Here is a 57,671-nt window from a genome sequence, read left to right as displayed (position 1 = left end):
TGCAGTTTCAGCATAGTCATGACGCCAACAGTAACTGGCTGGTCAAACGACTCTCCCGTTTTTGCATTGATCAGTTTTTGTTTACCGACAATTGGAACAGGTCTACCGGTTTTTAAACTGATTTGAGCTGCAATACCGCGGAGTTCCTCTTCATTCAGACCTTCGAGCTCTGCTTTTTCATAATGATATTTGGTCCCATTGGAACCATCTTCGGCAATATTCCTGCCTTCTTCTTCGATCCAGAGCTGCAGACAGGCAGAAATAGCATTTTTGTCTTTTGGCAGTACGGTTGGAGCGTTCGGTTGGACGTTTTCCCAGTCAACAATCATCTCCGGATTGAATCCATGTTCGCTCAGCCATTCTGAGAAAACAACTTGTTTGGCATAAAATTCATCATTTCTTAGACGATAGAAATCGTATTTTTTACCCTCAAGCCAGTTTCCAACATAAAGAAGTCTGACTTCATTGTCATCCGTAATCTGGCTGGGATCGTAACCCTGCTCATTCAACCAATCCCAGGCACGATCACCGATTTCCCGCCAGGCTTTATCAAGCATCCATGCACGGGAAAGCTCGGATTCAATTTCATATTCAGTAGCACCGTCAAAAACCGGTGTGATTGCGCGGAAGCCAAGCCGATGAGCTGCCCAGCCAAGATGGACTTCCAAAATCTGACCGATGTTCATACGGCCAGGAACTCCAAGCGGATTCAGGATGATGTCTACCGGCGTACCGTCTTCCAGAAATGGCATATCTTCAATTGGTACAACGCGGGAAACAACGCCTTTGTTACCATGACGTCCAGCCATTTTGTCACCGGCAGTCAATTTTCGCCGTTGAGCAACAGAGACCCGCACCATTGTATCGACACCAGCCGATAAATCATTATTTTCTTCGCGTGTAAAGACTTTGACGTCTACAACTTTGCCGCGTTCGCCATGTGGCATTTTCAGAGAAGTGTCTTTAACATCCCGTGATTTTTCACCGAATATTGCCCGCAGAAGCCGTTCTTCCGGTGTCAGCTCTTTTTCACCTTTCGGTGTAATTTTTCCGACCAAAATATCATTTGGTCCGACTTCGGCTCCGATTCGGATAATTCCTGTCTCATCAAGGTCTTTGATTGCATCATCACCGACATTCGGAATGTCGCGTGTAATTTCTTCCGGTCCTAATTTCGTATCACGAGCTTCCAATTCATATTTTTCGATATGTACGGAAGTGAATTTATCGTCCATGACAACTCGTTCGGAAATCAGGATTGCGTCTTCAAAGTTACCGCCTTCCCAGGAAACAAACGCAACAACAACATTTTGACCCAGCGCTAAATTTCCATCGACTGTTGAAGATGAATCTGCCAGAACCTGCCCTTTTTTAACACGCTGCCCTTTTGTTACTGCTGGACGTTGATCAATGCATGTGCTCTGATTGGATCGTTGATATTTTCGAAGCTGATGGGTATGGAGCATATTGTTCGTATCGCGAACAATAATTTGCGTAGCATTGACTGAAATCACTTCTCCGTCTTCCGGTGATGTCAAGACCTGTCCAGAATCGATAGCCGCATATTTCTCCATGCCCGTTGAGACTAAAGGAATATCCGGATTGATCAGCGGAACCGCCTGTGCCTGCATGTTCGAACCCATTAATGCACGGTTCGCATCGTCATGTTCCAGGAATGGAATTAAAGCTGCACTGACACCGACGACCTGCTGCGGGGCGACATCCATATAGTCAATCGCTTCCGGAGAAGAGGTTGTAAAATCGGAATAGTGACGGCTGGAGATGGATTTCTCATCAAATTCATTCCAGTTGTTGATTCTCGTATTGGATTGTCCGATCACGAATTTATCTTCGGCATCCGCGGAAAGATATTCCACATCCTCTGAAATATAAGGCGTAATGAAGATAATCGATTTGTTTAATTTTTTAATGGCTGGAATCATTTCTTCGGTGATTCTTTCACCTTTTTCGATGATTACATTACCTGATTCATCGGTCAAAGTTTCGTTGACCTGTCTTCCAACCAAACGATGATCATCTTTGGAAAGATTCTTATAGACTCTGCGATATGGAGTTTCGATAAAGCCGTATTCGTTGACTTTTGCATAGTTTGCCAGGCGGCCGATCAAACCGATGTTTGGCCCTTCCGGTGTTTCAATCGGGCAGATACGGCCATAATGCGTATGATGGACGTCGCGGACATCAAATCCTGCACGTTCACGGCGCAGACCACCGGGACCCAGAGCAGACAAGGTACGTTTATGACGTAATTCTGCCAACGGGTTTGTTTGATCCATAAATTGAGAAAGCTGTGAAGAGCCAAAGAATTCACGCAATGCTGCAACAACTGGACGGATATTGACAAGACTGACCGGTGTAACACGTTCTTGATCGCGGATCGACATTCTTTCTTTGATGACTCGTTCCATCCGGCGGAGACCAATCCGAAGTTTATTGGAAATCAGTTCTCCGACTGTCTTAACGCGACGATTGCCCAAATGATCGATATCATCTTTATCAATCATGCCGTTATTGATCATGATTAAATGCCGGACAAGCCGGACGACATCCCATTTGGTCACATTGCGATGATTGTTGGGTATATATTCAGTTAAATCCAATTTTTGATTCAGCTTATATCGACCGACACGTTCGAGGTCATAATGACGCTGATCAAAAAGTTGTTCTTCCAAAAATTGTTTTGCGTTTTCGACGGTTGCAGGATCTCCCGGACGCATTCTTTTAAAGAATTCCAATAAAGCTGCTTGCCCGATTTCAATTCCAGGATAGTCTTTTTCCCATTCCGGTTCCTGTTTTATGCTGGATGCAATAAACATCCGGTCAGGATTGTTATCAATGTCGGAGAAAAGGGAAATAATTTCCTCGTCAGTTCCTTTTTGGATCGGAGGTTCTCCAACAATTCCATCGTCAACTGCTGCTAACGCACGTAGAAAAATGGTAATCGGAACAGTTCGTTTTCGATTAAATTTCAGGATTAAATAATCATTCTTACGAGTTTCAAACTCCATCCAAGCGCCGCGATCTGGAATGAGTTTTGCCATTGCCAGCCGATGACCTGTTGAACGATCGACCGGCGCTTCGAAATAGACACCCGGAGAACGGATCAACTGGGAAACAACAACACGTTCAGTACCATTGATTATAAAGGTGCCATTCTCGGTCATTTCCGGAAAATCGCCAAGGAAAATATCCTGTTTCAGCGGTTCCGATACTTCGCTGCCAGCCAGTAAAACGGTCACATTCAGCGGACAGGAATACGTCAAATCGCGTTCAACACATTCTTCAACGGTATGTTTGGGTTCTCCAAATGAAAATTTCAATCCCCATTCTTCTGTGATCGCATCTTTTGCAGGAAAATATAATTTCATTCCTTTGTTAAAAGATTCAATGGGAGAAATTTCATTGAGCAGTTCTGCAATACCATCCTGCTTTAGCATCTGAAATGAATTCAATTGAACTTCAATCAGATCAGGCATTGATGTAGCACTTGGAATCCGGGAATAGGATTTCGTTGCATTGGCTGTTGTCATAAATTCGCCTCCAAAAAAGTTTTCACCTGGTCAGATGACAAATTTGGCGCATATGTACGACCCGCCGTAAAGATGCTCATACCGACACAAACTATGATTTTATCATAAAAAAAATAGGATGAATGGTATTTACTGATTATGATATTTGTTTTTCATGATTTCGTATCAATGTGATTCAATGTAACTGATCAGAATTATACTGCACGTTTTCCGTGACAACTGGAATTCGATATTATGAAGAGAATGAATGTTATTTTGATGTTTTTGCGTAAAAATATCAAAACTATAATCTGTTTTTCCAGATTTCGGATCGCTGATTGCATGATAGAGGTCGAGTATAATCACATGTATGGATTTATTTGATTTCTCAATGAATGAGAAGGTCGATCGAATGGCGCCATTAGCAGCCCGCATGCGTCCACGTTCACTGGATGAAATTGTCGGACAGGATCATATTATTGGAAAGGGAAAACTCCTGCGCCGTGCAATTGAAACAGACCGTCTTTTTTCATCGATCATCCTTTTTGGCCCTCCGGGAACGGGAAAAACGACTTTAGCGAAATTGGTCGCGATCCAATCCAGGGCGCATTTCGAATCTATATCGGCAGTTTTAGCTGGAGTGGCTGATTTACGAAAAGTAATTGTTGAAGCTCAGGAGCGGCGTAAACTGTACAATACACGTACGCTTTTATTCATTGACGAGGTTCATCGATGGAATAAAGCCCAACAGGATGCTTTGCTGCCGCATGTAGAAAATGGACTCATCACATTAATTGGCGCCACCACAGAAAATCCATATTTTGAAGTTATCCGCGCATTGGTTTCCCGTTCGCGCATTTTCGAGATGCATCCATTGGATGAAAAAGCTCTGGATGAAATTCTCAATCGTGCCTTATCGGATAAGGATCGCGGATATGGAAATCGACGAATTGTATTCGAGCAGGACGCCAGAAAACTATTGATCGATTTGAGCGGCGGGGATGCAAGAAATTTATTGAATGCTGTAGAACTTGCTGTTGAGACAACTCCGTTGGAAGCTGATGGTTCAGTTCACATTACACTGAGTATCGCGGAAGAATCAATTCAACAGCGAGCGTTGCAGTATGATAAAAACGGAGATGCACATTATGATACCATTTCCGCATTTATCAAGTCAGTCCGCGGTAGTGATCCGGATGCTGCCCTTTATTGGGTTTCCAAAATGCTGATTGCAGGAGAGGATCCCAGATTTATTTTGCGAAGGTTGATTATTTTAGCAAGTGAGGATATCGGGCTGGCTGATCCGCGGGCGCTGCAAATTGCCACAGCAGCCGCTTCCGCCTTTGAATTTATCGGAATGCCGGAAGGATATTATCCAATTGCTGAAGCAGTACTATATCTGTCCACGGCTCCGAAATCAAATTCGACAATGGCAATCTTTAAAGCGATCAATCAAATCAAAGAAGAGGGCGTTGGAGAAATACCGATCCATCTGATGGATTCCAGCCGGGATGCAAAAGGCCTCGGCCATGGAAGCGGTTATCAATATCCACATAATTTCCCGGAGCATTATGTTCCTCAACAATACTTGCCTGATTCAGTCCATGGCGGATTTTATGAGCCTACCGAAGAGGGGTATGAAAAAGAAATCAAAGAACGTCTGGCAAGATTAAAGAAGATTTCGACACAAAAAATCGGGTAGCTCTTTTACTGATGGGATAATTATTTTCGCGCCACATAATCGAAGAAGCCATTCCCCGTCAAATCCCGATTTCACTCCGATAAAATTCACGCCTGCATTATTTGCGGATCCAAGATCAAAAATCGTATCGCCAACCATAAGGCAATCCTTGACTTGAACGCCCATCTGATCGGCTATATAACGCAGCGGTTGTCCGCTGGGTTTGGTGTATCTGCATGTTTTCGATGAGACTACTACTTCAAATAATCCCGCTAAACCAACCCGTTTTAAAAATGCTTCCGTGCTTTTTTCTCCACCGGCAGTGAAGATAGCCAGTCGATATTTTTTTGATAATTCCGTCAGTGTCTGGTTGCATCCCTCCATTAATTGATAGCGGTATTCTACTCCTCGCTGTGAGAAACGGTTATGGAGTGAGCGAAACAGAACATCCAGATCAATTCTGTCTAACAAAAAATAGAATGTACTGAGCAGTGTTTCATCGAACATGACCATTTTTCGGATCATTTGTCTGGTTCTTTTTTCAGAGATGAAAAAAAATATTGGGCGGATAACTTTTTGTATCGTGTTGATATAATACTCATCTGTTTCAGCAAGCGTTCCGTCGATATCAAATACAATAACTTGAAGCGTTTGGTTCTTGAATGAATTTGTCATGTCAGTAATCAGCGGGAAGAATTTGAAATGCAGGAAAGATTTAAATAGTTTTGTGTTGTTTTGTACTTTGCGCAAAACAACACAAAACCATACTTTCTCTTTTTTTCAAGAGTACGATAATTTTATAAATTTAAAAAAAAATCGCTTCATTGGTCCAGAAGAATTATTATCAGAAATCTATAGGGATGAACCGCTTCGGATTAACTCCAGCAGTGAGTTGTTCTGGAATGTGTCCGGACGAATCATGAAATATACGACGTCTTCCTGTTGTATTACATCGATGGTCTCATTGTTATTCCCTGTCCAAGTAGCATCTGCATCACCAGGATTCCAACGCAATTGATTATAGTCAGAAAGGGCTTTCGTAAACTCATCCGCGTCTTTTTTTGAATCCCAGGTTGTTTTACTGAAAAACATCGGCTTTTCGTCACATCTTGCAAATTGGAAGTGTCCACCGCCCCAACCATCCGCTGCTTCTTGGGCAGTTTTATCCGAAAGGCGCCATTTTTCTTCATATCCGCTGTTCAGCAGCCAGAGCAAATCGGCTTCATTCAATGTATTATCAAAAATCAGTTCACAACCTTTGGCGATTTCATCCTGAAATGGTTCCATCAGAATTGGCGTTGGTTTTTCATCGGGATAACGGTCAGGATGCATAATCTGTTCGATGCTCACCGGCGGATTGGAATATAATCGGTCTACAGCAGGAAAACCATCTTTGATGTAAAAAGAATATACAAAATTAAAGCCGTAAGAGTATGGAAACATCAAATATTCCTGGAAATATTTCGGCGCGTTTTCAAAATTCTTGGAGACTGACTCGTCTATTTCATCCTTCTGCAGATCCAGATCTTTTTGGCGGGTCAGCAGTGTTTCCATCAATGTAGCGTCCCCCTCCATCACAGCTTCCAAAGATAAACAATATTCACTGTCGGTTTCACAGGATTGCTTATTGTAATTGAGCTTCCCCTCCATATCGAAATTATCAAATTGTAAATAGTGAATAAATTCATGGGCTAAGGTCAGACTGTTTTCTTTTTCAGTACCATCTTTTACTAAAATCATCTCTCCTGATTCTTGGTCATAAAAGCCCGCGATCTGTTCTGCGTAGAAATCAAGGTAAAATTTTTCCAGATCGAAATCTTGTGGGATGAAACCTAAGATTGTCAGTAGATCGTGTTCATCGACCAAATCTTGTTTGGATGTATTTTTATGCAGTTGCTCGATCAAAGTTTTACGTAAATCTTCTTTGGTTTTGTAAACTGGCGAAAAATCATTTTGAGTACTGAGTTCGCGGATTTTTTGAGCGGTCTCAATGATTTTCATTTGACCTGGAGTCAGCGTATTAAAGGAAGTATCTTGTTCCGGTTCCTCGGTTTGATCTGCAGAATTTTGTTTATTTTCATCATCCGCATTATTGAAAATATTTTCCAGCATACTTTGCGGTTCGGCTTTTAAGAAGATAAATAATCCGGCTGCACATGCAGAAAGACACATACAACCGATCAGCAATATCGCTGCAATCACAACAATCCATAGTGTAGTTTTCTTTTGATTGTTTCCCATAGTTCATCTCCAGCAAACTTTATTACTTTTTTAAGAACTCAACTGCATAAAGGGCATCCTGATAATCGGGTTTTATCGATAGTGCTTTTCGAAAACACTGTGCAGCTTCTTCCTCTTGGTTACGGAGTATCATCGCCCACCCTTTCCAAAGCCATGATTCCTCTGAGTGAGCATTAATTTTCAAAGAATAATCTGCATAGGAACCTAATTCATCTGCGTTTCCTGTATGAAACGCTGCAGCATACAAAGATGGATTATATAGGAAAAATCGCTGTGGAATCGATAAATTTTGAATAGATCTGTAAGTATTCCATGCCTCTTCATATTGTTCATTTTGCGCTAACACAACAGCGATATTGAGCCATGCGTATACATTTTGCGGAAGCATTTCTGCATCTTTGCGGAATTTTTGAAGAGCTGATTGAAAATTATAATCCTTTTCCCATTGATCTCCGAATATCTGCTGTACACGCCATTCATCATCCTTGGGATATACAACCATGTATTTCCGTTGGTAGGCATACCAGTCTGCCATGATTTGGTCATAGGTATCGTTGATTCGGTCACCGATGAAAGGATCCTGATAAGTGATTCGATTTTCGTTTTTATCCAATCCCGTAATGAAAATATACCGACTGTCTTTCAAATCATCACCATCCCATGCCGGGAATGTTTTTTCCCTTTCAATACGGATTATTACGGGGTATCCGGCAAAAACCAGGCGTTCCAGCATATTTGTATTTCCGTTGATTCGGATCTGACATCCTAAATCCGGATATATTGCGTGTAGGTATGTCTCCATTTCTTCAAATGATACAAATGGATCAAAATAGTCCGGTTTTATTTTTTTCGCGATCAGGTACTGACTTTCGGTCTTTCCATAAAATCGGATTGCGGCGCTCAGAACAGCCGGACCATCGTTTTGAAAATCTTGATGTTCAAAAACCGGAGGTATTAAAAATGCTTTGCTGTCTTCTTCATCAGGAGCAGCTATTGATTCGGATACAGGCCGCTGTGTTTTAATGATCCAGGCGATTCCGGGCGTAGGAGTCACCAGAGGACTTTGATCGACACGATCTTGTTCGAGATTGATATTTTCAAGATTTTCTGCAAATATTACTTGTTCCGGCGGCATTTCAATCGTCGGATAAATTGTGGGAATACGAAATAGAAGCGGATTCGGAGTATGAACAGGTATCAAGAGACTTTTTGCATAGGATTGGGCATCAATCACATGCCATCCAAACAGTTGACGAATGCGTGGAACACGAATACTCCAAATGCTGAAAATCGCAATTCCGATGATAAATAATAAAAATATCGGCCAGATTGTCTTCTTTTCCTGATAAAAGAAAGGCCGTTTTTTTTTCCTCATGTTTTTCTATGTTCATTCTTTATAGAAATAAGCGTTCCGATCACAATAATTAACACAAGAATCGTTCCGCCTAAAATGATCCCATTGGTTTGATTTTCATTTTCAAAAAATTCACGCGGAAGTTTTGGATAGTTTTCCGGTAAAGGGGTCAATGTTGGTAAAATTATCGCAGACTCGTCCATCTTTGCACTTTTTAAGAGTCCCCCGTCTTTACTGTCCAGCGTTATAATCCGGAACGGATCTGCAAGGATTAAAGCAAATATTACAATCGTGATCAGAATAAAAAATGGAATCCAGTAGATCCTTTTATTTTGTTGCTTCTTAAATTTTTCTTTGCTCATTTTTTTTATTCCAATTCTGAAATAGCTTCCTGAGCAGCCTGCTCCGGTGTAGTTTGGCTCTTAATCACTTTTGAAACAGCCATGTTTAAAATTGGTGATATTTTATTCAAGATTTGACTTTCCGGAAGAAGCGCCGCATCAGGAAGGATTTTGAGAATCGTGTCATAGGATTCATCTTTCTGCCATTCTACATGTTCGGATTGTCTGACAGGGAAAAAACCTGCATTGGCTGTCCAAATATCATTGAAAATTGGATCTGCCATCTTTTCAGCAAACTGAATTCCAAGATTTTGAATCTCTGCATTGCTTGTAGTAACTGCTATATTCCATGTATTCATCAAAGGGTACCTTTGATTATCTGTGAATAATGGAATTGCCATGGCTTTGATATCGGGTCCTTTGTTGTGCTGGAAGGTCGAAAAATTCGAAATGATAATGCTGACCGAGCCTTCTAAAAACATTTGCCAGTTTTGGCTCTGATCAACCACTTGTGCCAGAGAAGGCGGGAACGCGCCATTTTGTCCGCCTGTCAGGAATAATTTCAGGGTATCTACCAGAATAGACTGATCCAGCCATGGCTGGCCTTTGTCGTCGATCAGTTTACCTCCTTTTGCCAGATAGATGAAGGTGGGGAATAATCCGTCAGAACTGGCTGGGACAAAGGCAATAGGAAGTCCACGGGAGAGAATATCCTCCCATGTCGTCATTGCTGCGCCGGTTTTGCTAGCCCGATAGACCATGACCAATGTGTCACCGGCAATTGGTATTCCATAAATATAATTCTCTGCAGCCGAGGATTGTTTTGCGTACGAGTACCAGGAATTCGCTTCAGAAAAAATATTGGTTGTAATGGGGTAGACTAATCCTTTTTGCACAGCAGACAAGAGATCATTGCGGTTTAGGATGACCAGTGAAGGGATAACATCCGGGGCGGCATTTTTTGCGGCGGAGAGTGCGCTTAATGCACTACCATCACCAGTAATCGCTTTGACCCTGAAAGTGATGTTAACCCCTGGATGTTCTTCTGTGAATTTACCTATGAGATCTGTCAGAATTTTCGATTCTTTCGTATTTTGTGAAGGATCAAATTGCGGTGGAACCCAAATCACAAGATTTTGTATGTCCGGTATGGATGCATTTTCTGGAGATGGTGTTTGCTGTAAGGATTCACTCGTCTGTGTGTCTTTCAGGGAAATTGGTGTGACTGAAATTGTTGTCTCAGTGATATTTTCCGCAAGCATAGTAGAAGCATCGGTTTCTTTTAAGAGATTGATCGAATCAATCAATATCGAACATCCTGAAAGGAAACTGCAAAAAATGAGGATGCTGAAAATTGTGAGATAAGGTTTGTTCTTTTTGTATTTTCCCATAGTTTCTATCCCCAGTTTCAAATACTTCCCTCTCTTATTAAAAGCGTATTTCCAAATTTCGAATTACTGTGCTATCTCGACAATTCGAAATTTTGGGCGGATCTTCGTTGATGTGATGTTTTTGCTCTTCGCATAAAAACATCACATCAAGTATTTTTTTCCCGATTGATTCGAATTGCTGTTCTATCCCCGATTATAGTGTGTTGAAAACAGAATCGCTTAAAATTAAGCATTCCAATGACAGATAATACAGAAGAGATTCATTCACTCCTTAAAACCAGATAAAATCCAGATTAACAATTATGCCTCCCAAAAAAACAACTTGACAGCAAAACTTCTTTTTTTATTTTAGAAAACTTTTCCAAAAATCACATTGCTGTTCAAATAAGCTGTAGATCCAATCGCTGTTTCTGCCGCTTTGCATTATAGAATAACCGGTTTGTCTAAGATTTCTGTGAGCAAACGAATGGAATTTTCAACATCATCCCAATCTACCATTTCTGAGGGTGAATGGACATACCGACAAGCCACAGACAGGCAGCCGGACGGAACGCCTGAGCGGGCGAATTGAATTGCACCGGCATCCGTTCCAGCAAATCGCAGAACTTCCATTTGATATGGGATCTCTTTTCTGTCAGCGGCATCGGTCATTGCTTTGATAACCATAGGGTGAGAAATCAACATACTATCTTTAACTTTTACGCAAGGTCCTTTTCCAAGGACCGGATTTAGTTGTTCTCCTCCCGGCACATCGGAAGCGATGGTTACGTCGACCGCGATTCCCATGTCGGGGTCAATTGCATACGCAGAGGTAACGGCGCCCCGAACGCCAACTTCTTCTTGAACGGTAAAAACGAAATACAGTTCGTTCGGTGAGTCTTTTATGGATTTTAACGTTTCGATCGCTATGAGACAGCCAATCCGGTCATCAAGTGCCTTTGAAACCACACGACTTTCCAGATCTAGAAACGGTCTGACAAAAACGCCGACATCTCCAACTTTTACCGGGCAGTTATCTTTCGATGAAGCTCCAACATCGACAAATAACTGTGTGACATCCGGAATTTTATTCATTTTTTTTGTCTCTGCGTAAACAACTCCCTCCGTACCATTCATGAATTTAACCCGGGAGCCGAAACAAGTCAACGGATTGATCCCCCCGATAAAGGCGATGTATACAAAACCATCTTTGTCAATATGAGAGGCCATCACACCCAACTCATCCATATGCGCGGAAATCATGATCCGTTTTCCGTCTTCCTTTTGTACTCCTTTTCTGGCGATCAGGTTGCCCAGCGCGTCAATATGAATTTCATCCACAAATGGTTCAATTTCTTTTTGTATAAAATTTCGGATTTCTTTTTCATACCCTGAAGGACCAAAGGTCTGGGTCAATGTGTTCAATAAATTTTTCATTCATTTCTCCTTATCAATCAGGACGATGATTCAAAGAATCAGCGGTCAGCTTTAAGAATATCAGCATGCAGATGAGCAAGTGCGGCGGTCATTAATTGGAAATGTTTTTCCCAATCAGCAATACGAACAATCATGGCAGCAGTGTGGGCATATCGGCCGGGAACAGAAACGGATGCTGTCGGGATGCCATTCTTTGATAAATGAATTGCCCCCGCATCGGTTCCACCGGGTCCCGGCTGACGAATCTGGTAAGGGATCGCATAGTTTTCACACAGCGAGGTCAGAAAGTGTATTAATCGGTAATCATACATGGTGCGTCCATCTGATGCATAAATGGCAGGTCCCTGGTTCAGTTTGGTTTTGTAGTGTGTATTTTCAGATTGATCCCAGGCAGGCTGATCGTTAGCAGGTGTACAGTCAATTACAAAAGCTACATCCGGATCATAGCGAAACGGGGCAACGGTAGCTCCGCGCAATCCGATTTCTTCTTGAGCGGTAAATGCGGCGATTAATTCGATATTTTCCGGACAATTCTTGATTAATTCGATTAATGTGGCAACACCGATCCGGTTATCCAGCGCTTTACCGCAGACGCTTTGCCCCATGCGGATGAATTTCGTCGCAAAAGTAGCATATTCTCCCGGCTGGATTTCCGATGTGCCAGGTCCCGTGTCAATTCTTAAGGTATCAACAGATAAGATTCGTTCGCGTTCTTCTCTCGTGGATAAATGAACTGGGCAGGCGCCGATCACCCCGGGTTTCTGCTTTTTCCCAACCTGAACCGGTTTTCCAGCCAGAGCACGCTCATCGATTCCGCCAATCACTTTGAAGCGGAAAATCCCATCCGATTCTTTTTCCACCAGCATAAATCCGACTTCGTCCATGTGAGCAGCGATCAATACTTTCAGCGGTTTTTCAACTTTTGCTTTCTTAAGTGCGATCAGATTCCCCAGCGCATCGGTGTGCAGCTCATCAACAAATCCGGCAATCGAATCTCGTATAATTGAACGGACTGCAATTTCGTTTCCGGATACACCAGCGATGTTACTCAGCGTTTCAAGCAGTCCAATCATCTCATCAGTCAATATAGGGAGATCGATCAATTGATCATTCGTGTTATTCATTGCTCATCCTCCCATACAATTTTTTCTATGAAGTCCGGCGACAGTCTTGCAATGAATTCAGCCATCAGATGACCTGTCCGCATAACGTCTTTAATCGAGATAATTTCAACCGGCGTGTGCATATAACGCAGCGGGATGCTTAGCAATATTGTCGGTACACCTGCTCCAGTGATTTGGATTGGATCGGCGTCGGTTCCCGACATTAACGGTTGCGGGGATAATGTATAGGGAATATCAAGCTGTTCACAAAGCTGTTTGATCTCCGCAAATAACATGGGATGCAGATTCGCACCATAGCCGATGGAAACGCCGCTTTCCAAAGCAACCGTCCTCCATCCATCCGCACCAGGGCCTTTAGCAAATGTAACATCAATTACAATGGCCAAATCCGGCAGAATGTCAAAAGGAGAGGTAGCGCCACCCAGAAAAGCAGTTTCTTCCTGTGTCGTCCCGACAGCAAAAACATCCCAACTGTGCCGCATGTGCTGCAGTTCTGTCAGACATTGCGTCACTGCTGCAACCGAAGCCCGATTGTCCAGGCTGTGTCCTGCAATGCAATCCGTTGGAAGCTCCTGCGGTAAATTCGCATAGGATATAATATCTCCTACGCGGAAAGTTTCTTTTACCATTTTTTCTTCCAGGCCGGTATCAATAACTAACTGATCTAAAGGAACCGGTTTCCCTTCATATGATTCAGAAAGCAGATTCGGAGCAAGCTGAACAATGATTCCTGGAAAATCTCCTTTTTGACTGTGAATGTTGACAAATTGTCCTGGCAGAATTCTTGGATCAAATCCGCCAATTGGTGCAAAATACAAGAGTTCACCGGAGATTTTTGCAATGACCATGCCGATACCATCCATGTGGACAGCCAGCATCAGCCGTTTATTGGGTTTTCCGTCTTTCGATGGACTGCCCCGTTTTATACCGTAAAGATTCCCGATCTTTGAAACTTTCACTTCATCGACAAATGGTTCCCATGCTTTTGCGATGGCATTTGTGACGGGAGTTTCGTAACCGGAAATCCCGGGCAGAGAGATAATTTCACATAAAAATTCTTTGATTTTTGTTTTTTCTTCCATATCTTCCCCGGAAAAGGTTTCGTGGTAATTAATAAAATTATAAGTCTGAATTTCGAATCGCTGGAACTAACAAACCGCAATTTCGAATAATAACTCACCTTTCAAGTCAATCAACAAAGGATTTATTCCATATAATGGATCGATAAATCGAGAATCAACTTTATCCGTTACAACTCTCTTTTTACTGTTCTGATTAATTCATCTGCTTTCAAACCGGCGACCAGATAGCACGGCGCATCCAGTTGTTTGGCAAGTTCAACCGCCAATCCCTGGTCAAATGTGTATTGTTCCATGTCAATAACAATACTGCGAAATCCTTCATCACGGATTTTTTCTGCAATTTTTCTGGACTCGATCAACGGATCATAGTTTCCCATCGCCACATTACCAGCGCCGTCTGTCAAAATTATTAATAGAGCATTAACATCCGGATGCGTTTGCTTTTCATGTTTCAGCAACTCATATGCTTTCCACAATCCAGCGGATAGCGGAGTTTTCCCTCCTACTTTTACGCGTTTCATGGATCTTTCCGCAAGCATCACAGAATGAGTAGGCGGTAAAATAACTTTTGCTCCATCTTTTTGGAAAGTAATCAGTCCGACACGATCCCGCTGTTGATACGCATCTGTCAAAAGTGATAAAATCGCACTTTTTGTAATCGCCATTCGTTCCTGAACGGCCATCGACCAGGATAGATCTACTAAAAAAAGAAGCAGATGGGAGGATTTTCTCATCCGTACTTTTTTCATGATATCCTGTCTTTGAACGATCAGTTTTTTTGATTTTTCGTTAGTTTTTCGTGATTTTTGAAAAGGAGCGGCAGCCCGAATTGTAGCATCAAATGCGATATCCCGAACTCTGTCTATGGCAGGTCGTGCTTTGACATAATAACCTCGAAGGTCTTTGGAAATGATGCGTGTTCTTTTTCCAGAATTTTTCTTTTTTGAGACTGACGGTGTGTATTCGTTTGTGATCAGCGGTGTATCGAAATTAAAATTACGCGCGCCGTCCCACCAAGCACCTTGTCCGGCATTAAAAATGGTATCGCCGGTATGTGAATACATCGATGAATTGGCAGGAGCGACGGTAGCGATTGAGCCATCATTTAAATTTTTTTTTCCTCATCATTTAATTCTGATACATTTTTGTAATCAGAATTTTCAGGGGCGTTTTTCCCGCGTAACTGTTCAATTCGATCTTGTAATTCTTCGGTACTGATTTCTTTTTCCGCAAAAGGTCCTTTTTGGAGTCTGTGGGGTAATGCCAATTCTGCCGCCATCGCGATATCTAAATCGGTAATATAGGTTCTGCTGTCAAATGCAGCTTGAGCGACGGCTGTTTTCAGGATGACCAGATCTGCGCGGTGGCCTTCCACCTTCATAGAAGCAGTCAGTGAAGCAATTGAGATCAAATCATGGTTCTGATAGGTGACATGGGATAGATTTTTTCGCGCAGTGATAATTTTTTCTGAGAGAATATTCTCTTCTGTTTCCCATTCGCGGCAGAAAGCATCCGGATCTCTTTCATAGCTGATGGTTCGTTTAATGATTTCAACACGATCCCAGGAATCTGAGATCCCAAAAATATCCACAGCATGGGCAAAACGATCTAATAATTGCGGACGTAAATCACCCTCTTCGGGATTCATCGTACCCACCAGAATGAACCGTGCCGGATGAGAAAAAGAAATTCCTTCGCGTTCAATTCTGTTGACACCCATCGCAGCAGAGTCCAACAGAATATCAACAACATGGTCTTCCAGAAGGTTTACTTCATCAATATATAACAATCCGCGGTTGGCAGCTGCTAAAACTCCAGGTTCAAATCGTTTTTCACCGCTCTGGATGGCTTTCTCAATATCCAGTGTGCCAATCACGCGGTCTTCTGTCGCGGAAACTGGCAGGTTGATAAAAGGTGTAGGCCGTAAAATGACTGACATGGGAATATTCTTGGCCTGGCGTTCTTTACATTCCGTACACCAATGTACTTCATCAGAAGGATTACATCCAAATCTGCATTCTGCGATGACTTTTTCCTGTGGCAATAAAGCTGCCAGTGCGCGAGCGGCAGTCGATTTTGCGGTACCGCGTTCTCCGCGGATTAGGACTCCTCCGATACGGGGATCAACAGCATTCAGAATCAGGGCACGTTTCATTCGTTCCTGACCAACGATGGCGGTAAAAGGAAATATAGTAGACATGAGTTTGATTATATTCAAATAACTGGAAATGGGTAAAAAAAAGTATTGTCTGGCAATTATTCGTAATTTCAATTTTTTTTGAAAAAGGGAAGTAAATTAATTTTCATATCGCTTGAGATTGCTTCGCTCCTGCGGAGCTCGCAATGACATGGTACGCTGTTGCAGGATTGATACGTGATTCTGTCATTACGAGGAGAGCATCAGCTCAACGAAGCAATCTGTCCCCGCAAAACAGGAGATTGCTTCGCTCCTGCGGCTCGTATGGAAATTTACGGTATTTATGTGGATAATACTTATAAGAAAAAATTGTAGCGAGATTATTTCAGAAGAAAATCGATTTGATTAATTACATCATTTTGGAGCGGAAAGATTTCGATGAGGAATACTTCAGCACAAATTCATAGAAAGATTACACAACAACAACTGCTTCTTCCTATTTTCGAATCACTGAAACCACTACCTTGCTCTGATTATTATAGATTATGATATTATGACGTACAGGAGTGTGAATGATTAATAATTCTTTTGAAAACAAGGATCAGCAATCTCAAAAGCCTGCTGAACCAAGACAACCACCCGATCCGGTTGAAAAAAAAGATCGTTGGACATCCATTTGGATGAAAATGGTATGGATGGGATTTGGCGAAAAATTTCTGCAAATCGGGTCAGCGATGATTACCCTGATTCTGATTTGTATTGTATTATGGTTTATGGGAAAGTATTATTTACGAAACCGTTCGGAGCAGCAAGTTCAGACAAGCGAGACAGTTCGCGAAACGATAACCGTAGCAGATGCGGTACTACCTTATTACAATCCCTCTTATCCGCGTTTGGAAAATAAAGAGATTCATGAGGGCATTTTTCGTTTCTCGCAAAACCATACCGATTTGCCAGCCAAACCGCGAAGCGAGGTGATCAAATATACCGTCATGCCGAATGATACGGTGATTGCTATTGCTGAAAAATACAATCTCAGTCCAAGCACCATTTTGTGGGGCAATCCGTATACATTATCGGATAATCCTCATAATTTACTGGAAGGTATGACCATCAATATTCTTCCTGTCGATGGCGTATATTATGAATGGCATGACGGGGATGGGTTGAATGGCGTATCGGATGTGTATGGTGTGTCGCCAGAGGCAATCATTGATTATCCTGGAAATAAACTTTCCATTGAGACAATCGGTGATTTCAGCCATCCGAATATTCCTGCTGGAACCTGGCTGATAGTTCCGGGTGGATCACGAGAATTTATCAACTGGTCTGCTCCATTAATTACACGTGAGAATCCTGCTGTCGCAACGATCTATGGACCAGGAGCCTGTGAAGCGGTTATGGACGGACCGCTTGGAAGCGGAAATTTTGTCTGGCCAACTACGGAGACATGGATTTCCGGATATGATTATTCGCCAGAATCAAATCATCGCGCAATTGATATTTGGGGGAAAATTGGAAATCCAGTCTATGCAGCTGATGCCGGGGTAGTTGTCTACGCCGGATGGAATGACTGGGGCTATGGAAATGTGGTCATGATTGACCATGGAAACGGTTGGCAGACATTATATGCCCATCTGGATTCGTACAACGTTCAATGCGGATATTATGTATTCAGTGGAGATGTGATTGGCGGGTTGGGAACAACGGGTAATTCGTCCGGTCCGCATTTGCATTATGAAATGCGGTATAACGGTGTTGGACAAAATCCGCATAATTTCTACCCTTATTAATGAAATGGATGTGATTCAATATCAGCAATTTGAAATATAGGGTGGATTGTTGAATCGAATTGTAAATCAATATTTCGAATTACTGATTTGACATATAAGAAAGATACATTATAGTAATTTGCAGGTAAAATCCTTCATATAATCAGTTCAGGCGGGATTTCGATGGAAACAAAACGACAATGGAGTGATACGCTGCGCTATATGGCAGTAACAGGAATTATTATTCTGTCCATAATCCTGTTCTCTTTTGCACGAAGTAATTTAAATTTAATTCTTATTGCGGGACTTATCGCATATATTTTATCGCCGCTGGTTCGATTTCAAGTCAGGATTCTGCGTTTTAAGAAAAGTCTTGCTGTAATCTTTTCTTATTTGATCCTGATTATTCTTGTTGTATTGCTCTCCAGCCTGGTAATTCCATTAATCACCAGTAAATTTCAAGTGTTCCTTTCGACAGACTGGCCAATGGTGATTCAGAGTATCGATACATGGCTCGGTGACATTATCCTTGAATTGGAAGTGAAACAATTAAAAATCGGAAGTGTTGGTATCGATCTGACGGTTCCGTTGGTTGAATTAAGAAAAACCATTAATTCCTTTGATATTTCAAAAATAAATGTTTCATCCATTATTCCGGATCTCTCACGGATGCTGCAATCTGTGATCTCAGTATCAGCAAATGTGTTGAGTACTGCTTTCCATGTATCCATCGCAATTTTAACAACCATTATGGCTTCGTTTCATTTCAGTAATGATGGCTGGAAAATAAAGGATTGGATTGCCAATCAATTTGTGGAATCTTACCGCGCTGAAGTTCGAGAACTGATCAATCGTCTTGGAGGGGTTTGGAATAATTATTTTGTCGGCGAATTGAAACTGATGATTTCAATCGGTATTATCACGTTTCTTGTCTGTACAGGACTTGGGCTGAAATGGGCGTTGTGGCTGGGGATTATTGCAGGCTTTTGTGAAGTAGTTCCCAATATCGGCCCGATCATATCGAGCTTTCCGGCAATCCTGTCCGCCATGATTTTTGGCTCGGAATGGATTCCGCTTAATAATTTTCTGATGGTTTTGGTAGTCATCGCTGCCTATCTTTTGATACAGCAAATGGAAAACATCCTGATCACACCGCGTGTTATGAGCGAAGCATTGAACATTCATCCAGTTATTATCACACTGGGTATTCTGATCTTGAGCTCAAGGCTTGGTTTGTTTGGAGCGCTCCTGGCCGCTCCGATAATTGGTATTGCAAAAGAGATCTTGAATTTTATGATGTGTAAAATTCGCAAAGAAGACCCTTATCCTGAACTGTCTCATATACCGGAATTAGATTTTGAAACGTTAAAGACTCACACTAAAAAATAACCCTGATTGATTTCCCATTCAGCAATTCGAAAAATAAAAGTGTTTGTTGCATTGTTTTTGCGTTTCGCATAAAAACTACGCAATAACATTTTTTCCTTATTTAATATTAAGTGGATATTTTGAATAGCTGTTTCTCAAAGGATTGCTGCCGAAACAGATGAAATTAACGGAAATGACTTTCATTGCCGTATAAAAAGGACCTGACAAAGTCAGGTCCCTATGATTCATGGCTGTTACGGTCATTCGAATCACAGCAATTTCTTATCCCAATTTTGCCCGTTCGATTTCGACAATGGAAGGGTCTAATTTTTTGAATAGCGGGGAAATCTCACCGAATTTTTGTCCGGCAGGCAGTTTCGACGGTTCCCATTTCCCAATCGCTTTTGTTGGGTCATAACAATTTACTGTGTGTTCGCCCAGTTTGTCCTGAATGGATTTTGTTACAAGATCCCCGAAAATCTGTCCTTCATACCCCAGCATTTTATGCAGTTTCTCCGAGGAGAAAGGAAGAATCGGAGCAAATAGTATTTTTAATGAATCGATCGCTCGTAATGCTGTATAGATTTTTCTTCCGGCAGCTTCTTTGTCGGTTTTTACCAATTGCCATGGAGCAGCGATATCCAGATAACGGTTGACTTCTGTCGCGAGACGCAGTGATTCTGCCAGGCCAGCGCGCAGATGGACTGCATCATATTCTTTTCCAACACTTTCAAATCCGGATTCGATTGTTTCCAGTAATTGTTTGTCATCTTCATCCAGATCACCTGGGTTTGGAATTTCTCCCCAATGTTTATTGGCAAATGAAATCACCCGGTTGGCAAGATTGCCCCAATTCGCAACCAATTCATTGTTGTTTCGTTTGAGGAAATCTTCCCAGTCCCAATCCGTATCCTGTGATTCTGGCATATTTACAGTCAAATAATAACGCAGCGGATCGGGGTCAAAATCTTCCAGAAAATCGTTGACAAAAATTGCCCAATTGCGGCTGCCAGAGATTTTTTGACCCTCAAGATTCATAAATTCATTGGCCGGTACATCGTACGGCAGATTCAACGCCTCGCCTTCTTTCCCGTCGAACAGAAGGTCGAATTTTGTTCCCATTCCGGATAATTGAGCAGGCCAGATCACCGCATGAAACGGAATGTTATCTTTTCCGATGAAATAATACGATTTACTGTCAGATTCTTCCCACCATTTTTTCCAGGCATCTGGTGTCCCCTGTAATTTTGACCATTCAATCGAAGCCGAAAGATAGCCAATTACAGCTTCAAACCAAACATAGAGGCATTTTCCTGCTGCGTCCTCTACGGGAACCGGAATACCCCAGTCTAAATCACGTGTGATTGCTCTGCCATGCAGATCTTCAGCTAATATTTGTCCCAGGGATTGACGGAGAACGTTGGGACGCCAATAGTCTTCTCGTGCTTTCAGAAAATTAACAACTCTGTTTTGCAGCTTACCGAGATCCAGATAATAGTGTTCCGTCTCTCTTAATTCCGGCATGGATCCATCAATCTTTGAGCGGGGGCTGATCAGTTTTTCCGGATCCAGCAAATTGCCGCATTTGTCGCATTGGTCGCTGCGGGCATTGTCATAACCGCAAATGTAACAGGTTCCCTCAACATATCGATCTGGAAGAAATTTTTTCTGAGAAGGCGTGTACCATTGCTTATCAGTTGCTTTGTATAAGTAACCATTCTCTTTTAGTGCCAAAAAAACATCTTGAGAGACTTTAAAATGATTTTCTGTATGCGTACTGCTAAAAAGATCATAGGTGATACCGACCTTATGCTGCATGTCCAGAAACGATTCATGGAATCTTTTATAAACAGCTTCAGCAGTTGATTTTTCGGCATCTGCACGGACCGTAATCGGAGTACCGTGTGCATCAGAACCTGAGACGAATAAAGTTTCTCGTCCCATCAGCCGTTGAAATCTGGCAAAGATGTCAGCCGGAAGGTAGGCTCCGGTAAGATTTCCGACATGGATATAAGCGTTAGCGTAAGGCCAGGCTGCTGTTACGAGAATTTTTTCTTTCATTTTTTGCCTCTGTTTTTGAAAAGGATTTATCATCCAATTTTTTTGATGTTACGAATCGTTGAAAATTTTATCATAGATGAGACGGGTTAATTGTGTTTTCCTGATTTTCAGCATTTCGATATGCGGGGAAAAAATGTTTGCGTTTTTATTCTTGATGGAGCTAATCTAAGAAACTGCAACAATCCTTCGATCTTTTCTAAAAAAGTCTCTTCAAATTTTGCGTATCTGCAGAAAATCCAGTCATGCGAACTATGAAAAATATTCATTTTTGAATGTATTATTTTGCACGTATATACGTTCAACAAGTTTCCTTTCTTATTTTAAAAGTCAATCCTTATTTCGAATAATTGCAAGAAATCTGAATTCCGATTGAATATGATAAACTAATGAGACTGAATTAAAAATGAGTCGTCAATATTATAAAATACTAAGAGATATTTTTCTCTCATAGCTCGAACAGACAGATCGATTTTCGAATTATTGGAGGATTGCAGATTGATGAATTTCGTACAGCCTTCTCGCGGAAAATACGGGAAATTTCCGATTCAACTCTACATTATTATGGGGAGTGCATTAATTTTCTCAATAGGGTCTTCCATGGCTTGGCCTTATCTGAATATATTTTTGCGAGAACGGCTTGATCTCCCGCTGCGTGTGACGACGTTATTGATTTCCCTCCGTTCCGTTACCGGAATTCTTGCATCCTTTTTTGCAGGTTCCTTTGCCGACCGATTTGGAAGACGCGGATTGCTCCTTACCTCCCTTTTTGGAGGTGCTACATATTATTTCCTGATGTATTCAGCAACAACTTTATGGCAGTTTGCAGTGCTAATGGGGACATGGGGCGCTTTGGATCTATTCTATTCCATCAGTTCCAGCGCTATGGTTGCAGACCTGGTTTCTGATGCTGATCGGATTGAAGCATATTCCTGGCTGCGGATGATGTCCAATTCAGGTTTTGCAATCGGGCCGATTGTTGGTGGATTCCTAGCGACAAAATCGTATGCGTTGATTTTTTACTGCGCTTCAATCGGTTATCTTATTTCTTTCCTGATTTCAATCTTGACAATTAAGGAGACTTTCTCAAGACACCTTTTACCGGTAGAAAAGATTGAGTCAAAAACGAAATTCGCTGATGTTTTTCGCGATCGAACATTTATTTCCGCAATCTTCTTTATGAGTGTCATTTTTATGGGCGCATCGGTTGTTTTTAATTTGCTCTCATTATATAGTCGTGAAACTTATGGATTAAGGGAGAATCAGGTCAGTTATGTCTATTCAGTCAATGCAATTCTTTGTGTCCTCCTTCAGCTTCCGGCTTTAAAGATCAGTCGCAGAAAGCACCCTTTAAAGACGATGATTTTTTCTGCACTATTTTATATGGTGGGAATAGGCGGATATGCGCTTTTCCCCAATGTCCTGTGGTTTTGTTTTTGTATGGCCATACTGACAATCGGAGAAATCCTCATGTCTCCGACGATGTCCGCTTTGGCAGCAAGGTTATCTCCATCGGATGCACGAGGAAGGTATATGAGCATCCTGAGTCTGGCACATCCATTCGGATACGGAATTGGACCGGCTTGTGCCGGATATCTCTATGATGTCTTCTATCCGCAGAGCATCTGGATTTTTGGATCCATTTGCGCGATGACTGCAGCATTGGGCTTTTGCGTTTTGTATCGGAAAAACAGACATTCAATTCGGCTTACAGAGCAAGGATAACGATGCTTTTTTTTATTGAAAAAAGGAGTATCTGTCTCTTCAATTTTTTTTACCGTATTTTATACTCCATTTATTCGAAATTTTGTAATTCCTTTTATTAAAAAAGAAAAAAAGTTGCTGTTTTGCCAAATTTCAGCGAGTTGCAAGAATGTCCTGATATCCATTCAGCTGTTTTATGATTCGAATCGATTGTGTCAAAAGGTAGTTATTGTAACTTTTTCTTAAGAAGAATGTCATCGAAAGAATAATGATAGTATTACTTTAGTATATCAATAATAGGGATAGAATAGTAGTTAGGGGATTTATTATATTTTATTGAATTACGAGACAGTTTCAGCGGTATTTATTGAGCAATTATTTTTCGTTCTCTCGTTTTTTTATTCAAATTTTTTCGTCTCATCAATAAATCCTCATTGTGAATCACAGCGCTGGATAAGGGAATAAGACATTCCTGTTTCTGGTGTCTGCTCGTGTTTTTTCCAGACAAATGACGCATCAGATGTGTTTCTGTTGCGCATAATCAGTATTTTCTTAGGAAAAAGGAATTATTCATGAGGAAAATTGATCAAATTATTCGAATTATTGGACTTATTGTTTTTGGCTTTAGCGGTTATTGGCTTGGAAAATCGTATGCACCGGCTTTTTTCCCAGAACGTTGGGGACATTTGCAGACAGAAATCATTTACTGCGTATTAGGAGTGATTATCGGTTATTTCCTAACCCCATTTTTCACTGTGATTCCGCTGCGGAAACTCAGCACTAAATTGAAGCTGATTCCGATGAATCGGCTGACGGCCGGTTTACTTGGCCTGTTATTGGGACTTATTGCAGCAGCTTTAATTTCGATTCCTCTCTCATTCTTGCCGGGGTTCTTTGGGAGAGTGCTGCCAATCGTTTTTAGCGCTGTCTTCTGTTATCTTGGCATTGTAATAGGAATGGCGAAATACCAGGAAATCAATGCGTTAACGATGCATCTGGCTTCTGGGCGGGCTGAAATCAATGAACCGTTGATTCGTCATGAAAAAAATGTTCTTTTAGACACAAGCGTTATTATTGACGGCAGAATTGCAGATATTGCACATACAGGTTTTATCCCTGGCATTATGATTATCCCGCGATTTATTCTGCAGGAACTACAGTACATTGCGGATTCTGAAGACAGTCTGCGGCGGCAGCGCGGAAGGCGCGGCTTAGAAATTTTGGCTCAACTTCAAAAAGAACCTAACGCAGAAGTGAAAATCAGCGATCTTGAAGTTGACGGCGTGAAAGATGTCGATGCGAAGTTGGTTGTGCTGGCACGTCAATTGAATTGTCAGATTCTTACGAATGACTATAATCTGAATAAAGTCGCTGATCTGCAGGGTGTTGGTATCTTAAATGTAAATGATCTTGCGAATGCAGTAAAATCAGTGCTGCTTCCGGGTGAAGGGCTGCAGATTAAAGTCATTCAGGAAGGGAAAGAGCATAATCAAGGCGTCGGTTATATGGAAGATGGCACAATGGTCGTGATCGAGAATGGCAGGAACTTTTTAAATCAGGATATCTATGTGGTTGTTACAAAAATACTCCAAACGGCTGCCGGCAGAATGATTTTTGCCCGACAGGAAAAGGGAACAGGAGCGAAACGGTGAGCATTCAAATCTATAACACACTGACCCGAACAAAAGAACCGTTAGAAACAATCGAACCGGGGAAAGTCCGCATGTATGTTTGCGGTCCGACAGTTTATAACAAAGCGCATATCGGTCATGCGATGTCTGCGCTGGTTTTTGATATCATTCGCCGATATCTGGAATATCGGGGATTCAACGTTCAATTCGCTATGAATTTTACCGATGTAGACGATAAAATCATTCGGAGGGCGAATGAAATGGGAATGGATCCATTTGCCCTTGCAGAAGGTTATATTCAAGACTTTCAGAAAAATATGGCTGATTTGAATATCAAGCCGGCATCCTTTAATCCGCGGGCATCCAAAGAAATCGATCAGATCATTGCGATTGTACAAGGATTGATTGACAAAGGCGCAGCTTATCCATTGGAAGGCGATGTTTATTTTCGCGTTCGTAATGATCCGAATTACGGAAAACTTTCTGGAAGGAATTTGGATGATATGCGAGCCGGCGTACGTAAGGAAGCGGATGATCGGAAAGAGGATCCGATGGATTTTGCTTTATGGAAATCAGCAAAGCCGGGGGAACCGGCCTGGGATAGCCCATGGGGTCCTGGGCGTCCAGGATGGCATATCGAATGTTCAGCAATGAATTATCATTATTTTGGCGATTCGATTGATATTCATGGCGGTGGAAATGATCTGATTTTTCCCCATCATGAAAATGAAATTGCACAAAGTGAGTTATTTACTGGTAAACCTTTTGCCCGATACTGGGTGCATAATGGAATGCTGCAGCTTCGCGGCGAAAAAATGTCGAAATCCATCGGTAATATTATCAGCATTGATGAGTTTTTGTCTCATCACAGTGCTGATTCTTTTCGTTACCTGATTCTGAATTCAGCCTATCGAAATCCGATCGTTTTTAATGAAGATGTTTTACTTCAGGCGGAAAAAGCGCTGGATCGAATTCGGTTCGCGTTTCATCCGGCAGCGGAAGGGGCAAAAGGCGCATCCGAAGACGTCAAACAAGCCCTTTCACAGCAAATCGCTGCAACCAGAAATGGTTTCGAAAGCTCAATGGATGATGATTTTAATTCTGCCGGTGCATTGGGGTATATTTTCGAGTTAATTCGTGTAATCAATTATTCCCGCGATGAAGGGGCAACTCAAGCAGAATTACAGCCTGCACAAGACTTGTTATTGGAGCTGACCAGCGTATTGGGTTTGACGCTGGATGTCAAATCTGAAAAACAGCAATCGGCAGAAGCGGATCCATTTGTTCAATTATTGGTGGATTTACGTCTTGAACTTCGTAAACAGAAAAATTGGGGATTAGCGGATCAAATCCGAAATCAACTTTCTGAAAAAGGAGTTGTTCTTGAGGATACGAAAGACGGTACGACCTGGCGTTGGGATCGAAAAAACTGATCCCAAGCGCAGTCCGAAAGCTGAATTTTCATAGATGAGAATTCAGCAATTCGAAATGCTGGGAAAATAAAAATTGGCAAATAGTCTGTGCGCACAGACTATTTGCCAATAAAACTTTTTTTCTTATTGCGAATAAATGACGTGTCCTTTGGCAATGGTCATTTTTACAGGAATGTCTTTAATTTCACTGGAGTCAACTTCTGTTGGATCAGCATCCAGAAATACCATGTCAGCAAATTTTCCGGGGGTAATGCTGCCCTTATCTTTTTCTTCCATTCCAATATAGGCGCTTCCTATGGTGTGAAAGTACAGTGCGTTTGTTGGAGAAATCCGTTCATCGGGAAGCGAATGATTAACAGCGCTGGATATTGTCAGAAGCGGATCACAGGGAGTGACTGCACAATCTGAACCGAACCCCATTGGAATTCCTTTCTTTACAATCGTTTGTATCGGATCTGCTCTCATCGCTCTGGATATACCTAACTGTTCGATGTAGGTTGTGTGATTCCAAAAATGATTGAAATTCGGTTGAATCGACAAACACATTCCCAACCGTTTCACTTTATCCATCTGTTCTTTTGTACCAAACTCAAAGTGTTCAATTCGATGCCGTATTTTCCTGCCGCTTCGATTTTGAACAGCTTCGACAGCGTTCAACACTTGTTGTGACGCTGCGTCACCAACGCAGTGTAATGCAAGCTGTAAACCGGCCGAGTGAACTTCCCAAACAAAATCTTCCAACTCTTCATCAGAATAATAAAGCAGACCGCTGGTTTCTGGTCGCTCTGTATACGGTTCCAAAAAAGCGGCAGTAAATGGACCAGAATCACCATCAACCATCACAGCGCCGCATCCGCCGATTTGTTTCAGTCCGGCAGCTTTGACTGCCTTGACATTCTTTGTCTCGGTATAGATCTTCAAATCGATGGGCAGGATATCTTTGTAATAGATAAGTCCCTTCATCTCCTCTTCGGTGACGATGGCATGGATCGATGTAACTCCATGTTCAGCGGCAATTGACGAAGCATACTTCCAGGCTGATTTTAATGTCTCTGGATTGCGAAGTCCTTTTTGAACGTAATGATGAAGTGCCGAATTAGCCAAACCGCATATTTCGCCTGTGAAACCGGCGATTTTCAAATTACAAGGCACCATACACTGAAGGCATTCTTTAGGATCCAGGTTGATTTCTGCAACCTGCAGCGTTTGGTCGGTTGTAACTGACATGTGCGAACTGCGGTCCGAGATTTGTATGATTCGATTGGGCGCAGCTTTCTGTAAGTCAAATTTATAAATATGATGTTCTTTCGGAATATGGTCTACTTCGTAATTAATTCCAATCAATGGTAAATTTGGATCTAATTTCAAGTGTTCTTCATGAATTCGATTTAAAATCATCTCCCGATTAAAAATTCCGCCTAAATCCAGCTCAAATTTTTGGACGCCCATCAGTGTGTAATGATTGTGTGCATCGATGAAACCGGGAACAATCACGGCTCCTTTTGCATCGAAAATGTCCTTGTTATTGACCGAATAGGTGCTCTTTAGATTGCTGCTGTTACCAACTGCTATGATACGCTCTCCTTCAAAGAGGACTGCCTCTGCTGACGGATGAGAAATATCCATAGTAATAATTTTTCCGTTGACAATTAACTTTTTCATTTATTCATATAACCATACCAATTGCGAATTTCTTAAAAAAATCGGTTCATTTTTCAAAATTCAGATGCACCTGCTTTTGTGAAATGATCGAATCTTATATGATACCGATTCATAACTCCAAATCTCCGGATGAATTCTTATTTATTAATCGGATCGAGCACATCGCCAAGTCCATCGCCGATCAGATTGATGCTGAGAATTGCCAGAAAAATTCCTAAACCTGGAAAAACGCTGACCCACCAGGCATTTGTCAGAAACCCTCTGCCTGCTGAAAGCATGGAACCCCATTCTGGCGTCATCGGTTGGGCGCCAAGCCCGAGATAACTGAGTGAAGCACCTTCCAGTATTGCACCGCCGATTCCCAGCGTTGCCAGGACAATCAACGGTCTTAGAATATTTGGAAGAATATGACGAAATAGAATTCTGGAATCTTTACAGCCGATCGTTCTGGCTGCTTCAATGTAATCCATTTCACGCGTTTTTAATACAGAACTGCGAGCCATCCGCATAAATGAAGGAATGGATCCAATTCCTACTGCAATAATGACATTCGTCAAACCTGGTCCCAAGACCGCCATTACGGATAACGCAAGCAGCATTCCAGGGAAAGCCATTAAAACTTCAGTCAGCCAGGAAAGAAGACTGTCAATCAGAGAGCCATAAAACCCTGCAATGATGCCTAATATTGAGCCGAAAAGCATCCCGATCACCATCGCAGCCAGACCAACCAGGAGCGAAATCCGGGAACCGAAGACAAATCGTGACCAAATATCTCGTCCGATGTTATCTGTCCCCATCCATTGATTCACATTCGGAGCGATAAACGTTGCTGTTGGATCGGCTGAGTTTACATCATGCGTTGCAAGCAGAGGCGCAAAAACAGCGATCAAGATCAAGAGAATCAGGATAACTACCCCGAGAATAAAATAAAAGTTATGGCTCAGCAATGAAAGGACTGAGGGCGGTTTGGAAATTAGGCCATGTCGAAAATCATTTATCTTATTCATTTCAATCGAACCCTCGGATCAACAACAGCATAGATTAGATCAGTAATCGTGTTGATCAAAACATAAATCACTGCAATAAAAGCAACTGTTCCCTGTACCAGTGGAAAATCACGGTTTTGTATTGCTGTAACAGCCAGTCGCCCGATTCCCTGACGGGCAAAAATGGATTCAACCACGACAGATCCGGCCATCAAATAAACAAACTGCAAACTGATTGCAGTGACAATGGGAATCAGAGAATTTCTGAGCACATGATAAAAAAGGACAGTGCTTTCACGAACACCTTTTGCCCGTGCCGTCCATTGATAGTTTTTGTTAAATTCTTCCAGGATACTTGACCGTACGAGACGTGCGAGCCAGCATGCTTCGCCAATTGCTAACGTGAAAGCTGGAAGAATTAAACCCCCCGGATCATTGCTTTTAGCGACTGCCGGAAGCCAGTTCAATTTTACAGAGAAAAACAGGATTAATAGCAAACCAAAAAAAAAGGGTGGAATCGAAATTCCGCTGATTGTAACGATTGACAGGATCTTGTCAAACCAGGAGTTATGTGAAAATGCACAGATTGTCCCGATGAGGATGCCGAATGTACTGGAGATCAATAGAGCAAAAAATGTCAATTGAAGTGTGCTTGGAAATTGTTCTTTGATCGAATCAAGAACCGAGCGATTCGTTTTTAAGGACCGGCCGAGATCACCTTGTACGACATTTTTTATATAGTTAAAATATTGGACAGGAATGGGATCATTCAATCCCAATTCCTGTCGAAGTTCTTCAAGTCTTTCGGGCGTAACTGCCTGTCTGCCCAGAAGTGCGTGGACAGGATCACCTGGTACCAGATGGAGCATCAAAAATGTGAAGATCGACACGCCGATCAATACCGACAAGGATGTCAGAAGTCTACGCCCAAGATATCTCCACATCGATTATTCCGCCGTGATTGATATTTCGTAAAGATAAGGGAATCCTTCGGGATCAAAGCGGAATCCGGCGATATTTGAATCTGCAAGGTAAACGCTGCCATAACAATGAATCGGGAGCGCGATTGCATTCTCCATGATGATCATTTGTGCTTCCTGATACAATGCTTTGCGGGCTTCTTCATCGATTGTCTGCGGAGCAGTCCTTAATATCTCATCCAGACGATCGTTGCGGAAACGGGTATAACTGGATTGATTGCCGCCTTCAATATTTTCTGAATCATAAACATAACTCAGTACAGCGGGATCTCGGCTGATCCAACCCATATTTAATATATTATGTTTGCTTGCGAAACCAAATTCAGAGATACCAGCGTCATCCAATTTTGTTATGTTGACTTCAAATCCTGCCTTTTGCAGATACGATGCCAGCAGTTCCATGAACGCTTCTTCATATGTCGGAAGGGCAGGGTACTCAATATGCAGATTCACGCCGTCTTTTTCGCGAATTCCGTCACCGTTGCTGTCAATCCATCCTGATTCTTCCAGCAATGCAGCAGCTTTTTCCGGATCATAACTGTATAGTTGGGCAGCTTCTTCGTTGTATCCCCATGTGCTGGGAGAAATCACACTATGTGCAGCCGGTTGCAGACCATAGAAAGCAATCTGTGAGATTGTTTCCTGGTCGACTGCATAGATTAATGCTTTGCGTACATTGATATCATCAGTCGGCGCTTTTTCCACATTGATCATTTGATGGGATGTCATGCCTGGATTGACAAATGTGAAGAGTTGTACATTCGGATCTGTCGCCATTTGTGATGCTTCTAAGTAAGATGGATCCTGTACTAATGAAGCTTCACCTGACTGGAATGCTGCAATACGAGTAGCTTGTTCCGGCAGAAAACGGAACGTGATTTCATCCAGCAAAGCTGGTCCGTTGTGAGCCATGTATTCAGGTGCCCAGTTGTAATCCGGGTTTTTCGTCAGTGTAATGTGGTCCTGCGTTGCCCATTCTTTCAGGATGAAGGGACCCGTGCCGACTGGATGCTGTCCATAATCTTCGCCATATTTTTCAATGGCAGCAGGAGAAGAAATCATCAGCCAGGGACGTGTAAGATCCTGCAGAAATGTAGCGTGCGGTGATGAAAATTTTACGACGACAGTTGTATCATCAACAACCTGGGTTTCTATGTAATCATAAAAAATTGTGGGGGCAGCGGCTGCAACAGTGGTTCCTTTTGCTGCACGATCGAAGGAGATTTTTACTGCTTCCCCTGTGAATTTTGTCCCATCCTGGAATTTCACATCCTCTCTTAAATGAAATGTAAATTCTGTTCCATCTTCATTAACTTCCCAGCTTTTTGCTAATGCAGGATGCAGATTTAATGCGGGATCTGCAGCGATCAGCGGATCGAAGATTTGTTGAATTAAGAATTGTTCAGGAACATATAATCCACCGGCTGGATCGAGAGATATGGGTTCAACAGAGATTCCGATTGTCAAAGCGTTGGTTCCGCTTTGGGCAGGCACTGCCACAGTGCCAAACAATACAGCAAACAGGGACAAGATTAAAACAAGACACTTTCGATTTTTCATGATTTACTCCTTCGTTTTTTTCGAGTCAAAAAATATCCCGTTCGCAAGCCTCCATCTTGATGATATTGGTTAAATTAAAAAACGAACGGACTTCTCAGCCAATAAAATAACGAGGAATTCCGTTCGTCAGTTTGTCTAAAGTTGCAAGAACATCAGCCAAAGCTGTTCAGAAAAGGAATTCCCCGCCAGGTACACAAGCACATAATTATATATAACTGGTTCTTAAAATTAAACATGCAGGTATTATAAAAAGATTAGGTGTTTCGTCAAGATATCTTATTACAATTCAGCAGTTATTTGAAAAATTTATCGTTGTTTTGAAGAAAACGCGTTAGACCGTAAGAACGACAACGAGTTCTTTTCATACTTCGACTCACTGCTGCCAGACTCAATTAAGGTATTTTATGGCAAATTCTGTATAATACCTGGCTGCTATCGATAACGCTTTTTCTTCGATATCGAATGCGGCGTGATGCAGCGGGTGCAGAGTCTCCGGTTTTTCTGGATTTGCTGATCCGATTTTCACATATAATCCGGGGGCTTTTCGCTGATAAAATGCAAAATCATCTCCAGCCAGCGATTTCTCGAATTTGGCTATGACGTTTTTCTCTCCGACAATTTCTGAAGCAATTTTTTGCCCGAATTCTGCAAGATTCTCCGGATTGATCACTGGCGGTGTAAATTCCTTAAACGCAACTACTGCTTCTGTATGGTAAGCTCTGGCGATATTCTCAGCCATGTTGCGTATCGCTGTCTGTGCGGCTGATTGGGAATTCGGATCATAATATCGAATGGTTCCTTCCATACACGCTTCATTGGGAATAATGTTATATTGTGTTCCTCCTGAAAACTTCCCGACCCCTATTAATATCTCTTCTGATGGCGAAAACTGCTGTGTGATAATAGATTGGAGACTGTTCAAAATTTGAGCTGCGGCAAGCAACGGATTCGCTGCCAGATGAGGGGTGCTGATATGTCCACCTTTTCCTTGAACTGTTATTTGAAAATAGTCACAACCAGCCATCACCGGACCGGCGGCACAACAGATTTTCCCATATTCAAGCGTCGGCATAAAGTGTATTCCAAGCGCACAATCAACATCATCAAACTCCCCTTTTTCGACAAGAATTTTTGCCCCTTCACAGATTTCTTCAGCAGGTTGAAAGAGTAATTTAACTGTACCGCCAAACGAAGCCCTGTTTCGCTGTAGCAAACGTGCAGCTCCCAGGAGAGAAGCTGTATGTCCGTCATGACCGCAGGCATGCGCTACTCCCTTATTTACAGATCGATAAGGGGTGCAACTCTGTTCTTCCATACATAATGCATCGATGTCAGCCCTCAGGCAGACTGTTGCATTGATGCTTTTCTTTTCTCCGATTACAATGCCGCAAATTCCTGTCGGACCGATGGCATAGGTCCAGATATTTAAGGACTGTAATATCTCATCGATTTTTTGTGTTGTCGTTTTTTCTTTGAGACTAACTTCAGGATTTTGATGAAAAAAGCGACGCCAGTGTATGATCTGGTTATCGAAATCTTGCGGAATATCCATTTTTTGCTCCATTCTGTCAAACTTCATCGATTCATTGCAGTGATTTGAAATACCGTCTTTCTTTTTGAATCAATTGGAAATAAAGACTGTTGTGTGATTTGAATACGGATTACACAGACAACACAACACCATAGAATCCTTTCTATATATATTGAAATCATTGGATTCTATGGTTTCTGTCTTTTTTTTGATTTTAATCTGAGAACAACTTTTTATATTGTATTTCAAGGCAATTATTACCAGTTTTGTCCATTATTACGTATGCAATTTGAAATATCGGGAGGAAAGAGTTCCCTCATCATTCAATTGGCTCTATTAAATATGGAATTGCTGATTTTTCAAATGAAAGGTTGAATTATGCTGCGAAAAGAGTGATAATCCTTCAGTGTGATTCAGCTATAATGAATCACTCCCGTTCATAGCAGAATTATTTGCATCCCTCGGGAAATTCAAATAATCAATGTAATCAGCCATTCGCAATAGAAACCAACCTTTCGAATCAATCGAGAAAACATGTTGCTGTGTTGGTTTTGCGCTTCGCACAATAACAGCACAACAAAAAAAATTTCCCCATCTTATGAAACGCTGAAATGTAATGACATTTGTTTTTGATTATCAAGACAAATGACCCTGACAAATCAGAACTGAATGGCTTACCTTGACCTTCGATGAAAACAAGGTATAATTCAGCTATTGAATATTAGATGCCTATGACGATATTAAGCCCCGATCAGGGATATGACGATAATGAAGACCTGAAAGACCTGGATATTTTGGAATTGCTTGAGGAAAATCCGAATTCCACCCAGGCAGTCCTTGCGAACAAGCTTGGTGTAGCTGTCGGAACAATTAACTGGCATGTCAAGCATCTGGTGGATAAGGGCTATTTGAAGATCCAACGACTGGAGCGCAGGAAACTCAAATATATCATTACTCCGGAAGGATTGGCTCTTCGCACACGTTTGGCAGTTGACTATATTCATTCTTCCTTTCAGCTTTATCGATTATTAAGACAACGAATGAAATCTGTTTTGGATCAATGTTCTGAAGCACATTATAGTGCTTTGATTCTAAACGGGGATGGAGACGTCGCTGAAATCTGCCGACTGACCGGAATTGAACAAGGTTTCAAAATCATTGATCAAAAAACGGCTGCTCAGAAAGAGATGAAGTTGCCGGTTGTTGATATCCAGGGATTAAAGTTGTTTTTAACAATCCCTGATGATTCGAAATAATTTCTGACGGAGGGGTAAGGACATGTTTATGACGGAAGTTTCTCCGCTTTCAGGTAAAAGAATTTGTATCACTGGCGGCTCAGGTTTTTTAGGATCATTTGTTCAGGAAAGTTTGCATAGACGCGGAATTCATGATTTTTTTATTCCTGCCTCAAAAAATTACAATTTGATCAATGCCGCTGATATCAAACGAATGCTGGAAGATTCCAGACCGGATGTCATCATCCATTTGGCCGCCAATGTGGGCGGGATCGGCGCTAATCGAGAACATCCTGCAGAATTCTTTTATGATAATCTGATGATGGGTGTTCAACTGATCCATGAATCGTGGAAATTCGGTGTTGAAAAAATGGTGGCAGTCGGTACCATTTGTGCTTATCCAAAATACACGCCGATTCCATTCAAAGAATCCGATCTCTGGAATGGATATCCGGAAGAAACGAATGCCCCATATGGATTAGCGAAGAAGATGCTTCTTGTTCAGTCACAAGCTTATCGTCAGCAATACGGCTTTAATTCGATCTATCTGCTGCCGGTCAACTTATATGGTCCGCGTGATAATTTCAGTCCACGCTCTTCTCATGTCATTCCCGCACTAATTCACAAATGTTATGAAGCCAAACTGAAGGGCGATCCGGAAGTCATCATTTGGGGCGATGGAACTCCAACGCGAGAATTTATTTACGCGGGTGATGCAGCTGAAGGTATTGTCATGGCTGCCGAGTTTTATAATGGTCCCGATCCTGTTAACATCGGCTCTGGCAACGAAATTTCCATACGAGACCTGGCGGAAAAAATAGCAGTATTGACCGGTTTTAAAGGAAAAATTGTCTTTGATCCGACAAAACCAAATGGACAACCGCGGAGGGCGCTGGATGTAACACGGGCAAAAGAATATTTTGGCTTTTCCGCAAAGATGGATTTTGATACCGGATTGAAAAATACGATTGAATACTACATTTCAAACCGTGATGCAATATTGAAAAAAGGCTGATTCGGAGCAATATTTTGAATGTAATCAATGAACCAGAAACAACTAAAACGATCATTCAACCTTCACAAGGCTGGAAAATTGTCGATTTAAAAGAATTAATACGATCGCGCGAACTGATATTTTTTATGACATGGCGGGATCTGAAAGTCCGCTATAAACAGACTGTCTTAGGCGTTGCCTGGGCGATTATTCAACCTGTCATGACTATGGTTGTCTTTTCGATTTTCTTTGGTGGATTGGCAAGAGTACCTTCGGATGGCATCCCTTATCCATTGTTTTCACTGGCCGGTTTGCTTCCATGGCAGCTCTTTGAAAATTCGTTAAGAAATGCCAGCCGTTCTCTGGTTACAAACCGCAATATGATCACAAAAATTTATTTTCCGCGTGTGGTTTTGCCGCTTTCCAGTGTTTTGGCTTGCATCGTGGATTTTTTCGTTGCTGTACCTATTTTAATTTTTATGATGATTTACTATCATTATTCACCAAACATTTATTTGCTATTAATTCCATTTTACATTCTCTTAACCATCATTACATCCCTTGGGGTTGCCTTATGGTTTTCGGCAATGGATGTTTTATATCGGGATATTGGCTACATCATTCCATTTATTTGTCAGCTTTGGATGTATTTAACTCCGATTGCATATGGATCAGGAATGATTTCAAATCCAAAATTGCAGTTTATCTATAATCTGAATCCGATGGTGGGCGTTGTCAATGGATTTCGTTCATCTTTATTAGGTGTTTACAATACAGTGCCGATACAAAGCATTGTTTTCAGTTCGGTGATCTCAATTCTGATTTTGATCAGCGGCTTGGTCTATTTCCGGCGGATGGAAAAGCAATTCGCCGATCTCATTTAAGAGGAGTACATCGTGCCTCAAAATTCAGTCATTGTAAGTCATATTGGCAAGAGATACAGGATCGGTGCTGCGCCTGCCTCTTATCGAACTTTTCGGGAGACGTTAATCGATACGTTTACCAAACCTAAAAAACGTCTGCATGGGAAAATGACTGATGCAAATTCTTTCTGGGCACTAAAAGATATTTCCTTTAATGTTGAAAAAGGGATGGCGTTGGGGATCGTCGGTCGCAATGGCGCCGGAAAAAGCACATTATTGAAGATTCTTTCCCGAGTGACAGAACCAACTGTCGGGTCTGCGACCATTTCCGGAAGAGTCGGATCTTTGCTGGAAGTTGGAACAGGTTTTCATCCCGAATTAACGGGAAGGGAAAATATCTATTTAAACGGTGCGATTTTAGGGATGAAGCATGAAGAAATATCCCGAAAAATGGATGAAATTATTGCCTTCTCAGAAGTAGAAGAGTTTATTGATACACCTGTAAAACGATATTCAAGCGGTATGTATCTGCGTCTTGCCTTTGCAGTATCGGCTCACCTCGAACCGGAAATATTAGTGATTGATGAAGTATTAGCTGTCGGCGATGCTGAATTCCAAAGGAAATGCCTCGGAAAAATGAGCGATGTCGCCGATCAGGGCAGAACCGTGCTGTTTGTCAGTCATAATATGTCAGCCATTCTACGGCTTACGCAAGAGACAATTGTTTTGGAAAAAGGCAAACTCGTAATGCAGGCTCCCTCAGCTGAAGCAGTAGATTACTATTTATCACATGGTTTTTCACAGGAAGGGTTTCGAGTATGGACTCCGGATGAAATTCCTGCCGAAGCAGCTCCCTTTGTACCGGTGGCGATACGAATTCTGAACGATCAAGGAAACATTTCGGATACTGTTCGTTCAACACAGCCGATTCATATCGAGTTCGAATATCAATTAGAGGAAGCGATCACCGGATTGCGGGTTGGCATCTATTTAATCAGTGTACGGGGGGAATTTATTTTTACTTCTTTTGACGTCGATGATTCAGAAAGATTCGAGGAATTCAGCGTACGTGACAAGGGAACTTACATCAGCCGATGCACAATTCCTGCGGATTTCTTGAATGAAGGACGTTTTGTTTTAGGAGTCAATGCAAGTACTTTTAAAATCAAGAGATATTTTCACGATGAACAAGCGCTTGTATTTCATGTGGATGGCACCGGAGCGCCGGGAACGCAATGGCCGGAACCGCGCACCGGATTGATTCGTCCAAGATTATCATGGGAAATTGAGGCGAAAAACTAATGCAAACGACTTATAAAGAAACTATCAGCAAAATTTTAGGCGAAATTCCCTTAACAGCCGAATTCTATTTCCAGTTAAAGAATAAGGGTGAACCTGGAACCCGTTATTCATTAAAAAATATTCAAGCACGACTTCCGCAAATTCTAAAAGATATTGAACAATTTAAAACCGAACAAAAGAAACCAAAAAAGATTTTTGTTTTTACATCACTCCACTATTGGGTTGAACAAGCTGCTACGGTTTCACTCTATTTTGCCGCAAAGGGACATCATGTCACTTTTGGATATCTCCCTTATGCAGATTGGCAGAAACCCGTCAATAAGTTCGATTTACGCAGGCAGGACTTGTATACAAAGAAAGTCTTTGAAGACGCTGAGAAATATATGGATATCGTCTCTTTCCTGCCGATTCACCCTTCCTATAAGTCCATTCCAGAAGAGCTGCATCATATTATTGAAGAGGTCAGCACTTATGATACACAATATACGCTTCAAGTGGAGGAATTTGACCAGAATGATCCGTTATTCAAAATGCGGATGGAACGGAATGAATCATTTGCAAGGCTTCTTTATTCCTGGTTGAAAAATAACCGTCCAGATTATGTGATCATACCCAATGGTACGATTCAGGAAATGGGTGTGGCATATCGTATTGCGAAATGGATGAATATACCCGTTACAACCTATGAATTTGGAGAACAACGAAAACGAATCTGGATAGCGCAAAACCGTGAAGTGATGCGTCAGGAGACGGATGATCTTTGGGAAATCCGGAAGAATATCCAAGTTACTGATGAGGAACTCGAAAAAGTCAAGGCGATGTTTGGCGCCAGACAACATGCGAATATCTGGGAGAATTTTTCTCGCCGTTGGCAGGGAAGCGATCGTGTGGGCAGTGAAAAAGTTCGAGAAAGTTTGAAGCTGGATGATCGTCCGGTTGTCTTTCTGGCAACGAATGTACTGGGCGACAGTTTAACACTGGGCAGGCATACATTTTCGAAAAATATGGCGGAATGGATCGAGCGTACTGTTCAGTATTTTGTTGAACGAACCGATGCGCAACTGGTCATCCGCGTACATCCCGGAGAACAGCTGACGCATGGAACTTCCATGGTGGACGTCGTCCGAAACCTGCTGCCTAAACTGCCGGAGCACATCCATCTGATTACACCGACCGATAAGACCAATTCCTATGATCTGGTGGATATTGCTCGTTTAGGTTTGGTATACACTACAACGATGGGACTTGAAATGTCCATGAGTGGTGTGCCGGTGATTGTCGCCGGACAAACCCATTATCGCGGCAGGGGATTTACTTTTGATCCGGAAAATTGGGTCAGCTATTATAAGATACTGGGCGGGATGCTGGATGACCCGGAAAAGGCAGTATTAAGTGAAACTCAAGTGAAACAGGCATGGGCATATGCTTATTCGTTTTTCTTTGAGTATGCAAGGCCATTCCCCTGGCATCTGGTAAAAATGTGGGATGATTTTGACAGGCGTCCTTTTTCTTATATTTTGAGTAAGGAAGGACAAGTTGAATATGGGACCAGTTTTGAGTATCTGATCGGGAAAAAATTAGACTGGGCGGAAATATTTGCCGATAAATTGGAAAAATAATGAATGAACCTGAGATAAAACAAAACGTCCGAGAATTCTATGACCAGATTGGCTGGAAGAAGGAGTCCGACGGATATTATCAAAATGCGCGATATGAAGATTTACGTCCGGTATCTGCTGAATATATTCACCGCTGTCATTTGCGGATTACGCCATATTTTTCGGACGGAGGTAAATTTTTTCTGGATGCCGGTTCTGGTCCGGTTCAATATCCTGAATATTTAACCTATTCAATGAATTTTGAGAAAAGGGTGTGTGCGGATATCTCCATAACTGCTCTGATTGAAGCACGGAAAAAAATCGGCGCACATGGTCTTTTTGTGGTAGCGGATATTGCGAACCTTCCGTTTACAGCGGGGGCTTTTGATGGTATTGTTTCCCTCCATACATTGCATCATTTACCTCTGGATGAACAGGAAAAAGCCTGGATGGATCTGATTCGTGTGCTGGCTCCTAAAAGAACCGCGGTGGTGGTTAATGGTTGGACAGAATCAAAAATGATGAAAAAGTGGCAGCCGATGATGGAAAAGATGGAAAAAATCGGTCGTCTTATTGCAAGAATTCGGGGGAAAGAACTGAAAAAGGATCAAAAAGGAAAGCGAGCGGTGTCTGATACCGCTCAAGCTACTGGAACCTTTGTGCAGAAACTCGATGCTTCCTGGATCCGCAGCAAACTGGATATGCCGGGAATTTTATCTGTAGACATCCGATGCTGGCGCAGTGTCAGTGTGCGATGGCTGCGGGCTTTAATCCATCAACCATTTGGCAGACTTGCTTTGCGGATATTATTCCGAAATGAAGAAAAAAGGCCTGAATTCTACGGTGAATATGGGCAGTATCCGTTAATTATTATTAAGAAAATTGCTCACTCGGAGACTGAAAAATAATAATTTTTAGTCTTATTCCGAATTTCTGGAAGGAGAATTGAATGGACTGGACGAATAAAGTAGTCTTAATTACCGGCGGAACCGGTTCTTTTGGTAAAAAATTTATCAAGACGATGCTGACAGAATATCATCCTGCAAAGATCATTGTTTATAGCAGAGATGAATTAAAACAATATGAAATGCAAACTTCAGGTTATGATAATCCGAGTTTACGATACTTTCTTGGCGACATCCGTGATCTTCCCAGGCTAAAACGAGCTTTTGAAGGTGTGGATATTGTGGTACATGCTGCAGCGCTGAAGCAGGTTCCGGCTTGTGAATATAATCCGATGGAAGCCGTTAAGACGAATATACTTGGCAGCCAGAATGTAATAGAGGCTGCCCTCGATACCGGAGTAAAAAAAGTCCTTGCAATCAGTACAGATAAGGCAGTCAATCCATTGAATCTGTACGGCGTGACGAAGTTAGCTGCTGAAAAACTCTTTATTCAAAGCAATTCATATGCTGGTGGTCGTACCGTGCGCTTCTCCTGCGTTCGTTATGGAAATGTAGTTGGCAGCCGCGGATCGGTAGTTCCGGTTTTCCTTCGTCAAAGCGCGAACGGCACATTAACGGTTACGGATGAACGGATGACGCGATTCTGGATATCACTGGAAAATGGCGCTCATTTTGTCATTCGCTGCATAGAACAAATGTATGGTGGCGAAGTGTTTGTTCCGAAAATTCCGAGTATGGCAGTTAAGGATCTGGCAATTGCTATTGCTCCGGAAGCAGAGATCATTTATACCGGAATTCGACCAGGTGAAAAATTGCATGAAGTCCTGATTTCCGAAGATGAAGCAAGAAACTCTGTGGAATTAAATGACATGTTTGTGGTGCAGCCGACAGGAACGACATGGTTCGGTCGTGAATGGGAAAAAATTGGCAAGCCATTACCGGAAGGATTTCATTATTCCAGCGACAATAATTCAGAATGGCTGGACCTGGAAGGGGTCAAACGGATGATTGCTCCTTTTAAAGAAGCTTTTGAAAATGGACAACTTCAATGAATCTGCTTCATCATAATTCATCCAGCGACTCACCGGAAAGCAAACCCCGTTTATTGGTAACAGGGGCTTCCGGTTTGTTGGGTTTGAATCTGGCTGTACAGTTGAAGGATGCGTATCATGTGATTGGAGTTTACAACAAGAAGCAGCTGCAGCAAGTTCCCTTTGATTTGATTCAGGGGGATTTTTTTATTGAAGGCACTGCTGAAAGAATGATTGCAGAAGCGCGACCGGATGCGATCATTCATTGTGCTGCAATGGCTAATATCGATGCCTGTGAGAAAAATCCGTTGATGGCTCGGCAGATCAATGGCGAGATTCCGGGCGAGATTGCTTCTCTTGCCCGAAAACACAAAATCCGTCTAATTCATATTTCCACTGATGCGGTTTTCGACGGTCTGGATTGCGGTGAAGAAGGCTACCATGAAGAGGATCAGACAAACCCCATCAACGTTTATGCGCAAACAAAATTACTTGGAGAGCAGAATGTCCTGGATCAAAATCCAGAGGCTCTGGTAGCACGAGTAAATTTTTATGGCTGGAGTGTGACGCAAAGCCGGAGTCTGGGGGAGATTTTTTTTCATAATCTGGCAGAGAAGAAAACAATGATGGGCTTTACCGATGTTTTTTTCTGTACGCTTTATGTCCAGAATATGGTTCGTATTCTCGATCAATTAATTCAAATGGATGCTTCCGGTTTATATCATGTTTTTAGCTCTGATTTTCAGAGCAAATATGATTTTGGTGTCTCCATCGCGCGACGATTTGGTTTGGATGCCTCATTAATATCTCCGGTTTCGTGGAAAGATAGCGGGCTTACTGCAAAACGATCACCAAATTTGATTATGAATACTGACAAACTGCACCGGTTGCTGGGTGAGAATCTGCCGACCCAAAAGGATTGTCTTGAAGATTTTTATCAAGCCTATCAGGATGGATTGCCGGAATTATTGAAGCAGATTGGATTACAATAACTCGAAAATTGGAAAAGCCTTTTTAGAAACGAGCAGAAAAGTAGTAATTCGTACTATGGATTAATTTGCAGAATAAAAGAACTGACAAAGAATTCTTTTCATATTTTGAATTATCGGAAGAAACGATATTTTCTTGAAAGACAATTCAATTTGTCTGCAACAATGCGAATTATCAAACACTCTCTTGAATCAATTGCGAATTGCTGATTTGTCAAAAGACTGATACCACAAACGGGATGATTATGGAAAAAATAAAGATCGGGAAAAAAACCATTGGAATCGATGAACCTGTCTATTTTATTGCTGACATCGCTGCCAATCATGACGGTGATCTGAATCGGGCAAAACAATTAATTCATATCGCAAAAGAGAACGGCGCTGATGCAGCAAAATTTCAAAACTTTAAAGCTGCAAAAATTGTCTCGGATTACGGCTTTCGTACGATGGGCGGGCAGCAATCCCATCAGGCAAAATGGAAAAAATCCGTGTTTGAGGTCTATCAGGATGCTTCAGTACCTGATCGTTGGTCATCCGAATTGAAAGAGACCTGTGATAAAGAAGGAATTGAATATTTCTCGGCTCCATATGACTTTGAATCAATTGACTGGCTGGATGCGTACATGTCCGTCTATAAAATCGGATCCGGGGATATTGACTGGCTTGAATCTTTGGAACGCATTGCCTCTAAAGGAAAACCCGTTTTGCTGGCAACTGGAGCCTCTGATCTCTGTGATGTGCAGCGGGCTGTTCATACAATCCTTGCAAAGAATTCACAACTGGTTTTGATGCAGTGCAATACCAACTATACAGCCAGCCTTGAAAACTTTCAATACATTCATCTGCGTGTTTTACAGACCTATGCGACGATTTGGCCGGATTTGATTTTGGGCTTATCCGATCACACACCCGGACATGCGACCGTGTTAGGCGCAGTAGCTCTCGGTGCCCGTGTGATTGAAAAGCATTTTACGGATGATAACAATCGGGAAGGACCGGATCATAAATTTGCGATGAATCCTGTCTCCTGGGCAGCAATGGTCGAAAATACACGTCAGTTAGAGAAAGCGCTGGGTTCTTCGGAGAAGTACATCAATGAGAATGAATTAGAAACCTCGGTAATCCAGCGGCGTTGTCTCCGCGCGGCAAGGGATATTCGTGCCGGCGAGGTTTTCTCAAGGAATATGATTGACGTTTTGCGTCCTGCAGTGCCGGGAGCCATCAAACCGCCGGAAATCGATAACGTGATCGGCATGAAGGCATTGGAAGATATCCCGTTCGGCAAAGAACTCAGTTGGAAACTATTAGGATAAGATAACCGAAATACTATTGCCTATCGGTCTTCATGCTAATAAATCGATCAACACGAAATTATAAATAGGACCAAAAACTGTTCATAAAAATTTATGAAAGTACTTTTTTTTTCAAGAGACTATACCCCGCATGATTATCGGTTTTTGAAAGCTATTGCAGAAATCGGCCATGAATGTTATTACCTGCGGCTGGAAGACCGTGGCCAACGTCTGGAACGCAGGAAACTTCCAGACTCTGTGCATGTGATTAACTGGAAATGGGGAAAATCACCTCGAGATCCAGTTAACGATCCCTATGTCATATCCGATTTGAAAACGATTTGGAATGAAATCCGACCGGATGTGATTCATACTGGACCGCTTCCAGATGTCTCCTGGTTGGCAGCCAGGGCAGGTTTGCATCCGCATGCGGCGATGTCTTGGGGCTTTGATCTGATGCATGATATTGAAATCAGCGATGCCATGAGACAAACAACTGCTTTCGCTCTGCAGAACGCGGACTGGTTTCTCGGTGATTGTTATGTTGAGCGTGATACGGCAGCATCGCTGGGATTAAATCCAGCGCATGCAACAATTTTTCCGTGGGGAATTGATCTGCAAAAACTGACTCGCAAAAAAAGTCTACTTCGAGGGGAATTCGTGCAGGATGATGATTTTGTCCTCATCAGTCTGCGAACCATGGAACCGAATTACAATGTCGCAACAATTGTGAAAGGCTTTTTGTTGGCGGCACAAAATGTTTCGTCTTTGAAATTGTTACTGTTAGGGGACGGCAGCCAAAAAGCGATGCTTCAACAAATGGCTTCATCGGCTCCTGAGGAAATCCAAAAGCGGATTTTTTGGATCGGACGGAAAAAGAATGATGAATTGAAGGATTATTATTGCGCCTCTGATCTTTATTTAAGCGCTTCGATTACGGATGGAACATCCGTATCGTTGTTGGAAGCGATGGCATTTGAAGTTCCTGTGCTTGTCTCCGCAATTCCGGGTAATCTTGAATGGGTAACAGCGGATGAAACCGGTTTATTGTTTGAGCCCAATAACGAGCAGATGTTGGCAGAAAAAATTCTGTTTTGTTATGAAAACAGAGGGAAACTGAATTCGATGATAAAGAATGCGCGGAAAATGATTGAGGAAAAAGCAGATTGGGAAAAGAATAAGTTCCAATTAACAACTGCTTATGAACAAGCAATTGCTGTTTCAAAGCAAAGAGGTTTTTCCAGATAACATGCAGAACCTGCATTTTTCTACTGAGAAGTGACTGAAAAAATGGAAGTTTTTTCGCAGAAAAAAACCTCGAAATATCAGAGCAGTAAAGGAAATAATACAGATGATGAATTTCAGGATCATCACATGAAAAAAACATTGATAATTCAAGCCAGAATGGGTTCAAGCAGGCTGCCCGGGAAAGTACTTTTAGATTTGCAGGGCAGACCGGTTCTCGAATGGGTTGTAAGGCGCGGAGCCCAGGCGGCGTTCGTGGATGAAGTGCTTGTGGCTACAACAGTGAATGTAGCAGATGACCCGATCGAAAAATGGTGCCTGGAGCATGGAATTGCCTGCTTTCGCGGATCCGAGTTTGATGTTTTGGACCGATTTTATCAGGCTTCACTTTCCGTTCACTCAGATCTGATCATTCGTGTAACGGCTGACTGTCCTTTGATTGATCCCAAAGTAATTGATGATACAATACGGCATTTCCTCAATACCGGAGCAGATTTTACTGCAAATCGTCTGCCTCCGCCCTGGCATCGAACATTCCCTATTGGTCTGGATGTGGAAGTAGTCAGCTTCATGAATCTCAAAAAAGCATGGCAGGAAGCCAGAGAACCTTTTGAACGAGAACATGTCATGCCCTGGTTTTATTCCGTTCCAGGTCGCTTTAAAGTAGAGATTCTGGATCATTATCCGGATTATGGAAATCATCGCTGGACAATCGACACATTGGATGATTACTTGCTCTTACAGGAAATCTTTAAACGGTTATCAGATCCGCTGCAAGCTTCATGGTATGATGTATTGAAAATCATCGAGCAAAACCCGGATTTAGAACGGATTAACGAATCTACTCATGCAAAACAGGTTGATGTTGTGGATGAAAGGAGCTTGAAAAAAACATGAGTGTGATGACAATTTTTATCTCTCCTAAAGCTTTCATCCGTGACCATATCGCAACAATTCAATGGAATGCAATTCAATCCTGGAAACAATTTGGAAAAGATGTTGACATTGTCCTGATCGGCGATGATCCTGGTGTAGAAGAAGCGTCCATTGATTTGGAAGTCCGATATATTCCTCATGTGAAGCGCAATTCATCTGGAACACCGTTGTTGAGCGATATCTTTTCCTTAGCACGGGAGACTTCCATTTCTCCTTTATTGGCATATGTCAACGCAGATATTATTCTTCTCCCGAATTTTTTGGAAATAGCCGAAAGCATATTGAGTTATGAGAAGCAATTCCTGCTGGTTGGACAACGTTGGGATTTGGATATTCGGGAAAAAATCAATATGTCTGATGGATGGATTGATCGTATCCGAGAGGATATAAAAAATCGTGGCAGACGTCATCCGGCAGGGGGCAGCGATTATTTTATTTTCCCACGAAATTGTTTTATGAAAATGCCTGATTTTGCAATCGGCAGATCTGGTTGGGATAACTGGATGTTTTATGAAGCAAGGATGAGAGGTTGGAAACTGATCGACTGTTCGGACGTGATCGATATCATCCATCAGGATCACGATTACGCGCATCTTCCGGGAGGACAGCCTCATTACCGGCAACAGGAATCCTTCGAAAATGTAAAATTAGCAGGCGGGAAGCGGACTGTTTTCACTTTACTGGATTGTGACTGGAAAATGAAAAAAGACGGCTCCTTAACACGCCCAAGTCTAACAGTGAAAAAAATATTAAGGGAGATCGAAATTTTTCCTTTGGTAACTCTGAAATCAAGACTTCTGGGAGAAGCATTTTTTGCCGTATTTCATCCGAAAAAAGCGTATGGTGAATTACGCAAATTCTTAACAAAAAATAATAAGAATTCCTGACATCGATGGATGATGTGGAATAAGAGGAAGACACCATGCGAATTGGACAAAATCCTGCAAAATTTGTGAAGGATGTAGCAAAACCGGCCAGAGTGACAGTGGCAGTTCTGAATTACATCCCATTTATCAGTGGTTTCTATGCGGAAATGCCTGAAGTCTTAAAAGCTTGCTTGAACGGTATTCGAAACAGCACAACGGATGTCGATTATGATCTGATGGTTTTTGACAACGGGAGCTGCGATGAAATCAAAGCATATCTATTGAACGAACAAAAATCGGGCAATATTCAATATCTGATATTTTCTGAAAAAAATCTTGGCAAAGGAGGTGCCTGGAATATCATTCTGGATGGGGCACCAGGCGATGTTATCGCATATACGGATAATGATTGCCTCTTTTCTCCAGGTTGGCTATCGAAAAGTCTTGAAATTTTGGAAACCTATCCCCATACCGGTATGGTGACTGCCCGACCTTTCCGTACCAATCCGGATTATTATTCAAACACGCTCAAATGGGCAAAAAACCAGGAAGATGTTCAGTACAAATCCGGGCAGCTTGTCCCTTATGAAACCTTTCGTGAATTCGATTTAAGTTTGGGACAATCTGAAGAAGAAATTCGCGCGCATTATGATTCCAGCGAAGACCATTTATTAACCTATCATGATGTTCAGGCGATGGTTGGCGCGTCTCACTGGCAGTTTACCGCTTATCGTAGTGTCTTGTCCGAATTCCTTCCTTTCCAGATGGATCGTCCGATGGGCCAGGTAAAACAATTGGATATGCGGATGAATGAAAAAGGATATCTGCGATTAATGACCCCGCAGCCATTGGCGATGAACATGAGCAATACGATAACGTTTGTTTCCAGCCCGACCGATGGTGTAAAAAATAACAAAGTGATGCGGCGTCGCTTTGTTGATACTCCGCCTGTTAAAAAAATCCTTTTAAGTATATATAATAAGATTTTTCACTGGTATTATGATCAAAGGTCATGATAAACCAAAATTTGGAGAATGTATGGGAAATCAGCGGATCGAATTATAAGAGGGAGTATTTGTTGTGGTGATGGTTTTTCGCGAAACGTAGAACCATCACTATAACAAGGTTGTTCTTTTTTTCTTAAAAGGCTTTTCCATCCTTCGAATCGCTGATGGGAGAAGTCAATCTGAACGGAGCATTTACCTGTCATCATCGAAAAAAACCTGAGAAATGTCAGGGCTATGAAAATTATAAATAGCATGAATAACGAATTAATTGAAAAAAAACAAAAAACAGTCTTTATCAGCGCTGATCATGGATTGGCATTGGTTTATTTTTTACAGACAGATGTTGTCAATACGATGTTGTCTAATGGAATTCGCGTAGTCGTCCTGACCGATGATGGCGTGACCGATAAAGTCCGCTCGAGATTTGCTGCGGATAACCTGTATTTTGAAGGCTTACGGCTTGACGGGCTTAAAAAATATTTCAAAAGCGTTCATCATAATCGCCAGTATTGGCTGCATTTTTTACGTTGGATGGGCGGTTCTGATCAGGTTAACACAACAGCAATTGACAGCCATTTACGGCAGATGAATCATGAAACATCACGACGCGGCAAATTCTTGATGCCTTTTCTCAAAGGGTATATCCGCATTCTGCGGAAATCAGGATATGCGCGGAAGAATCTGGTGAGGAGCCAGATGCGTTATACGCCAGCCATCTATTCAGATCTTTTTGAGAAATATTCACCAACACTCGTTATTGCCAGTACATCCGGATGGCGATTGGATCGTTATTTACTGCGGGAAGCTGCTCAAAGAGGGATTGAAACTTGCATGGCTGTAATTGGATGGGATAATCCAAGCAGTTATCGCCTGCCCGGGGCGCCAATGCAGTGGGCGAATTGCTGGTCACAGATTCAGAAACAGGAACTGACGGAAGGGGCTGATTGGAATCAAGATCGGGTGAATATCGGCGGAATTCCCACCTATGATGGATATTTCCAAAAGAAATGGCAGCTTTCACGGGAAGCGTATTTTCAAATGCATCAACTGGATTTGAATCGAAAACTGATATCTTTTGCTTGCAGTTTTGTTACCTTCTCCCCAAACTTTCAGGATATTGAAGCATTAGTTCAATTAGTCTCTGAAGATGCATTGAATCAACCCTGCCAGTTATTGATTCGGCTCCATCCCAATCACTTTCTTGCCGGATCCCTTTTTGAAGAAGAGGCAAATCGTATCCGGGAACTGATCAAAGGGAAACCCTATATCCATCTGGTTGAACCTGTCGCGTTGGGTGGTGATCTTGGATTCTACTCTGGAGAGGATATGCCGGAGAAGTCTTCCATGATGGCCTGGTCGGATGTCTTTTTGACGGTCTATTCAACGATGGTTGTGGAGACAGCAATCCACAATCGGCCGATTGTCAGTGTCTGCATCGATGCTCCTGGCGGATGGAACAAACCGGAAAAATTCAGTTTGTCTCTGTCAGAAATCGGCAAATGGCCTACACATGAGCGTTTTCGAAATGCCAAGGCTGGCCGTGTTGTTTACAACAAGGAACAATTGAAGGATGCCATCAATTTGTATCTGGAGCATCCGGAGACTGATGAAGCTGAACGCTTAAAGTTCATTCAGGATGAATGTACTTATACGGATGGATCTGCCGGAAAAAGAACTGGCGAGTATTTCTCCCGACTTGCTAAGGAAAGCAAAATCAGCCAATCGGTCATCTATCAATTCGATCCTATTCATTGACTTAATACGATGAAAAAATTGACATTGCGTTTTTTCATCCCTTCTTTAACAATTCTTGAAGCTTTTTGCGCCATTTTCTTTTTATGGAAGCCATCTGAAACCGGACTGTCTTTAATCAGGTCCGGTTTTATTCTGATTGTCTTTATCGCCGCTTGTCTGATTTGGGCAGGTTGGCTGTGGTATTTCAAGAAAAACGGACCAGTGATATTCATGCGTCTGGCGCTAAAGAGAAGTATCATCGAAAAGACAATCCTTTGTTTGTTTTTCACCAGTGTGATCAGTTTTACAATCGCGATTGCCTCTCAGTTTTATTATGATCATCCACCAGTAGACCATATCATTCGTTATATACGCCAGGCTGTACCGGCATTGATTTTTTTTGGGTTTTACCTGATTCAGGGATCATTCGTTCTATTCTATTTGCTGTTCAAACTTGAAAAACGTATTGGACAGACATGCAGACGGATTTTTTTGAATGGAAGAATCGTCTGGCAGACAGCGTTGATTTTTCTTGCCTGTCTGTTGCTCATGGGAGCATTTTTCCCGCTGCGAAAAAATTATTATCCTTCCTATGATTACTCAATTTTTTCATACATCGGTCAACAAATTCGGAACGGGAAAATCCCCTATCTTGAAATTTGGGACCATAAACCGCCGATGGTTTTCTATCTGGATGCGTTCGGTTTATTTTTGGCAGACGGATCACTTACGGGTATATGGCTGCTGGAGCTGTTCGCATTATTTACCGGGGCTTTTATCTTATTCAAACTACTGTCACGTTTTTTCCCCGAATCCATAACCCTCTCGGCAGTCATTCTGATAATCCTGCATTACGTCAGAGTATTTGATTTTGGAAATTACACTGAAGAGTATGCGCTATTTTTTCAGATTCTCGCTCTGGGATTGTTTTTTTCCCGATTTTGGAAAACCAGACCATTCCTGTCAGGGTTAACTTCCGGATTATTGTGCGGACTGGCTTTCACCTGCAAACAGAATACGATCGGTATTTGGGCTACTTTCTCGATCATGGAAATTCTTTCATGGATTCAATGGAAAAAAGATCGCAAGGAAATTATCCATCGATGGATCTTTTTTCTGTTCGGATTGATTGCCATTAATGGAATTTGGGCTTTTTACTTTTGGAACAAAGGTGCACTTCAGGAGTATTGGGATGTCGCTTTTCTGTATAATCTGATTTACTCGGAGCAAAGCGCTGCCAACCGCTGGGCAACCGGATTGACAACGCTGACTTTCTTGCCAGGGATTTCCATTTTTCTTTCCTCCGGTTTTCTATCATGGCTGATTGTTTTTATTCGATTTCTTAATTGTCTGCGAATGAAAAGCGGCAGTTTCTTTGGATCAATTGAAAATCCTCCGATTCTTTTATGGGCTTTCCTTTCGCTGCCAATTGAATTGTTGCTGGCGGGTTTATCCGGGATGAATTATCAGCATTATTTTATCTTGTGTTTCCCACCAGTCTGTGTGCTGGTTATCTGGCTGGGAATGCGGATCTATGATTTTCTTAATACAAATATGAAAACTCAGACCGCTGTGTTCCTGGTTATACTCTTGTTCATCGTCACATCGATTCCGATCGTTTCACTTTATCGGGAAAACTACAATCCTCGGATGCCGTCTGTTTACACAAAAACTGCCGATTTCCTGAAGGAAAACACGAATAAAACTGATCCGGTAATCATTTGGGGTGGCGGATTGGCATCGTATGTCCTGGCTGAACGATCAGCGCCGACACGATTTTTTAATGTCCGTCCTTTATATTTATTTCCCGGATATGTCCAGGAAAAACAATGGTCACAATTTTTATATGATTTGAAGCAAAATCCGCCACGATTTATTATCTATACCAATGAAAGTTACCTTGCGAAAATACCATTTTCCGATTCAGGATTTTGCAGCGAATTAAATCTGGCAGATTATCAGTTGGAAACGTATAATTTTTTATGTCAGAATTACCAATATCGCGAAACGATTAATGAAGGAATGAATGATCAATGGGGTGTGTTTGAACGAATACAAGGAGGAAAACAATGATCGATGCTCATAACGAAAATTTATCCGACGTATATGCTGCTTCACCTTCGCGTTACGATACAATGATTTATCGACGCTGTGGACGAAGCGGAATTAAACTGCCCGTACTGACACTCGGGTTATGGCATAATTTTGACGGTTATAAAAGTTTTGAAACTGCTCGAGCTATGGTTCGTCATGCGTTTAATAAGGGAATTACTCATTTTGATCTGGCAAATAATTATGGACCTCCCTATGGCGCTGCTGAGCGTGTTTTCGGACAGTTATTCGCTCTGGATTTGAAACCGTATCGGGATGAGTTATTTATATCTTCCAAAGCGGGGTATGATATGTGGCCTGGCCCATATGGCGATTTTGGATCTCGCAAATATCTGATTTCCAGTTTGAATCAGAGCTTGAAACGCACAGGGCTGGATTATGTGGATGTCTTTTATCATCATCGCCCGGATCCTGAGACGCCATTAGAAGAAACAATGAGTGCGTTGGATCACGTTGTCCGGCAGGGGAAAGCTCTTTATGCCGGAATTTCCAATTATCCGGCTGACCTCACTGCAAAAGCAGCGAAAATACTACGAGATCTTGGCACTCCTTGCTTGATCCATCAGCCATCCTATTCCATTCTCAATCGGTGGACTGAAAAGGACCATCTGTTTGACATCACAGCTGAGAACGGGATCGGTGTCATTGTTTTTTCACCGCTTCAAAGAGGATTGCTTTCAGGAAGATATCTTAATGGTATTCCGGAAGGCTCGCGAGCTTCCCTGAACAAACATCTGAAAAGCAATTTAATTAATGAACAGACGATAGGATATATCAAAGCTCTTAATGAAGTTGCACAAAAACGCGGACAGACTTTGGCACAGATGTCCCTTGCCTGGGTTCTGCGAGATACTCGTGTCACCAGCGCATTGTTTGGCGCCAGCAGCGTTGACCAAGTGGATGAAAATCTGAGAGTATTGGATCAATTGAATTTTTCTGATGAGGAATTACGCGAAATCGATCGAATTGCTGAGCCGTTTATCAAATTGTTAGAAAAGTAATTTGTCTTCTACATCTGAATAAATATTTTTGGCTTCATCCTGTAGATAAGCTTTTTTAATCTTAAGGACTCTCTCGCGCATATAACAGGATTAAGCTCTCTGATAAAACATGTATATACCACCGGCTTAGCCGGTGGTTATGATTTTCATGTAAAAGGAGATTGCTTTACCCCTGCGTGGCTCGCAACGACAAATATTGTCCCTGTATTACTTGCAAGGCAACCTGTCATTGCGAGAAGGGCATAAGCCCGATGAAGCAATCTTTTCCTGCAATCAAATCTCAATGGAATATCAAGGATTTTCTTTATAATTGAGAAATAATGCTATAACAGACTGTTGTATCCGGAAATATAGATTCGAAGGGAAATTTGTGGCGTTGATCCAGAACAGACGAATAAAAGTTGCATTAACCATTTTTTTGATTTGCGGATTACTCGAAATATTTCTGTTTAATATTCGCAGTTTTGAATTAATTGGAAGCAACTCTCAAAAAAGGATCTCAGTCTCCAAATCCGAGATGGAATTTTCGGATTTGGGGGGCGAAAAGAAACTGGTATTAGCCATCCACAAAGATCAGGGTATCCCCGACGATTTACGCAATTTGGAGATCCAGTTGGAAAATGTCTTGCAGGATCGAATTCGGGGTACTGTCCATACCACTGAGGTCGGTTTTGCTGCAGGACATACACGAAAAATTGAAATAATTCCCGGTATAGAACACAGCCGATTCATTTTCCTGTATCCAAGTAAAAATGTTTCTGAAATCACGCTGACGTTGGAAAACCTGGAACCGCAAGCGATTTCATTAGGCATCAACTCTCCAGTACCCTTTCACTTCAATTTTTATCGTTTTAGTATATTGATTCTGATTGTGTCTGTCATTTATTGTTTTCGGCCGGGTTCTTTTTTACATCAGACGCGCTTGCATTTGAAAGAGCGCTGCCAGAGAAGGTGGCTGTTCGGGATTTTTTTATACTTTGCCGGTACATTTCTGTTTGTCTCTGTCAGCACATATCCGAATCTGAAGACAATGATTCATTCGGACAACTTTGCTTTCTGGAATAAAGACCATTATCAGTTATTAACCGAAGCTCTTTCCCATCGGTCATTGTCTCTGCTGGCAGAACCGCCGGAAATCCTCAAGACGCTGCAAAATCCTTATGATGCTGCAGAAAGAGCTGCGAATCAGATTTCCGATGCGGATATCTATTGGGATACAGCGTATTATGAAGGCAAGTATTACGTTTATTTTGGCGTTATCCCTGTTGTCACGCTCCTTCTTCCTTATAAACTGATAACCGGTCATTATTTATTGAACGATTTTGCAGTTTTATTCTATGCAATACTCGGCTCTTTCGGATTGGCTTATTGTCTCTTTTGGATCACGAGGCGGTTTTTCAACCATTTGTCGGCAGCGACATTCCTCATTGGTTTGATTTTCCTGGTTCAATCAACCGGTCTGATCTGGTGTATCAGGCGCCCGCTTTCCTATGAATTGGCAATGGTTTCTGCGTTCTGTTTTTCTGTCTGCGGTTTTGCTCTGAATCTTAGCGCTGTATCGAATGAAACGCATCGGAATCTGAAGCTGGCTTTCGGATGCCTCTTCATGGCGTGTGCAGTTGGCTGCAGGCCGATTTCCATTTTTGCTTCGCTCTTAAATATTCCGATCTTGCTACCGCTGATTTTTTCAAAAAAGGAAAACAGGCGGCTACATTTACAAATACAGCCATTTTTTGCTGTCATCATTCCGTATCTGATCATCGGATTATTCTTGATGATTTACAACCAATTGCGTTTTGGATCTGTTTTTGAATTTGGACAGAATTATCAGTTGACAATCGTTGATAACCGTGCAGCAATCAACGGATTAACTGTTCCGAATTATTTGCTCGGAATTTTCAACCTGATTTTCCGCCCGGGGATACAGTTCAGCACAGATTTCCCGTTTCTTGTCGCGCCGGAGCCATTGACATTTGGCTTTGCCGGAACAAAATACTGGAAAAATTGTTTTTCAGCAGCTTCCATTTGCCCGTTCATTTTTTTGCTATTATTAGTCCCTTATTATCCGCTCATAAAACGGACACGCGACCGGCTTTTTTCAGCTCTTTTGGCAGGGTTGATCTTGATTCCGCTTTTCATAGCCGGATATGTCGGATCCTCCGTCGGCACCTATCAACGTTACATGATGGATTTCTCCTGGATGATTGTTTTAGCTGGAATGACAGCAGCCTTTTTTGCTGTTGAAAAGCTGCAGGAAATTCATTTGGAAAAATTTTCTCAGGCTGTATTATTGATTTGCCTGCTGATTAACACAGGTTTCTATATCGCTCTATCATGCGGAGAGGCTCAATTAGACGTCAGCAATTTCTTCGAGTATCATAATCCAATTCTTTTCCAGAAAATCGCTTATGCATTAATGTTTTGGCTGTAGAAGGCGGAGATTTCAACAATCGGATTGTTGGCCATCAGAATACTTGGCTGATAAATTTTTGATATTCTCTTTGGCAATTTTCGTGTAATGTTGGATAAAATCGCTTTTAGCATGCGTATAACCATCTCGATCATATTCAAATTGATTCTTCAATTGATGTTTTAAAGAAGCATATTCAGCGGCTGTTTCCGGGTGTATTCGCAGAAAATCCCGGAAGTAAATTTCATCCCAGTCCCCTGGATAGCGTACATGGACATGAAATGCTTGTCCGGAAAAACCATCAGGAGTATAACCCTTCATAAACATCATATGAGGAGCTGGATTCTCCGGCTGCGGAGAATAATAATAGGATCGATTTTTGAATATTTCGATGATGGAATCCAAATCAGATCCGATGTGAATTTCCAACAGAATATCGATGGTTGGTTTTGCATCCAGACCTGGGACTGATGTGCTGCCAAAATGTCTGATTCTATACCAGTTGTTTGCGGGGATAGATCTTTGAATGTCAGCGGCTTCATGCTCATAACGGAAAGGCCATTCCGGATCATATTTGACAAGGATAATCGGAAACAGTCGACTTAATTCTTGTCGGCTCATGGCTTCAAGCGCTGGCGAATCAATGTTCATAATTTTCTTCATTGAAATATGTTGTTGTATAGTTTTTTCGCTTTATGCAAAAACTATACAACAACATAAAATTTTACTGATTCTTCAAGTTGCAGACCAGACTGCGCATTGATGGACCAACAGAAATCACGATTCGAAAAGTTTTTCGAAGGATTTAGGCGCAAATTTTGCTACATCTTCCGAATCCAGATAATTTTTTTTGCAGATTTCCTGATAGAAATCTACCGATGGGCGACGGATACGTTTTTGGGTTTTGTTTTCCAGACCCCATAAGCCAAAACGCTGTGTCCAACCGCGATCCCATTCAAAATTGTCCACTAAAGTCCAATGATAATATCCCTGAACCGGCAAATTATTATTGTAAGCCCGCCACAACTGATAGATGTGATCAGCCAAATATTCCGGACGAATGCTGTCATCAGCATTTTCGATTCCATTCTCTGTCACGATTACCGGTTTTCCGTAGGAAGCTCCCCATTCAATCGCTTGATAGAAGTGTTCTGGCTGGTTTGCAATAAATCCGGAATCGCTCAGAACGGCATCTTCCGGATAACTTAAAAAACGATTGAGATACGGTCCGAGGTGAACCTGACTGCACGTATAATAATTCAACCCGACAAAATCAAACGTGTCTTTGGCTTTTTTTTGCGAATTAGATCGCAGACCAAATTTCAGTCGTCCTTTGCTGATTGCATTCATGAATGAATTGTTGAAATTCGAATTCAATACATTTGCCAGCCAGCGGTCTCTAGGAGTATGATTTTTTGGCGTGAAGCCACGATAGTTGATGGAAACGCCCACCTTTGCATCGGTTTGACGTCGATGGATGAAATGATAAGCAAGTGCGTGTGCCTGCACCATATTGGAAAGCACCTGAAAAGCAGATGGCAAGTCCATCTTTTTTCCTGGTGGAAATGTCCCGGTTAGATAACCGCAGAGGACATACACATTCGGTTCATTGATCGTAATCCACTCTTTGACAAGCGGTTTAAAAGCCGACACGACTTTTTCCACATATTTCATGAACACAACTGGTGCATCAGCATATTCCCATCCACCGACTTCCGTAAACCATAATGGATCAGAAAAATGGTGCAGTGTGACCATCGGACGGATTCCTCTGCTGATGAGCCCCCGGATGATTTCGCGATAATAATCCAAAGCTTCCTCATCCCAGCGATCATATTCGGGCTGAATTCTGGACCATTCGATGGACAGACGATGAGAATTCTGTCCAGTTTCTGCAGCCCGATCAAAATCTTCTTTCCATCGGCCTCCCCACCAATCGCATGCCAAACCGCTGGTATGGCCGTTCAGGATTTTTCCGCGAGAAGATTCCCACACAGACCAATTATTCTTATTTTGTCCTTCAACCTGGTGAGATGAAGTTGCAGTACCCCAATAGAATTTTTTTGGAAAATTAAAAGTAGCTGAAGGCAAGGCCGACTCCTTAATAAATAAATGATTCAATCAAATTTCTGATTTCCGAATCCAGATCATCAGAATGACGAATTTCTAAAGTTTTTCGAACAACACAAGTTTCAGAAGGCTGATCGATCCCGTTCAGTTGGCAGTCGATTTGTTTTTGCAGGATTTTCCCTGTCTTCTGTTCAATCCAAAATAAATATGAATTTTCAGGTAAATTTCCGATATCCTTTGCAGAACCTAAGGTATGGAAAAACCGATAGCACCATGCTGAACGGTTTTCATATTCGCATTCTTTTTGTTCCACTATTTTGGCATTTGTCCTGAAAAGCGTATAAAAATCACTGCCATATACGAACGGATAAACATAACCTGTATTATATCCCTGATTTTGAATGAGAAGTCCTTGCGGCAGAACGATCTGGCGGTCTGCTAAATTCCAAGTTCCGCTGATGATCTGACCGGAAAGATTCCTTACAAGCGATATATTGCTGAGTACGGTGCCATCCGGTTGGATTTGATCCCAGGATTCTTCGATGATGTGGTTCATTTGAGTGTTTTTTTGTGAGTGATCGATTAAATCCGGATAGTCCCCTCCGGCGATACTCATCTTTGTTTCATATCGTTGAAAAATCCAACCGCTTTTTGAGCTGAGAGCTGCAGAAAACTCCTGTATTTTTTTTACTGTTTTTTCAACCTCAGGATCCGATCCGTCGTAAAAATTCATGGAATCCATTTTATAGGGTAATACGGTTTGCTCACTGGTTTGATCCCTTGCAGGTATTGGAATGGGATTCCATTGAAATGACCAGTTCCCATCGATCCGATATTCAAATGAATCGTAATTCAGCGTCAGTTCAGTTTGATCCATTGATAACAAGGGAACATCACATGCGAATTGCTCTGATTCCGGCAAGAATCCGCAGACTGCAGGCATAAGCTCGCTATCAGAATCACCAGTCGAGAAATTTATGGAAGAAACAGGTCCTTCTGAATCCATGAATAATCTCAGCGTTGGAATCGTATGATGATCTTCAGCGATGTCCTGATAAATGGAATACCCGCTTATTCTTGCCGAAAACTCATCCAAAGA

Annotated in this window: 43 protein-coding genes (2 of these 43 running past the window's edge); 23 read left to right on the top strand and 20 right to left on the bottom strand. The window is 42.0% G+C overall.

Going from position 1 to position 57,671, the window contains the following annotated elements; genetic code table 11:
- On the bottom strand, positions 1–3,551 hold the 5' portion of the coding sequence (rpoB, locus tag ATC1_RS14275) for a DNA-directed RNA polymerase subunit beta (RefSeq protein ID WP_062283822.1). Its footprint begins 439 nt before the window's first position; only the first 3,551 of its 3,990 coding nucleotides appear in the window; its start codon is at positions 3,549–3,551; the stop codon falls past the left edge of the window.
- Between the two features lie 370 nt (positions 3,552–3,921).
- Between rpoB and ATC1_RS14270 the strand changes: the two genes are divergently transcribed.
- Complete coding sequence (locus ATC1_RS14270) at positions 3,922–5,232, top strand: AAA family ATPase (protein WP_236688144.1); 1,311 nt, start codon at positions 3,922–3,924, stop codon at positions 5,230–5,232.
- Here the strand turns inward: ATC1_RS14270 and ATC1_RS14265 are convergent.
- The 10 genes from ATC1_RS14265 to ATC1_RS14220 all read right to left on the bottom strand — a co-directional run bounded on the left by ATC1_RS14265 (position 5,200) and on the right by ATC1_RS14220 (position 16,360).
- Positions 5,200–5,886: an HAD family hydrolase gene (locus ATC1_RS14265; RefSeq protein ID WP_152024329.1), complete on the bottom strand. Its 687-nt coding sequence runs from the start codon at positions 5,884–5,886 to the stop codon at positions 5,200–5,202. The two genes, ATC1_RS14270 and ATC1_RS14265, sit on opposite strands and share 33 nt — an antisense overlap.
- 177 nt (positions 5,887–6,063) lie before the next feature.
- A complete protein-coding gene (locus ATC1_RS14260) occupies positions 6,064–7,452 on the bottom strand; it encodes a hypothetical protein (protein ID WP_062283815.1) in 1,389 nt (462 codons plus the stop codon).
- 22 nt (positions 7,453–7,474) lie between these two features.
- The gene (locus tag ATC1_RS14255; protein ID WP_062283812.1) at positions 7,475–8,827 is read right to left on the bottom strand and encodes a hypothetical protein; all 1,353 of its coding nucleotides are present in this window, start codon (positions 8,825–8,827) and stop codon (positions 7,475–7,477) included.
- Positions 8,824–9,168, bottom strand: coding sequence for a hypothetical protein (locus ATC1_RS14250; RefSeq protein ID WP_062283809.1), 345 nt, complete (start codon positions 9,166–9,168; stop codon positions 8,824–8,826). Before ATC1_RS14250 ends, ATC1_RS14255 begins: the two co-directional genes overlap by 4 nt.
- Before the next feature lie 5 nt (positions 9,169–9,173).
- Positions 9,174–10,538, bottom strand: coding sequence for an extracellular solute-binding protein (locus tag ATC1_RS14245; RefSeq protein ID WP_062283806.1), 1,365 nt, complete (start codon positions 10,536–10,538; stop codon positions 9,174–9,176).
- 423 nt (positions 10,539–10,961) lie between these two features.
- The gene (locus tag ATC1_RS14240; protein ID WP_062283804.1) at positions 10,962–11,954 is read right to left on the bottom strand and encodes a M42 family metallopeptidase; all 993 of its coding nucleotides are present in this window, start codon (positions 11,952–11,954) and stop codon (positions 10,962–10,964) included.
- A gap of 38 nt (positions 11,955–11,992) precedes the next feature.
- On the bottom strand, positions 11,993–13,078 hold the full coding sequence (locus ATC1_RS14235; protein ID WP_082174821.1) for a M42 family metallopeptidase: 1,086 nt from the start codon (positions 13,076–13,078) through the stop codon (positions 11,993–11,995).
- On the bottom strand, positions 13,075–14,160 hold the full coding sequence (locus ATC1_RS14230; RefSeq protein WP_062283801.1) for a zinc-binding metallopeptidase family protein: 1,086 nt from the start codon (positions 14,158–14,160) through the stop codon (positions 13,075–13,077). Before ATC1_RS14230 ends, ATC1_RS14235 begins: the two co-directional genes overlap by 4 nt.
- Before the next feature lie 167 nt (positions 14,161–14,327).
- The gene (locus ATC1_RS14225) at positions 14,328–15,224 is read right to left on the bottom strand and encodes a vWA domain-containing protein (RefSeq protein WP_082174820.1); all 897 of its coding nucleotides are present in this window, start codon (positions 15,222–15,224) and stop codon (positions 14,328–14,330) included.
- Between the two features lie 41 nt (positions 15,225–15,265).
- A complete protein-coding gene (locus ATC1_RS14220) occupies positions 15,266–16,360 on the bottom strand; it encodes an ATP-binding protein (protein ID WP_062283798.1) in 1,095 nt (364 codons plus the stop codon).
- A gap of 509 nt (positions 16,361–16,869) precedes the next feature.
- Between ATC1_RS14220 and ATC1_RS14215 the strand changes: the two genes are divergently transcribed.
- Positions 16,870–18,090 carry a LysM peptidoglycan-binding domain-containing M23 family metallopeptidase gene (locus ATC1_RS14215; RefSeq protein ID WP_062283795.1) on the top strand — a complete coding sequence of 407 codons (1,221 nt, stop codon included), beginning with the start codon at positions 16,870–16,872 and terminating at the stop codon, positions 18,088–18,090.
- A gap of 162 nt (positions 18,091–18,252) precedes the next feature.
- Entirely contained in the window at positions 18,253–19,458 is a 1,206-nt protein-coding gene (locus tag ATC1_RS14210; protein WP_062283792.1) for an AI-2E family transporter, read from the top strand.
- Positions 19,459–19,719: 261 nt separating this feature from the next.
- On the opposite strand, the gene metG is transcribed toward ATC1_RS14210, so the two are convergent.
- Positions 19,720–21,531: a methionine--tRNA ligase gene (gene metG, locus ATC1_RS14205; RefSeq protein ID WP_152024328.1), complete on the bottom strand. Its 1,812-nt coding sequence runs from the start codon at positions 21,529–21,531 to the stop codon at positions 19,720–19,722.
- Between the two features lie 465 nt (positions 21,532–21,996).
- On the opposite strand from metG, the gene ATC1_RS14200 reads away from it, so the two are divergent.
- The 3 genes from ATC1_RS14200 to cysS all read left to right on the top strand — a co-directional run bounded on the left by ATC1_RS14200 (position 21,997) and on the right by cysS (position 26,263).
- Positions 21,997–23,220, top strand: a complete 1,224-nt coding sequence (locus ATC1_RS14200; RefSeq protein WP_062283788.1) for an MDR family MFS transporter — start codon at positions 21,997–21,999, stop codon at positions 23,218–23,220.
- A gap of 551 nt (positions 23,221–23,771) precedes the next feature.
- Positions 23,772–24,851 (top strand): PIN/TRAM domain-containing protein, encoded by a 1,080-nt coding sequence (locus ATC1_RS14190; RefSeq protein ID WP_062283782.1) that lies wholly within the window; start codon positions 23,772–23,774, stop codon positions 24,849–24,851.
- Positions 24,848–26,263 (top strand): cysteine--tRNA ligase, encoded by a 1,416-nt coding sequence (gene cysS / locus ATC1_RS14185; RefSeq protein WP_062283779.1) that lies wholly within the window; start codon positions 24,848–24,850, stop codon positions 26,261–26,263. Before ATC1_RS14190 ends, cysS begins: the two co-directional genes overlap by 4 nt.
- Before the next feature lie 123 nt (positions 26,264–26,386).
- Here cysS and ATC1_RS14180 read toward each other — a convergent pair whose 3' ends face one another.
- From ATC1_RS14180 to ATC1_RS14160, 5 genes are all read right to left on the bottom strand, one after another.
- The gene (locus ATC1_RS14180) at positions 26,387–27,925 is read right to left on the bottom strand and encodes an amidohydrolase (protein WP_062283776.1); all 1,539 of its coding nucleotides are present in this window, start codon (positions 27,923–27,925) and stop codon (positions 26,387–26,389) included.
- A gap of 137 nt (positions 27,926–28,062) precedes the next feature.
- A complete protein-coding gene (locus ATC1_RS14175) occupies positions 28,063–28,932 on the bottom strand; it encodes an ABC transporter permease (RefSeq protein ID WP_062283774.1) in 870 nt (289 codons plus the stop codon).
- The gene (locus ATC1_RS14170) at positions 28,929–29,855 is read right to left on the bottom strand and encodes an ABC transporter permease (protein WP_082174819.1); all 927 of its coding nucleotides are present in this window, start codon (positions 29,853–29,855) and stop codon (positions 28,929–28,931) included. The genes ATC1_RS14175 and ATC1_RS14170 overlap by 4 nt, the downstream gene beginning before the upstream one ends.
- Before the next feature lie 3 nt (positions 29,856–29,858).
- Entirely contained in the window at positions 29,859–31,451 is a 1,593-nt protein-coding gene (locus tag ATC1_RS14165; RefSeq protein WP_062283768.1) for an ABC transporter substrate-binding protein, read from the bottom strand.
- Between the two features lie 388 nt (positions 31,452–31,839).
- Positions 31,840–33,003: a M20 metallopeptidase family protein gene (locus tag ATC1_RS14160; protein ID WP_172667799.1), complete on the bottom strand. Its 1,164-nt coding sequence runs from the start codon at positions 33,001–33,003 to the stop codon at positions 31,840–31,842.
- Positions 33,004–33,713: 710 nt separating this feature from the next.
- On the opposite strand from ATC1_RS14160, the gene ATC1_RS14155 reads away from it, so the two are divergent.
- From ATC1_RS14155 to ATC1_RS14075, 17 genes are all read left to right on the top strand, one after another.
- Positions 33,714–34,238: a winged helix-turn-helix transcriptional regulator gene (locus ATC1_RS14155; protein WP_172667798.1), complete on the top strand. Its 525-nt coding sequence runs from the start codon at positions 33,714–33,716 to the stop codon at positions 34,236–34,238.
- 28 nt (positions 34,239–34,266) lie between these two features.
- Complete coding sequence (locus ATC1_RS14150; protein ID WP_062284189.1) at positions 34,267–35,232, top strand: GDP-L-fucose synthase family protein; 966 nt, start codon at positions 34,267–34,269, stop codon at positions 35,230–35,232.
- Between the two features lie 14 nt (positions 35,233–35,246).
- Complete coding sequence (locus ATC1_RS14145; RefSeq protein ID WP_201777298.1) at positions 35,247–36,095, top strand: ABC transporter permease; 849 nt, start codon at positions 35,247–35,249, stop codon at positions 36,093–36,095.
- Between the two features lie 12 nt (positions 36,096–36,107).
- Positions 36,108–37,376 carry an ABC transporter ATP-binding protein gene (locus tag ATC1_RS14140; protein WP_062283757.1) on the top strand — a complete coding sequence of 423 codons (1,269 nt, stop codon included), beginning with the start codon at positions 36,108–36,110 and terminating at the stop codon, positions 37,374–37,376.
- Entirely contained in the window at positions 37,376–38,995 is a 1,620-nt protein-coding gene (locus tag ATC1_RS14135; RefSeq protein ID WP_062283754.1) for a capsular polysaccharide export protein, LipB/KpsS family, read from the top strand. Before ATC1_RS14140 ends, ATC1_RS14135 begins: the two co-directional genes overlap by 1 nt.
- Positions 38,995–39,882: a class I SAM-dependent methyltransferase gene (locus ATC1_RS14130; protein WP_062283751.1), complete on the top strand. Its 888-nt coding sequence runs from the start codon at positions 38,995–38,997 to the stop codon at positions 39,880–39,882. The genes ATC1_RS14135 and ATC1_RS14130 overlap by 1 nt, the downstream gene beginning before the upstream one ends.
- Positions 39,883–39,923: 41 nt before the next feature.
- The gene (pseB, locus tag ATC1_RS14125) at positions 39,924–40,931 is read left to right on the top strand and encodes a UDP-N-acetylglucosamine 4,6-dehydratase (inverting) (RefSeq protein WP_062283749.1); all 1,008 of its coding nucleotides are present in this window, start codon (positions 39,924–39,926) and stop codon (positions 40,929–40,931) included.
- The gene (locus ATC1_RS14120; RefSeq protein ID WP_062283746.1) at positions 40,928–41,902 is read left to right on the top strand and encodes an SDR family oxidoreductase; all 975 of its coding nucleotides are present in this window, start codon (positions 40,928–40,930) and stop codon (positions 41,900–41,902) included. The genes pseB and ATC1_RS14120 overlap by 4 nt, the downstream gene beginning before the upstream one ends.
- Before the next feature lie 242 nt (positions 41,903–42,144).
- Entirely contained in the window at positions 42,145–43,212 is a 1,068-nt protein-coding gene (locus tag ATC1_RS14115) for an N-acetylneuraminate synthase family protein (protein WP_062283743.1), read from the top strand.
- A gap of 93 nt (positions 43,213–43,305) precedes the next feature.
- Positions 43,306–44,439, top strand: coding sequence for a glycosyltransferase family 4 protein (locus ATC1_RS14110; protein ID WP_062283740.1), 1,134 nt, complete (start codon positions 43,306–43,308; stop codon positions 44,437–44,439).
- A 126-nt stretch (positions 44,440–44,565) separates the two neighbouring features.
- Complete coding sequence (locus tag ATC1_RS14105) at positions 44,566–45,333, top strand: cytidylyltransferase domain-containing protein (protein WP_172667797.1); 768 nt, start codon at positions 44,566–44,568, stop codon at positions 45,331–45,333.
- On the top strand, positions 45,330–46,259 hold the full coding sequence (locus ATC1_RS14100) for a hypothetical protein (RefSeq protein ID WP_062283735.1): 930 nt from the start codon (positions 45,330–45,332) through the stop codon (positions 46,257–46,259). Before ATC1_RS14105 ends, ATC1_RS14100 begins: the two co-directional genes overlap by 4 nt.
- 35 nt (positions 46,260–46,294) lie before the next feature.
- Complete coding sequence (locus ATC1_RS14095; RefSeq protein ID WP_062283733.1) at positions 46,295–47,254, top strand: glycosyltransferase family A protein; 960 nt, start codon at positions 46,295–46,297, stop codon at positions 47,252–47,254.
- Between the two features lie 225 nt (positions 47,255–47,479).
- Complete coding sequence (locus ATC1_RS14090) at positions 47,480–49,000, top strand: hypothetical protein (RefSeq protein WP_152024327.1); 1,521 nt, start codon at positions 47,480–47,482, stop codon at positions 48,998–49,000.
- Positions 49,001–49,009: 9 nt separating this feature from the next.
- The gene (locus ATC1_RS14085) at positions 49,010–51,052 is read left to right on the top strand and encodes an ArnT family glycosyltransferase (RefSeq protein ID WP_062283729.1); all 2,043 of its coding nucleotides are present in this window, start codon (positions 49,010–49,012) and stop codon (positions 51,050–51,052) included.
- Positions 51,049–52,092 (top strand): L-glyceraldehyde 3-phosphate reductase, encoded by a 1,044-nt coding sequence (gene mgrA / locus ATC1_RS14080; RefSeq protein ID WP_062283726.1) that lies wholly within the window; start codon positions 51,049–51,051, stop codon positions 52,090–52,092. The genes ATC1_RS14085 and mgrA overlap by 4 nt, the downstream gene beginning before the upstream one ends.
- A gap of 370 nt (positions 52,093–52,462) precedes the next feature.
- Positions 52,463–54,523, top strand: a complete 2,061-nt coding sequence (locus ATC1_RS14075; RefSeq protein ID WP_062283724.1) for a hypothetical protein — start codon at positions 52,463–52,465, stop codon at positions 54,521–54,523.
- Positions 54,524–54,535: 12 nt separating this feature from the next.
- Here the strand turns inward: ATC1_RS14075 and ATC1_RS14070 are convergent, their stop codons facing one another.
- The 3 genes from ATC1_RS14070 to ATC1_RS14060 form a co-directional block, all read right to left on the bottom strand.
- Positions 54,536–55,153, bottom strand: coding sequence for a GrpB family protein (locus tag ATC1_RS14070; protein WP_062283721.1), 618 nt, complete (start codon positions 55,151–55,153; stop codon positions 54,536–54,538).
- 126 nt (positions 55,154–55,279) lie between these two features.
- On the bottom strand, positions 55,280–56,593 hold the full coding sequence (locus tag ATC1_RS14065) for a glycoside hydrolase family 1 protein (RefSeq protein WP_172667796.1): 1,314 nt from the start codon (positions 56,591–56,593) through the stop codon (positions 55,280–55,282).
- A gap of 10 nt (positions 56,594–56,603) precedes the next feature.
- Positions 56,604–57,671 carry the 3' portion of a hypothetical protein gene (locus ATC1_RS14060; protein ID WP_062283716.1) on the bottom strand. Its footprint extends 936 nt past the window's final position, so 1,068 of the gene's 2,004 nt are visible here — the last part of the coding sequence; its start codon lies beyond the right edge, outside the window; it ends in the stop codon at positions 56,604–56,606.

The organism is Flexilinea flocculi (assembly GCF_001192795.1).
GTDB lineage: Bacteria > Chloroflexota > Anaerolineae > Anaerolineales > Anaerolineaceae > Flexilinea > Flexilinea flocculi.
This window is presented reverse-complemented; position numbering and strand designations above follow the sequence as displayed.

Bases quoted from the DNA above. Each gene is read 5' to 3' on its own strand.
- ATC1_RS14215 (WP_062283795.1), top strand. From the start codon at position 16,870: ATGATTAATAATTCTTTTGAAAACAAGGATCAGCAATCTCAAAAGCCT.
- metG (WP_152024328.1), bottom strand. From the start codon at position 21,531: ATGATAAATCCTTTTCAAAAACAGAGGCAAAAAATGAAAGAAAAAATT.
- ATC1_RS14110 (WP_062283740.1), top strand. From the start codon at position 43,306: ATGAAAGTACTTTTTTTTTCAAGAGACTATACCCCGCATGATTATCGG.
- ATC1_RS14230 (WP_062283801.1), bottom strand. From the start codon at position 14,160: ATGGAAGAAAAAACAAAAATCAAAGAATTTTTATGTGAAATTATCTCT.
- ATC1_RS14095 (WP_062283733.1), top strand. From the start codon at position 46,295: ATGCGAATTGGACAAAATCCTGCAAAATTTGTGAAGGATGTAGCAAAA.
- ATC1_RS14150 (WP_062284189.1), top strand. From the start codon at position 34,267: ATGACGGAAGTTTCTCCGCTTTCAGGTAAAAGAATTTGTATCACTGGC.
- ATC1_RS14130 (WP_062283751.1), top strand. From the start codon at position 38,995: ATGAATGAACCTGAGATAAAACAAAACGTCCGAGAATTCTATGACCAG.
- ATC1_RS14160 (WP_172667799.1), bottom strand. From the start codon at position 33,003: ATGGATATTCCGCAAGATTTCGATAACCAGATCATACACTGGCGTCGC.
- ATC1_RS14240 (WP_062283804.1), bottom strand. From the start codon at position 11,954: ATGAAAAATTTATTGAACACATTGACCCAGACCTTTGGTCCTTCAGGG.
- ATC1_RS14245 (WP_062283806.1), bottom strand. From the start codon at position 10,538: ATGGGAAAATACAAAAAGAACAAACCTTATCTCACAATTTTCAGCATC.
- ATC1_RS14100 (WP_062283735.1), top strand. From the start codon at position 45,330: ATGAGTGTGATGACAATTTTTATCTCTCCTAAAGCTTTCATCCGTGAC.
- ATC1_RS14250 (WP_062283809.1), bottom strand. From the start codon at position 9,168: ATGAGCAAAGAAAAATTTAAGAAGCAACAAAATAAAAGGATCTACTGG.
- ATC1_RS14235 (WP_082174821.1), bottom strand. From the start codon at position 13,078: ATGAATAACACGAATGATCAATTGATCGATCTCCCTATATTGACTGAT.
- ATC1_RS14090 (WP_152024327.1), top strand. From the start codon at position 47,480: ATGAAAATTATAAATAGCATGAATAACGAATTAATTGAAAAAAAACAA.
- ATC1_RS14165 (WP_062283768.1), bottom strand. From the start codon at position 31,451: ATGAAAAATCGAAAGTGTCTTGTTTTAATCTTGTCCCTGTTTGCTGTA.
- ATC1_RS14120 (WP_062283746.1), top strand. From the start codon at position 40,928: ATGAATCTGCTTCATCATAATTCATCCAGCGACTCACCGGAAAGCAAA.
- ATC1_RS14200 (WP_062283788.1), top strand. From the start codon at position 21,997: ATGAATTTCGTACAGCCTTCTCGCGGAAAATACGGGAAATTTCCGATT.
- ATC1_RS14085 (WP_062283729.1), top strand. From the start codon at position 49,010: ATGAAAAAATTGACATTGCGTTTTTTCATCCCTTCTTTAACAATTCTT.
- ATC1_RS14220 (WP_062283798.1), bottom strand. From the start codon at position 16,360: ATGTCTACTATATTTCCTTTTACCGCCATCGTTGGTCAGGAACGAATG.
- ATC1_RS14175 (WP_062283774.1), bottom strand. From the start codon at position 28,932: ATGAATAAGATAAATGATTTTCGACATGGCCTAATTTCCAAACCGCCC.
- ATC1_RS14225 (WP_082174820.1), bottom strand. From the start codon at position 15,224: ATGTATTCACATACCGGCGATACCATTTTTAATGCCGGACAAGGTGCT.
- ATC1_RS14265 (WP_152024329.1), bottom strand. From the start codon at position 5,886: ATGACAAATTCATTCAAGAACCAAACGCTTCAAGTTATTGTATTTGAT.
- ATC1_RS14190 (WP_062283782.1), top strand. From the start codon at position 23,772: ATGAGGAAAATTGATCAAATTATTCGAATTATTGGACTTATTGTTTTT.
- ATC1_RS14070 (WP_062283721.1), bottom strand. From the start codon at position 55,153: ATGAACATTGATTCGCCAGCGCTTGAAGCCATGAGCCGACAAGAATTA.
- ATC1_RS14210 (WP_062283792.1), top strand. From the start codon at position 18,253: ATGGAAACAAAACGACAATGGAGTGATACGCTGCGCTATATGGCAGTA.
- ATC1_RS14260 (WP_062283815.1), bottom strand. From the start codon at position 7,452: ATGGGAAACAATCAAAAGAAAACTACACTATGGATTGTTGTGATTGCA.
- ATC1_RS14255 (WP_062283812.1), bottom strand. From the start codon at position 8,827: ATGAGGAAAAAAAAACGGCCTTTCTTTTATCAGGAAAAGAAGACAATC.
- pseB (WP_062283749.1), top strand. From the start codon at position 39,924: ATGGACTGGACGAATAAAGTAGTCTTAATTACCGGCGGAACCGGTTCT.
- ATC1_RS14270 (WP_236688144.1), top strand. From the start codon at position 3,922: ATGAATGAGAAGGTCGATCGAATGGCGCCATTAGCAGCCCGCATGCGT.
- ATC1_RS14180 (WP_062283776.1), bottom strand. From the start codon at position 27,925: ATGAAAAAGTTAATTGTCAACGGAAAAATTATTACTATGGATATTTCT.
- ATC1_RS14115 (WP_062283743.1), top strand. From the start codon at position 42,145: ATGGAAAAAATAAAGATCGGGAAAAAAACCATTGGAATCGATGAACCT.
- ATC1_RS14135 (WP_062283754.1), top strand. From the start codon at position 37,376: ATGCAAACGACTTATAAAGAAACTATCAGCAAAATTTTAGGCGAAATT.
- mgrA (WP_062283726.1), top strand. From the start codon at position 51,049: ATGATCGATGCTCATAACGAAAATTTATCCGACGTATATGCTGCTTCA.
- ATC1_RS14155 (WP_172667798.1), top strand. From the start codon at position 33,714: ATGACGATATTAAGCCCCGATCAGGGATATGACGATAATGAAGACCTG.
- ATC1_RS14170 (WP_082174819.1), bottom strand. From the start codon at position 29,855: ATGTGGAGATATCTTGGGCGTAGACTTCTGACATCCTTGTCGGTATTG.
- ATC1_RS14105 (WP_172667797.1), top strand. From the start codon at position 44,566: ATGAAAAAAACATTGATAATTCAAGCCAGAATGGGTTCAAGCAGGCTG.